The 57,671-nt window shown below is 47.4% G+C and carries 56 protein-coding genes and 1 riboswitch (2 of these 57 only partly in view); of the genes, 36 read left to right on the top strand and 20 right to left on the bottom strand.

All coding sequences use genetic code 11. The features are described 5' to 3' along the window. The 9 genes in view from ubiE to hemB are tightly spaced (at most 20 nt apart) and all read left to right on the top strand, a layout consistent with a single transcriptional unit that may run on beyond the window. On the top strand, positions 1 to 281 hold the end of the coding sequence (gene ubiE / locus B3850_RS11460) for a bifunctional demethylmenaquinone methyltransferase/2-methoxy-6-polyprenyl-1,4-benzoquinol methylase UbiE (protein WP_058578464.1). The gene continues 475 nt to the left of window position 1, outside the view; the window shows 281 of its 756 coding nt (coding positions 476-756); its start codon lies off the left edge, out of view; its stop codon occupies positions 279 to 281. Then, on the top strand, positions 281 to 886 hold the full coding sequence (locus B3850_RS11465; RefSeq protein WP_286876111.1) for a ubiquinone biosynthesis accessory factor UbiJ: 606 nt from the start codon (positions 281 to 283) through the stop codon (positions 884 to 886). The genes ubiE and B3850_RS11465 overlap by 1 nt, the downstream gene beginning before the upstream one ends. Beyond that, positions 886 to 2,544, top strand: coding sequence for a ubiquinone biosynthesis regulatory protein kinase UbiB (ubiB, locus tag B3850_RS11470; protein ID WP_286876113.1), 1,659 nt, complete (start codon positions 886 to 888; stop codon positions 2,542 to 2,544). Before B3850_RS11465 ends, ubiB begins: the two co-directional genes overlap by 1 nt. Positions 2,545 to 2,564: 20 nt before the next feature. Beyond that, entirely contained in the window at positions 2,565 to 2,789 is a 225-nt protein-coding gene (tatA, locus tag B3850_RS11475; protein WP_286876115.1) for a Sec-independent protein translocase subunit TatA, read from the top strand. Continuing rightward, on the top strand, positions 2,790 to 3,140 hold the full coding sequence (gene tatB, locus B3850_RS11480) for a Sec-independent protein translocase protein TatB (protein WP_053953292.1): 351 nt from the start codon (positions 2,790 to 2,792) through the stop codon (positions 3,138 to 3,140). Next, positions 3,137 to 3,880 carry a twin-arginine translocase subunit TatC gene (gene tatC, locus B3850_RS11485; protein WP_286876118.1) on the top strand — a complete coding sequence of 248 codons (744 nt, stop codon included), beginning with the start codon at positions 3,137 to 3,139 and terminating at the stop codon, positions 3,878 to 3,880. The genes tatB and tatC overlap by 4 nt, the downstream gene beginning before the upstream one ends. A gap of 2 nt (positions 3,881 to 3,882) precedes the next feature. Further along, positions 3,883 to 4,662 carry a TatD family hydrolase gene (locus B3850_RS11490; protein WP_286911763.1) on the top strand — a complete coding sequence of 260 codons (780 nt, stop codon included), beginning with the start codon at positions 3,883 to 3,885 and terminating at the stop codon, positions 4,660 to 4,662. A 6-nt stretch (positions 4,663 to 4,668) separates the two neighbouring features. Beyond that, positions 4,669 to 6,447, top strand: coding sequence for a sensor domain-containing diguanylate cyclase (locus tag B3850_RS11495; RefSeq protein ID WP_286911764.1), 1,779 nt, complete (start codon positions 4,669 to 4,671; stop codon positions 6,445 to 6,447). Positions 6,448 to 6,461: 14 nt separating this feature from the next. After that, positions 6,462 to 7,466: a porphobilinogen synthase gene (hemB, locus tag B3850_RS11500; RefSeq protein WP_286876125.1), complete on the top strand. Its 1,005-nt coding sequence runs from the start codon at positions 6,462 to 6,464 to the stop codon at positions 7,464 to 7,466. Positions 7,467 to 7,469: 3 nt separating this feature from the next. On the opposite strand, the gene B3850_RS11505 is transcribed toward hemB, so the two are convergent. Together B3850_RS11505 and rhlB are read right to left on the bottom strand one after the other, a co-directional pair. Continuing rightward, positions 7,470 to 8,396, bottom strand: a complete 927-nt coding sequence (locus tag B3850_RS11505) for a Ppx/GppA family phosphatase (RefSeq protein ID WP_286876127.1) — start codon at positions 8,394 to 8,396, stop codon at positions 7,470 to 7,472. 6 nt (positions 8,397 to 8,402) lie between these two features. Beyond that, the gene (gene rhlB, locus B3850_RS11510; protein ID WP_058578455.1) at positions 8,403 to 9,674 is read right to left on the bottom strand and encodes an ATP-dependent RNA helicase RhlB; all 1,272 of its coding nucleotides are present in this window, start codon (positions 9,672 to 9,674) and stop codon (positions 8,403 to 8,405) included. Positions 9,675 to 9,765: 91 nt separating this feature from the next. Here rhlB and trxA point away from each other — a divergent pair, with 91 nt between their 5' ends. From trxA to B3850_RS11550, 8 genes are all read left to right on the top strand, one after another. After that, a complete protein-coding gene (trxA, locus tag B3850_RS11515) occupies positions 9,766 to 10,092 on the top strand; it encodes a thioredoxin TrxA (RefSeq protein WP_053953285.1) in 327 nt (108 codons plus the stop codon). 250 nt (positions 10,093 to 10,342) lie between these two features. Continuing rightward, positions 10,343 to 11,611 (top strand): transcription termination factor Rho, encoded by a 1,269-nt coding sequence (gene rho / locus B3850_RS11520; protein WP_053953284.1) that lies wholly within the window; start codon positions 10,343 to 10,345, stop codon positions 11,609 to 11,611. 7 nt (positions 11,612 to 11,618) lie between these two features. Further along, on the top strand, positions 11,619 to 13,091 hold the full coding sequence (gene ubiD / locus B3850_RS11525) for a 4-hydroxy-3-polyprenylbenzoate decarboxylase (RefSeq protein WP_286911765.1): 1,473 nt from the start codon (positions 11,619 to 11,621) through the stop codon (positions 13,089 to 13,091). Next, entirely contained in the window at positions 13,092 to 13,793 is a 702-nt protein-coding gene (fre, locus tag B3850_RS11530) for an NAD(P)H-flavin reductase (RefSeq protein WP_053953282.1), read from the top strand. It abuts the gene before it with no gap. 40 nt (positions 13,794 to 13,833) lie between these two features. Beyond that, a riboswitch (TPP riboswitch) is annotated at positions 13,834 to 13,932 on the top strand. A gap of 49 nt (positions 13,933 to 13,981) precedes the next feature. Continuing rightward, a complete protein-coding gene (locus tag B3850_RS11535) occupies positions 13,982 to 16,105 on the top strand; it encodes a TonB-dependent receptor (protein WP_286873902.1) in 2,124 nt (707 codons plus the stop codon). 10 nt (positions 16,106 to 16,115) lie between these two features. After that, a complete protein-coding gene (gene pnuC / locus B3850_RS11540; protein ID WP_286873899.1) occupies positions 16,116 to 16,733 on the top strand; it encodes a nicotinamide riboside transporter PnuC in 618 nt (205 codons plus the stop codon). Beyond that, entirely contained in the window at positions 16,730 to 17,473 is a 744-nt protein-coding gene (locus B3850_RS11545; RefSeq protein ID WP_286873896.1) for a phosphotransferase, read from the top strand. Before pnuC ends, B3850_RS11545 begins: the two co-directional genes overlap by 4 nt. Positions 17,474 to 17,486: 13 nt before the next feature. Further along, positions 17,487 to 18,812 (top strand): MFS transporter, encoded by a 1,326-nt coding sequence (locus tag B3850_RS11550; RefSeq protein WP_286911766.1) that lies wholly within the window; start codon positions 17,487 to 17,489, stop codon positions 18,810 to 18,812. A gap of 22 nt (positions 18,813 to 18,834) precedes the next feature. Here B3850_RS11550 and B3850_RS11555 read toward each other — a convergent pair whose 3' ends face one another. Then, a complete protein-coding gene (locus B3850_RS11555; RefSeq protein ID WP_053953278.1) occupies positions 18,835 to 19,032 on the bottom strand; it encodes a DUF3185 family protein in 198 nt (65 codons plus the stop codon). 178 nt (positions 19,033 to 19,210) lie between these two features. Between B3850_RS11555 and B3850_RS11560 the strand changes: the two genes are divergently transcribed. Then, positions 19,211 to 21,664 (top strand): TonB-dependent receptor plug domain-containing protein, encoded by a 2,454-nt coding sequence (locus B3850_RS11560; RefSeq protein ID WP_286873892.1) that lies wholly within the window; start codon positions 19,211 to 19,213, stop codon positions 21,662 to 21,664. Between the two features lie 96 nt (positions 21,665 to 21,760). On the opposite strand, the gene B3850_RS11565 is transcribed toward B3850_RS11560, so the two are convergent. Together B3850_RS11565 and B3850_RS11570 are read right to left on the bottom strand one after the other, a co-directional pair. Continuing rightward, entirely contained in the window at positions 21,761 to 22,237 is a 477-nt protein-coding gene (locus tag B3850_RS11565) for a Dps family protein (RefSeq protein ID WP_286873890.1), read from the bottom strand. Between the two features lie 147 nt (positions 22,238 to 22,384). Next, a complete protein-coding gene (locus tag B3850_RS11570) occupies positions 22,385 to 23,308 on the bottom strand; it encodes a rhodanese-related sulfurtransferase (protein ID WP_286911767.1) in 924 nt (307 codons plus the stop codon). A 48-nt stretch (positions 23,309 to 23,356) separates the two neighbouring features. On the opposite strand from B3850_RS11570, the gene B3850_RS11575 reads away from it, so the two are divergent. Then, positions 23,357 to 24,193 carry a sulfite exporter TauE/SafE family protein gene (locus tag B3850_RS11575; protein ID WP_286911768.1) on the top strand — a complete coding sequence of 279 codons (837 nt, stop codon included), beginning with the start codon at positions 23,357 to 23,359 and terminating at the stop codon, positions 24,191 to 24,193. Here B3850_RS11575 and B3850_RS11580 read toward each other — a convergent pair. Both B3850_RS11580 and B3850_RS11585 read right to left on the bottom strand, forming a co-directional pair. Then, entirely contained in the window at positions 24,101 to 25,156 is a 1,056-nt protein-coding gene (locus tag B3850_RS11580; protein WP_286873883.1) for a CNNM domain-containing protein, read from the bottom strand. The genes B3850_RS11575 and B3850_RS11580 overlap by 93 nt on opposite strands. 25 nt (positions 25,157 to 25,181) lie before the next feature. Beyond that, positions 25,182 to 25,766 carry a YqaA family protein gene (locus B3850_RS11585; RefSeq protein ID WP_058578445.1) on the bottom strand — a complete coding sequence of 195 codons (585 nt, stop codon included), beginning with the start codon at positions 25,764 to 25,766 and terminating at the stop codon, positions 25,182 to 25,184. A 141-nt stretch (positions 25,767 to 25,907) separates the two neighbouring features. Here B3850_RS11585 and hemH point away from each other — a divergent pair, with 141 nt between their 5' ends. The 4 genes from hemH to B3850_RS11605 are packed head-to-tail and all read left to right on the top strand — an operon-like array spanning position 25,908 to position 30,753. Then, positions 25,908 to 27,011, top strand: coding sequence for a ferrochelatase (hemH, locus tag B3850_RS11590; RefSeq protein ID WP_286911769.1), 1,104 nt, complete (start codon positions 25,908 to 25,910; stop codon positions 27,009 to 27,011). A 35-nt stretch (positions 27,012 to 27,046) separates the two neighbouring features. Further along, positions 27,047 to 27,517, top strand: a complete 471-nt coding sequence (locus B3850_RS11595) for a retropepsin-like aspartic protease family protein (protein WP_286873878.1) — start codon at positions 27,047 to 27,049, stop codon at positions 27,515 to 27,517. A gap of 30 nt (positions 27,518 to 27,547) precedes the next feature. After that, positions 27,548 to 28,060, top strand: a complete 513-nt coding sequence (locus tag B3850_RS11600; RefSeq protein ID WP_286873876.1) for a hypothetical protein — start codon at positions 27,548 to 27,550, stop codon at positions 28,058 to 28,060. 20 nt (positions 28,061 to 28,080) lie between these two features. After that, positions 28,081 to 30,753, top strand: coding sequence for a bifunctional diguanylate cyclase/phosphodiesterase (locus B3850_RS11605; protein WP_286873874.1), 2,673 nt, complete (start codon positions 28,081 to 28,083; stop codon positions 30,751 to 30,753). Between the two features lie 2 nt (positions 30,754 to 30,755). Here B3850_RS11605 and B3850_RS11610 read toward each other — a convergent pair whose 3' ends face one another. Beyond that, complete coding sequence (locus tag B3850_RS11610) at positions 30,756 to 31,385, bottom strand: peroxiredoxin (RefSeq protein ID WP_058578440.1); 630 nt, start codon at positions 31,383 to 31,385, stop codon at positions 30,756 to 30,758. 137 nt (positions 31,386 to 31,522) lie between these two features. Here B3850_RS11610 and B3850_RS11615 point away from each other — a divergent pair, with 137 nt between their 5' ends. Further along, positions 31,523 to 32,713, top strand: coding sequence for a GGDEF domain-containing protein (locus tag B3850_RS11615; RefSeq protein WP_286873871.1), 1,191 nt, complete (start codon positions 31,523 to 31,525; stop codon positions 32,711 to 32,713). A gap of 68 nt (positions 32,714 to 32,781) precedes the next feature. Then, positions 32,782 to 34,134 carry an NADP-specific glutamate dehydrogenase gene (gdhA, locus tag B3850_RS11620; RefSeq protein WP_286873868.1) on the top strand — a complete coding sequence of 451 codons (1,353 nt, stop codon included), beginning with the start codon at positions 32,782 to 32,784 and terminating at the stop codon, positions 34,132 to 34,134. Positions 34,135 to 34,185: 51 nt separating this feature from the next. Here gdhA and B3850_RS11625 read toward each other — a convergent pair whose 3' ends face one another. From B3850_RS11625 to B3850_RS11635, 3 genes are all read right to left on the bottom strand, one after another. Then, complete coding sequence (locus B3850_RS11625; RefSeq protein ID WP_286873866.1) at positions 34,186 to 37,059, bottom strand: insulinase family protein; 2,874 nt, start codon at positions 37,057 to 37,059, stop codon at positions 34,186 to 34,188. Positions 37,060 to 37,152: 93 nt separating this feature from the next. Next, the gene (locus tag B3850_RS11630) at positions 37,153 to 38,025 is read right to left on the bottom strand and encodes a LysR family transcriptional regulator (RefSeq protein WP_286873864.1); all 873 of its coding nucleotides are present in this window, start codon (positions 38,023 to 38,025) and stop codon (positions 37,153 to 37,155) included. 81 nt (positions 38,026 to 38,106) lie between these two features. Then, on the bottom strand, positions 38,107 to 38,730 hold the full coding sequence (locus B3850_RS11635) for a hypothetical protein (protein WP_286873861.1): 624 nt from the start codon (positions 38,728 to 38,730) through the stop codon (positions 38,107 to 38,109). A 31-nt stretch (positions 38,731 to 38,761) separates the two neighbouring features. On the opposite strand from B3850_RS11635, the gene B3850_RS11640 reads away from it, so the two are divergent. After that, a complete protein-coding gene (locus B3850_RS11640) occupies positions 38,762 to 39,100 on the top strand; it encodes a YnfA family protein (RefSeq protein WP_286873857.1) in 339 nt (112 codons plus the stop codon). Here B3850_RS11640 and B3850_RS11645 read toward each other — a convergent pair. The 4 genes from B3850_RS11645 to B3850_RS11660 form a co-directional block, all read right to left on the bottom strand. Next, positions 39,097 to 39,852, bottom strand: coding sequence for a DUF3307 domain-containing protein (locus B3850_RS11645; RefSeq protein WP_053954632.1), 756 nt, complete (start codon positions 39,850 to 39,852; stop codon positions 39,097 to 39,099). The two genes, B3850_RS11640 and B3850_RS11645, sit on opposite strands and share 4 nt — an antisense overlap. Then, complete coding sequence (locus tag B3850_RS11650) at positions 39,845 to 40,486, bottom strand: hypothetical protein (RefSeq protein WP_053954631.1); 642 nt, start codon at positions 40,484 to 40,486, stop codon at positions 39,845 to 39,847. Before B3850_RS11650 ends, B3850_RS11645 begins: the two co-directional genes overlap by 8 nt. 181 nt (positions 40,487 to 40,667) lie before the next feature. After that, entirely contained in the window at positions 40,668 to 42,020 is a 1,353-nt protein-coding gene (gene gorA, locus B3850_RS11655; RefSeq protein ID WP_286911770.1) for a glutathione-disulfide reductase, read from the bottom strand. A 137-nt stretch (positions 42,021 to 42,157) separates the two neighbouring features. Further along, positions 42,158 to 44,458: a S9 family peptidase gene (locus B3850_RS11660; RefSeq protein WP_286873850.1), complete on the bottom strand. Its 2,301-nt coding sequence runs from the start codon at positions 44,456 to 44,458 to the stop codon at positions 42,158 to 42,160. Between the two features lie 134 nt (positions 44,459 to 44,592). Between B3850_RS11660 and prlC the strand changes: the two genes are divergently transcribed. After that, entirely contained in the window at positions 44,593 to 46,635 is a 2,043-nt protein-coding gene (prlC, locus tag B3850_RS11665) for an oligopeptidase A (RefSeq protein ID WP_058578431.1), read from the top strand. Between the two features lie 136 nt (positions 46,636 to 46,771). Here the strand turns inward: prlC and B3850_RS11670 are convergent, their stop codons facing one another. Together B3850_RS11670 and B3850_RS11675 are read right to left on the bottom strand one after the other, a co-directional pair. Next, positions 46,772 to 46,993 (bottom strand): DUF2970 domain-containing protein, encoded by a 222-nt coding sequence (locus tag B3850_RS11670; RefSeq protein ID WP_286873845.1) that lies wholly within the window; start codon positions 46,991 to 46,993, stop codon positions 46,772 to 46,774. Between the two features lie 11 nt (positions 46,994 to 47,004). Next, positions 47,005 to 47,307, bottom strand: a complete 303-nt coding sequence (locus B3850_RS11675; RefSeq protein WP_053954350.1) for a hypothetical protein — start codon at positions 47,305 to 47,307, stop codon at positions 47,005 to 47,007. A gap of 134 nt (positions 47,308 to 47,441) precedes the next feature. On the opposite strand from B3850_RS11675, the gene rpe reads away from it, so the two are divergent. From rpe to B3850_RS11695, 4 genes are all read left to right on the top strand, one after another. Further along, the gene (gene rpe / locus B3850_RS11680; RefSeq protein ID WP_286873843.1) at positions 47,442 to 48,116 is read left to right on the top strand and encodes a ribulose-phosphate 3-epimerase; all 675 of its coding nucleotides are present in this window, start codon (positions 47,442 to 47,444) and stop codon (positions 48,114 to 48,116) included. Between the two features lie 14 nt (positions 48,117 to 48,130). Further along, a complete protein-coding gene (trpS, locus tag B3850_RS11685; RefSeq protein WP_058578427.1) occupies positions 48,131 to 49,141 on the top strand; it encodes a tryptophan--tRNA ligase in 1,011 nt (336 codons plus the stop codon). 9 nt (positions 49,142 to 49,150) lie between these two features. Continuing rightward, complete coding sequence (locus B3850_RS11690; protein WP_053954347.1) at positions 49,151 to 49,732, top strand: anthranilate synthase component II; 582 nt, start codon at positions 49,151 to 49,153, stop codon at positions 49,730 to 49,732. A 69-nt stretch (positions 49,733 to 49,801) separates the two neighbouring features. Then, the gene (locus B3850_RS11695) at positions 49,802 to 50,974 is read left to right on the top strand and encodes an HDOD domain-containing protein (protein WP_286911771.1); all 1,173 of its coding nucleotides are present in this window, start codon (positions 49,802 to 49,804) and stop codon (positions 50,972 to 50,974) included. Here B3850_RS11695 and B3850_RS11700 read toward each other — a convergent pair. Continuing rightward, positions 50,971 to 51,675, bottom strand: a complete 705-nt coding sequence (locus B3850_RS11700) for a flagellar brake domain-containing protein (RefSeq protein WP_058578424.1) — start codon at positions 51,673 to 51,675, stop codon at positions 50,971 to 50,973. The two genes, B3850_RS11695 and B3850_RS11700, sit on opposite strands and share 4 nt — an antisense overlap. A gap of 335 nt (positions 51,676 to 52,010) precedes the next feature. On the opposite strand from B3850_RS11700, the gene B3850_RS11705 reads away from it, so the two are divergent. From B3850_RS11705 to B3850_RS11725, 5 genes are all read left to right on the top strand, one after another. After that, positions 52,011 to 53,213: an aspartate aminotransferase family protein gene (locus B3850_RS11705; RefSeq protein WP_286911776.1), complete on the top strand. Its 1,203-nt coding sequence runs from the start codon at positions 52,011 to 52,013 to the stop codon at positions 53,211 to 53,213. 16 nt (positions 53,214 to 53,229) lie between these two features. Next, positions 53,230 to 54,255: an arginine N-succinyltransferase gene (gene astA / locus B3850_RS11710; protein WP_053954344.1), complete on the top strand. Its 1,026-nt coding sequence runs from the start codon at positions 53,230 to 53,232 to the stop codon at positions 54,253 to 54,255. 15 nt (positions 54,256 to 54,270) lie between these two features. Continuing rightward, positions 54,271 to 55,740 (top strand): succinylglutamate-semialdehyde dehydrogenase, encoded by a 1,470-nt coding sequence (astD, locus tag B3850_RS11715; protein ID WP_273268389.1) that lies wholly within the window; start codon positions 54,271 to 54,273, stop codon positions 55,738 to 55,740. A 71-nt stretch (positions 55,741 to 55,811) separates the two neighbouring features. Continuing rightward, positions 55,812 to 56,162, top strand: a complete 351-nt coding sequence (locus B3850_RS11720) for a DUF3802 family protein (RefSeq protein ID WP_058578422.1) — start codon at positions 55,812 to 55,814, stop codon at positions 56,160 to 56,162. Positions 56,163 to 56,204: 42 nt separating this feature from the next. After that, positions 56,205 to 56,609, top strand: coding sequence for an OsmC family protein (locus B3850_RS11725; RefSeq protein WP_286875624.1), 405 nt, complete (start codon positions 56,205 to 56,207; stop codon positions 56,607 to 56,609). Positions 56,610 to 56,612: 3 nt separating this feature from the next. Here B3850_RS11725 and B3850_RS11730 read toward each other — a convergent pair whose 3' ends face one another. Further along, a complete protein-coding gene (locus B3850_RS11730) occupies positions 56,613 to 57,515 on the bottom strand; it encodes a phosphoribulokinase (protein ID WP_053954340.1) in 903 nt (300 codons plus the stop codon). A 61-nt stretch (positions 57,516 to 57,576) separates the two neighbouring features. Next, positions 57,577 to 57,671: the final stretch of a SlyX family protein gene (locus B3850_RS11735; RefSeq protein WP_286875615.1), read on the bottom strand. The gene runs 130 nt beyond the window's last position; only the last 95 of its 225 coding nucleotides appear in the window; the start codon falls outside the window, past its right edge; the stop codon is at positions 57,577 to 57,579.

The following is a 57,671-nucleotide window of genomic DNA, read 5'->3' on the forward strand; positions in this document are numbered from 1 at the left end:
TATTAAAGCCTGGCGGACGATTGTTAATTCTTGAATTTTCTAAACCCGTATCAGCAACCTTAAACCAGGCGTATGACTTTTATTCGTTTAATATATTGCCCAAAATGGGGCAAGTCGTTGCTAATGACGCCGATAGCTATCAGTACCTGGCCGAATCGATTCGTATGCACCCCGATCAGGAAACATTGAAGTCAATGATGGAAACCGCCGGTTACGAAAAAGTCGACTATCAAAATATGACAGGCGGTGTTGTCGCTCTGCATAGAGGATATAAGTTCTAATGACGTTATTGCCGCTATTGCCAACGGTTCTGTTTGAGAAGTTAGCAAACACACTGCTAAAGAAAGACGCACAAAGCCCAGAAAGGTTGCGTCGGTTGGCGGGCAAGCGTATTCGTCTGAAACTCAAAGAACTGCCTTTTACGACCACTGTCAGTGTTGATGACGCAGGCATTTACATTAGCACAGCCGATTCCGATGACGTGGACTGCTGTATTAGCACCGAGCTTGGTGTTTTGCCGGAACTGCAGGATACCGCCAATTTAACGCGTTTGATTAAGGCTGATCAGCTCGATATTGATGGCGATCCTATGTTGGCACAACAACTGGTGGGCTTGTTTAAGTCGCTGGATGTCGACTGGGACGCTGAGTTGGCAAATACTCTGGGGGATGCTCCAGCGCATTGGTTAATGACGTTGTGGGGCAAAAGCCGAAGCCACGTCGAAAAGCGACTGGAAGAAAGTAAGCGTTGGTTTAAAGGCGTTGTCACGGACGAGAAACAATTGCTTCCGACACGCGAAGAATTTAATGAATTCAAAGACAATATGCAGCAGTTGCGTGCAAAAGTAGAGCGCCTGCAAAGGCAGTTCGGGGAAAGGAAGAGCTAATGCGGACTCGGCGTTTTTACAAAATCACCAAAACCTTACTGACTTACGGGCTGGATGATTTAATTCCGGCTCGTTGGTTGCCCTGGACGATACGCCTGGGTCGTCATGCGCTATTTTGGATGCCCAATAAGCACAAAGACAAGCCGGCTGGCGTTCGCTTAAGGTTGGCGTTGGAGCAGCTGGGGCCTGTTTGGGTTAAATTTGGTCAAATGCTCTCGACACGCCGGGACTTATTGCCGCCGGATATTGCTATTGAGCTGGCGCGATTGCAGGACAAGGTACCGCCATTCGACGGCGAAGCTGCACAGAAAATTATAGAGAAGTCTTTAAACATTAATAGCATTGATGACTGTTTTATCGACTTTGACACGACGCCATTGGCTTCAGCGTCTATTGCTCAAGTGCATACCGCGCAACTAAAACAGGTGGACGAGATTGTCGATGTGGTCATTAAAGTTATTAGGCCAGACATTCGGGAAACCATTCATGCCGACCTTGAGCTGATGGAAACACTGGCTTCTGTGGCGGCGAAACACCTGCCCGACGGGCGTCGTCTAAAGCCCAAAGAAGTGGTTAAAGAATACCGTAAGACATTGCTGGACGAGCTGGACCTATTGCGTGAAGCCGGCAATGCGATTCAGCTTAAGCGCAATTTTGAAAACTCTGACATGCTATATATCCCGGTAGTTTACAGTGACTACAGCCGCCATAACGTGATGGTGATGGAGCGTATTGACGGCATACCGGTGAGCGATGTTGATACTTTGCGAGCCCGTGGTGTCGATATGAAAAAGCTGGCCGAGCGCGGTGTTGAAGTGTTCTTCACACAAGTGTTCCGCGACAGCTTCTTTCACGCCGACATGCATCCGGGCAATATCTTTGTGGCCAAAGACGATCCGCTGCACCCACGCTATATTGGCATCGATTTCGGTATTGTTGGCACGTTGAATCGGGACGACAAGCGCTATTTGGCGGAAAACTTTTTGGCCTTTTTTAACCGCGACTATCGCAAGGTTGCCGAGCTGCATGTTGACTCCGGCTGGGTACCCCGCCACACCAATATCGAAGAGTTCGAATCGGCTATTCGCACGGTTTGTGAACCTATCTTTGAAAAGCCATTGGCGGAAATTTCATTCGGGCATGTGCTTATTAATTTATTTAATACCGCCCGCCGGTTTGAAATGGAAGTGCAGCCGCAGTTAGTGCTGTTGCAAAAGACGTTGCTTTACATTGAAGGCCTGGGGCGTCAGCTTTATCCTGAACTCGACTTGTGGAAAACAGCAAAGCCGTTCCTTGAGCGTTGGATGAATGAGCAACTCGGCTGGCGTGCCGTGGTGCGTTCGGTAAAAGAAAATGCGCCTTACTGGGCGGAGAAAATGCCGGAAATACCGAACATGATTTACGACAGCCTGCGTCAGTATCAAACGCAACCTAAGCAGAATGACCGTCGGTGGGAAGCGCAGCTCCGCGCGCAACGACAGGCCTCAACGTCAACCTTCTGGACCTTGTTAAGTGCCAGTGGACTCATTTGTACCACGTTATTATGGACCGACTCAGAATTGTCGGCGCCAACCATAGGCTCTGGTATAATTACGGTATTGTTAGCTGTTATAGCCTGGCGAAGCCGGCCGAAAGCATCGAACGGCGAATTTAACTAAAAACGATTATAGGAAAGCACATGGGTATATCACCTTGGCAGTTACTGATTCTGCTCGTTATTGTTGTTTTACTGTTTGGCACCAAGCGCTTGCGCAATATGGGCTCAGACTTGGGTAATGCCGTAAAAGGCTTCAAAAAGTCAATGAACGACGAAGCCGATGACAAGGACAGCAAAGATAAGAAAAAAGAGTCGCTGCAGGAGAAAGAGCAACATGACGACTCGGACACATCCGGAAAGTCGTAAATGTTCGATATTGGCTTTTGGGAGTTATTGCTGATAGCAATAGTCGGGCTGCTGGTGCTAGGTCCCGAGCGGCTCCCCTCTGCCATTCGCGGTTTTCAGCGTATGCTCAGCGGTGTTCGCCAATACACGCAAAAAGTCCAAAGTGAACTTGACCACGAGCTTCGTATTAAAGAGTTGCATGAGCACTTAAAACAGGCCGAAAGTCAGGATCTCGAAAACCTTAGCCCTGAGTTGCAACGCTCGCTCGTTGAGCTGAGAAATGCCGCCGCCGACGTTCAGCGTCCCTATTCTAAAAAATCGGACGACTCTAATTCATCGAACACGTCAGATAAAAGCAAGGACACTGAATGAGTGACTCACCGTTACTGAATCACTTGCTGGAATTGCGCAACCGGCTGTTGCGGTCGGTGTTAGTTGTACTGGTTGTCTTTGCGGCACTGGCGTATTTTGCGAACGACCTTTATAACTTGTTGGCTCAGCCGTTGTTAGTGGCGCTGCCCAGCGACTCGCAAATGATAGCAACTGACGTTGCAGCGCCGTTTTTCACGCCGTTTAAACTCACCTTTGTTGTCGCACTGGCACTCGCCATTCCCTATTTACTTTGGCAGCTCTGGGCGTTTATTGCGCCGGGGCTCTATCGCAAAGAAAAACGTTTAGTAGTGCCGTTGCTCATTAGCAGCACCTTGCTGTTTTACGCTGGTGTAGCCTTTGCGTATTTTGTTGTTTTACCCATTGCTATGGCGTTCTTTACCGGTGCGGCTCCCGAAGGCGTTACGGTTGCAACGGATATAAGCCGTTATCTCGATTTTGTGTTGGCCATATTTATGGCTTTTGGCATTGCTTTTGAAACACCTGTCGCCATTATGTTGTTGATATGGAGTGGTGTCAGTACTCGCGAATCGTTGGCGCGCAAACGACCTTACATTATTGTCGGGGCGTTTACTGTCGGCATGCTGTTAACGCCTCCGGACGTTATTTCGCAAACCTTACTCGCTATTCCAATGTGGTTGCTGTTTGAGCTGGGCTTGCAAATAAGCCGTTGGTATACACCGTCTCGGTCGAACGATAAAGAACCCGCTGATGAGGCTTAACGATGTGGTTTGATGCAGGAGTGAACTTAACCAACAAACGGTTATTGAAAATATTGCCTGAAGTGATGGAGGCTGCGGAAAAAGCCGGTGTGACTAGGCAACTGATTATAGCGACCTCGCTCGAAGAAACGCGAGAAGCGATAAAACTTTGTGAGCAATACCCACAACAGTTAGTGATGACTGCTGGCATTCACCCCCATGACGCCGGGGAAGCCCCCGAGAATTTCGCTGATGAGTTGAGAGCACTTGCTGAGCACAAAGCTGTTGTTGCCATTGGTGAGTGTGGGCTCGACTTTAACCGAAATTATTCGCCTCAAGACACTCAGGAAGAGGTGTTCGCCGCGCAAATAAAGTTAGCGAATGAGCTTAACTTGCCGTTGTACCTCCACGAGCGTGACGCCATTGATAAACAAATTGAATTGTTGAACCGCTACTGCGGTGATGGTACGACCTGTTTAACGCATTGTTTTACAGGTGGTCCTGCTGAATTAGAGCGGTATATGGCAAGAGGCCATTGGTTTGGTGTAACAGGCTGGATTTGCGATGAACGCCGTAACAGCGAGTTAATGGCAGCTTTACCGAGCATGCCCCTCGATAGGTTAGTGCTGGAAACAGATGCGCCATTTTTGCTGCCCAGAGGTATTAAACCTCGTCCGAAAATGAATGAACCGAAGTATGTACCGGTTATTGGTGCAGCGGTAGCCGAAGCATTGGGAATGTCGGCAGAAGCTCTGGCGAGCCAAACAACGAATAACGCCGAGCGGTTATTTAACTTAGGGTAACGTGCATTGCGCTTAACACGACGACTGACAAAACACTTTTTGCTGATGATGCTGTTGGCCATCGGTATGGCTGTCGCGTTTTCGTCGCATGCCCAACTGCTGACCAAAGCAGAAACATCTTTAGATATCGAGTACACAAACAGTGAGCAAAAGCTGTCATTGGACGAGGTTACGCTGCTAGACGGCGACCTCTGGTCAGAATTAAAGACAGATAGAGCTTCTTTTGGTTACACCACTGACGAATACTGGTTCCGGTTTCAGTTAAAAGACTCAAATATCGACAGAGTGCTGCACATTGCATACCCGCTGCTCGATGAGCTAAATATTTATATACAAACCGACGCAGGTATAAAAACCTACAAGCTCGGTGATACTAAGCCGTTTCATGAACGCCCAATTCCCACGTCTGAATTTGCTGTTCCCCTTCCCAAAGGAACCAGCGGCACTGTGTATCTGAGTGCGTCGAGCCAAAGCTCAATGCGCTTGCCAATAGCTGTGCGATCCAACATTGGCTTCTTTGAAACTCAAATGAATCGGCGTATTGCCGAGGGTATCTACTTTGGCGTTCTGCTGTGTATGGCGGTTTATAACCTGTTCGGGTTTGTCGCGTCGCGTGAGCCGGAGTTTGGTCTGTACTCGTTATATACCGTGTTTTTCGCCGGTCTGATGCTATCTCTGGAAGGGCTGGGCTTTCATTATCTCTGGCCGGAGTCTATTTACCTCCAGGATAAGGGCATACCCATATTCGGTAGCCTGACATTTTTAACCGCCGCCTTATTTGCGTATCAGTTATTAGAGTTGAAACGATACCGAAATACACTGGGACGTGGGTTGATGGTTATGGCATTTTTGTCCGCCGCCAGTTTAGTGGTGGGGATATTTGCCAGTTACCGTATTAGTATTCATGTACTGCTGATATTAGCGGCTCCGGGCTGCTTTTTCTTATTGTTAGTGGGCGCTTACTTATGGCGTAAAGGTTTTCTTTATGCGCGCATATTTACATTGGCCTGGTGCAGTCTATTGCTATCGGTTGTCGCTAACTCGCTCGGTTATTTGGGTGTCATAGACAGCATGTTCATTCAACGCCATGCCATCATGCTCGGTTCAGGGATAGAAATACTGCTACTTTCTTGGGTATTGGCAGTGCGCTACAACGAGCAGCGCAAAGAACGCCTGGCGGCGCAGAAAAAGTACAATCAAGAGCTTGAAGAAAATGTTGAAGAACGCACTTTTGAGCTGCAAATTGCGTTGCGTGAATTGCAGGACGTGAATAGTGAGCTCGAGCAAAAGAATATGGAAGATCCGCTCACGGGACTTTATAACCGTCGCTATTTCCAGCAACACCTTGAACGCGAGTTACGCAGAACGTTGCGCAGAGAGTTACCATTGGCGTTACTGATGATTGACGTCGACCGTTTCAAACCCATTAACGATACCCACGGACACATGGTGGGTGACCAAATTTTAAAACAGTTAGCTAACTTAATGAGGCAGCACGCTAAGCGAGCCGCTGATGTCGTTTGTCGATATGGTGGCGAAGAGTTTGCTATTATTCTGCCGGAAACAGACCTTGATGATGCGCGGATCTTTGCTGAGCAACTGCTAAGTATGGTTAGGGAGCACGCTTTTGAGACCGATGTTGGTGAGCAGCGTATCTCCATCAGTGCCGGTGTTATTTCAACTAGCAATCGTATTTTTGATAACGTGGATGAGCTTTTCAAAGCCGCAGATGAGGCCTTGTATACCGCTAAGAATCAGGGTCGTGACCAGGTTGCTGGGCAGTAAAGCAGGAGTAAGCAATGACTAATGAAGGGGCATTCCCAAAACGCCGTTTAAGACGTTTAAGACGTTCAGATTTCAGCCGCAGATTGGTTGCGGAAAACCAATTGTCTGTGAACGATTTAATTTACCCTGTGTTTGTGCTGGAAGGACAGAATGAACGCGAAACGGTTGATTCTATGCCCGGCGTTGAGCGTCTGAGTATCGACTTACTTGTCGCTGAATGTCAGCGCTTGGTCGATCTTGGTATTCCAATGGTAGCGCTATTTCCGGTAACCCCGGCTTCGGCAAAGTCCGAGATGGCAGAAGCGGCCTATGATGATAATGGTTTGGCGCAGCGGGCGGTGAAAGCAATAAAAGCAGAGTGCCCTGAGCTGGGTGTGATGACTGACGTCGCTCTGGATCCGTTCACGACTCATGGACAGGACGGCATTATTGACGACAGCGGTTATGTCCAAAACGACATTACTACTGAAGTCCTGGTTAAACAGGCGCTCTCTCATGCTAAGGCCGGTGCTGACGTTGTAGCGCCGTCAGACATGATGGACGGCCGTATTGGTGCTATCCGTGATGCATTGGAAGCTGAAGGTTTCCATAATACTCAGATAATGGCGTACTCTGCTAAATACGCCAGTGCATTTTACGGACCTTTCAGAGACGCAGTTGGCTCTGCGGGTAATTTGAAGGGCGGTGATAAAAAGACTTACCAGATGGATCCGGCAAATTCCGATGAAGCGCTGCATGAAATTGCGTTGGATATTCAGGAAGGGGCCGACATGGTGATGGTGAAGCCGGGAATGCCCTACTTAGATATCGTGCGTCGGGTAAAAGACGAGTTCGGCGTGCCGACCTTTGCGTATCAAGTGAGCGGTGAATATGCCATGTTACAGGCTGCCATCGCTAACGGTTGGCTGGGCGACGATGTTATTGAAGAGAGTTTATTGGCATTTAAGCGTGCGGGTGCTAATGGCATTTTGACGTACTTTGCTAAATCCATTGCTGAAAAGTGGGCGAAGTCTGAATAATCGTTACGCCGTTACTTCATTGGCAAGCTGTGCGAGTAACCCCTCGCGCAGTGCGCCATAAGTCACCTCAAACTCTTCTATATTAAGTGCTTCAGTAATGCCCGCAAGAATGGCTAAGCCACCGGCAAGCACCGCCTTTCTGTCTTCTCTTAAGCCCGGAAAATCAAGTGCCTCCACGGTTCCTTTTTTGGCGCAGCGTTTCATCAATTCGGTCAGCCACTCACGCGTTAATTGTGTTTGACCTTCGGCGTGGGCTATTTCACTGACGGCTCTGAAGGTACCGGATGCACCCAGTACGCGCTTCCAGCTGTGCTGATGGTAGTCGTTGAGAAAAGGCTCAATGAGGGAGGCTGCATCACTTTTTGCTTGTTCAAAAGAGCTGTCATTGAGTATGCCACCGCTAAAATAGCGATTCTGAAAAACCACACAGCCCATATCCAGGCTTTGCAAGTATTTCGGGCTTAAACCGTGCCCTGCAATGACTTCGGTACTGGCACCTCCGATATCGATGACCAGCACATCGTCGGTGCACTGAGACACACTACACACACCTGAATAAATTAATTCAGCTTCCTGCTCGCCGGTAATGACCTGAATAGGATGTCCTAAAGCGTTTTCAAATTGCTCTAGCAGCTGGGCCTGATTACTGGCTTTACGCAGTGCGGCGGTGGCGACAACAGTCACTGCATCGGGCTGAAATTGTTCGAGCTCTGCGGCAAAACCTAACAGGCATTGGCATGCCCGTTTTGCTGCGTCGTCATCAATGGTATTTGCTGCGTTAAGCCCGTCGGCCAGCCTGACTTTCTGTTTGTGGCGTGTAAGCACTCGGGGCTTTGGGAAAAAACCGGTCATTGAAACTTCTGCCATCAACAAATGAAAGCTGTTTGAGCCCATGTCGATGGCAGCCAGTTTTTTCTTTTTCAGCGCCATTGGCGTTTATGACCTTGGAGGACCAGAGCGTCGACCACGTGGTTTGCCTTTATTGCCACCAGAGTTATGGCGGCGGCGTCGTTGTGGTGGGCGAGGACGTCTTAAGTCACTTAGCATAGCATCTGCATCGTATTTGGTGACCGGAATGCTGTGACCAATATATTCCTCAATAGCCGGAAGGTTATAAACATACTCTTCACAGGCCAGGCTGATTGCAGCACCACTGGCGCCTGCGCGGCCAGTACGACCAATACGATGTACGTAGTCTTCGCAGTCGTCCGGCAAATCGAAGTTGTAGACGTGAGTCACTTCCGGAATATGCAGTCCACGTGCAGCGACATCGGTCGCGACCAGAAAGTCGATACGGCCTTCGGCAAAGTCATCAAGAATTTTCAGCCGCTTTTTCTGCGGTACGTCGCCGGTTAAAAGTCCGGCTCTGTGATCATTTGCGACCAACCAGCCGTGAACTTTTTCACAACCGTGCTTGGTATTAGCGAACACAATGGCTTTTTCCGGCCAGTCTTCTTCAATAAGCGTGAGCAATAGCGGGAACTTATCCGGCTTAGACGGATAAAATAATTCTTCGGTGACACGTACTGCGGTTTTCTGTGCCGGTTCGACTTCCAGCTTAGTTGGCGCGTTCATGTGCTCGTATGCCAACTCTTGAACTCGATAAGACAGGGTTGCCGAGAACAATAGATTAAGACGCTTCGCAGGCTCTGGCATTTTGCGCAGCAAATAGCGAATATCGTCAATGAAGCCTAAGTCAAACATACGGTCGGCTTCGTCCAGTACCACTACCTCAATGTCGTTCAATGAGAACAAGCCTTGCTTGTAAAAGTCGATAAGGCGACCTGTGGTGCCGACCAGAATGTCCGGGCTATTACTTAACTGCTCTTTTTGAGAGTCGTAACCTTCGCCGCCGTATATGACACCCATCTTCAAGCCGCAGCTTTCCAGCAAAGGCTCTGCGTCATGGGCAATCTGAATGGCAAGCTCACGGGTTGGGGCCATAATGAGGGCACGAGGGCCTGAATCGGTTTTTTCGGACGACGCGTTCTGCATTAAGCGGTTGAAAGTCGCCAGAAGAAATGACAAGGTTTTCCCTGTTCCGGTTTGAGCCTGACCAGCAACGTCGCGCTCAGATAACGCAACAGGCAGACTTAACGCCTGGATTGGAGTACAATATTCGAATCCGGCATTGGATAGCGCTTGCTGTAATTTGGGATGAAGCGCCAAATCAGCGAAACGAGTTTCTGAAAGATGTGTTTTATTCATAAGTTATAAGCATATCAGTTTGCGCTTGTATTCAAAAACAGAAATAATACTATTCTATATTTCCACGCGAAAGAATTTAGCGGAGAGTACCATGAGTGACGCAATTGTTCAGCTAAGCGATGACAGTTTTGACGAAGATGTCATCAAATCCGATAAACCTGTACTGGTCGACTTTTGGGCCGAGTGGTGTGGGCCTTGTAAAATGGTCGCGCCAATTCTGGACGACATTGCCGAAGAGTACGCCGGTAAGTTGGTTATTGGTAAGCTGAATGTGGACCATAACGAACAAACCCCGCCGAAATTTAATATCCGCGGTATTCCTACGCTGCTGTTATTCAAAGACGGCGATGTGGTGGCAACCAAAGTTGGCGCGCTATCTCGAGCGCAACTGGTTGAATTTCTTGACCAACACATTTAATCGGTATCAAAAAGCGGCGCATTATGCGCCGTTTTTGTTAGCAAAACTGGACGAACTCTAATTTTGGTGATACCTTTCTGTTTATTAACTATTCAAGCAGGCTTGCCAACTCCACCGGCGCGCCTTGTTAAGTAAGAGAAACTTCTGTTTCTGACTTCGCAACTCGCGAAATCCGAACGTTCCAATTGTTTTAATATTCTAGAGTCAATAAAAAGGCTTTGTGTTCAATCGATAACTCGAAAACCCTCCTATGAATCTAACTGAACTTAAAGATAAACCCGTAAACGAGCTTGTTGAGCTCGCGGACTCAATGGGCCTTGAGAATATGGCCCGTCTGCGCAAGCAGGACATCATTTTTGCTATTTTAAAGGCGCACGCAAAAAGCGGTGAAGACATATACGGCGGCGGTGTGTTGGAAATTTTGCAGGACGGCTTCGGCTTCTTGCGATCAGCCGACTCGTCATATTTGGCCGGCCCCGATGATATTTATGTATCGCCTAGCCAAATTCGTCGCTTTAACTTACGCACCGGCGACACTATTGGCGGCAAAATTCGACCGCCGAAAGACAGCGAACGTTATTTTGCTCTTCTGAAAATTCGCGAAGTTAACTTCGACAAGCCTGAAAACTCTCGTAATAAAATTCTCTTTGAAAACCTGACACCACTGCATGCAGACGAACGTTTTCGTTTAGAGCGTGGTAATGGTAGTACAGAAGATATTACGGCGCGTGTTCTCGACTTGTCGGCACCTATTGGTAAAGGCCAGCGTGGTCTTATCGTTGCACCGCCGAAAGCGGGTAAAACGTTATTACTGCAGAACGTTGCGACTTCTATTGCGGCGAATCATCCTGAAGCAGAGCTTATTGTACTGCTTATCGATGAGCGTCCGGAAGAAGTAACGGAAATGCACCGTTTGGTGCAGGGTGAAGTGGTTGCTTCAACTTTCGATGAGCCTGCCAGCCGCCACGTACAGGTTGCTGAAATGGTTATCGAAAAAGCGAAGCGTTTGGTTGAGCACAAAAAAGATGTCGTCATCTTATTAGACTCGATTACTCGCTTGGCGCGTGCTTATAACACCGTTATTCCAAGCTCAGGTAAAGTCCTGACGGGTGGTGTGGACGCTAACGCGCTACACAAGCCAAAACGTTTCTTTGGTGCAGCACGTAACGTCGAAGAAGGCGGCAGCTTAACCATTATTGCAACTGCGCTTATCGATACCGGCTCGAAGATGGATGAAGTTATCTACGAAGAGTTTAAAGGTACCGGTAACATGGAACTGCATTTGAACCGCAAGTTGGCAGAGAAACGTGTTTTCCCTGCAATCGACTTTAACCGTTCAGGTACACGTCGTGAAGAATTGCTGACGTCGCAGGACGAGCTGCAGAAAATGTGGATCCTGCGGAAGATTATGAACCCAATGGGCGAAGTTGAAGCCATGGAATTCCTGATTGACCGTTTGCAGATGACTAAGACCAACGACGAATTCTTCGAATCGATGAAGCGTCAACGCAACAGCTAAGCGGCGTATGAAATATCAAGATCTGCGAGACTTCATCGCGCTCCTCGAGGAGCGCGGTGAACTTAAACGCATCCAGCAAGAAATAGACCCCTACCTTGAAATTACCGAAATATCTGACCGTACGTTAAAAGCAGAAGGCCCGGCCTTATTGTTTGAGAACGTGAAAGGTCATGACATGCCGGTGTTGGCGAACCTCTTTGGTACGCCAGAGCGTGTGGCTTTAGGTATGGGGCAAGAGTCGGTAACAGCGCTACGCGATGTTGGTAAGCTTTTGGCCTTTTTAAAAGAGCCGGAGCCACCGAAAGGCTTCCGAGATGCTTTGAATTTGCTGCCAACGTACAAAAAAGTGCTTAGTATGTCGCCGAAAAAGCTCAAAAAGGCGCCATGTCAGCAGGTAGTAATGAGTGGCGATGACGTTGACTTGACCAAACTGCCAATTCAGCACTGTTGGCCGGGCGATGTAGCGCCGTTAGTCACCTGGGGGCTTACAGTGACCCGGGGGCCACATAAAGAGCGCCAGAACTTAGGTATTTATCGCCAGCAACTTTTGGGGCCGAATAAGCTTATTATGCGTTGGTTGTCGCATCGCGGTGGCGCGTTAGATTTTCAGGAGTGGTGCCAGCAGCATCCGGGTGAGAAATTCCCTGTCTCTGTAGCCTTAGGTGCTGACCCTGCCACTATTTTAGGTGCGGTAACACCTGTACCTGATAGCTTATCGGAGTACGCCTTTGCCGGGCTGCTGCGCGATAGTAAAACCGAAGTAACACAGTGCCTAAGCAATGACTTACAAGTCCCGGCACATGCAGAAATTATTCTGGAAGGTTACATTGAGCCGGGTGAAACAGCGCCCGAAGGGCCTTATGGCGACCATACTGGCTATTACAATGAAGTGGATGAGTTTCCGGTGTTTACCGTGACTCATGTTACCCATCGTAAAGACCCGATTTACCACAGCACTTATACCGGTCGGCCGCCAGATGAGCCCGCAGTATTGGGTGTGGCTTTGAACGAAGTTTTCATTCCGTTATTGCAAAAGCAGTTTCCGGAAATTGTCGATTTTTATCTGCCACCGGAAGGCTGTTCGTACCGTTTAGCCGTAGTCACTATGAAGAAGCAGTACTCAGGTCATGCCAAACGCGTGATGATGGGAGTCTGGTCTTTCTTGCGTCAGTTTATGTACACCAAGTTCGTGATTGTGTGTGACGACGATGTGAATGCGCGAGACTGGAAAGACGTGATTTGGGCTATGACGACCCGAATGGATCCGGCTCGCGACACCACTTTGGTTGAAAACACACCAATTGACTACTTAGATTTTGCGTCACCAGTGTCGGGTCTTGGTTCGAAAATGGGTATGGACGCAACCAACAAATGGCCCGGTGAAACTGACCGCGAATGGGGCGAGCCTATTGTCATGAGTGAAGAGGTTAAGCAGCGTGTCGACCAGCTGTGGGACGAACTGAACATTATGGAGTCGTGAATGAGTCAACAAATGACCTGTAAAGTCGAGATTTCGCGTCAGTTAGCGGACGCTGTTTGGGAAGTGCGTTTGCAATTGCCGCAGCCAGTCGCGTTTAAAGCAGGCCAGTATTTAATGGTTGTCATGGGTGAAAGAGATAAGCGACCTTTTAGCATCGCGTCGTGCCCGTCAAGTGATAGTGAGTGGTTACTTCATATTGGTGCGACACCTGACAATAGCTACGCTATGGAGGTGTTGGATAAGATCCGCGCTGAGGGCGAAGTCAAGATAGAAGCCCCCGATGGTATTGCTTTCTACCGCCAGGACAGTGACAAACCGGCCGTTTTAATAGCAGGCGGCACTGGCTTTTCATACGCTTACTCTATTTTACAGCAACATTTACGAGCAACGCCGGAGCGCCCATTAACGTTATATTGGGGCGCAAAAACTCAAGCCGATTTGTATTTGCACGATGAACTCGAGCGTTTAGCCAGTGAACATGAGCATTTTGACTATCACCCAGTGCTCGAAGACGCTGCCGGAGACTGGCCGTATTCCATTGGGTTGGTTCATCAGGCGGTAATGACGCGCCAACAGAATTTGCAAAACTGCGAAGTTTACATGGCCGGTCGTTTCGAAATGGTGCGTGTTATTAGGGACGATTTTGTTGCCCAAGGCGTGCCGTTAGAAAACCTTTACGGTGACGCATTGTCGTTCATTTAAAGAGCATTTGTTAAAACAGCAAGCTGCGTTATACTGACGCCGCTTTACCAAGGGGTGCCGGCAACGGCTGAGATGCGAAAGCGAACCCTTAAAACCTGATCCGGTTAATACTGGCGTAGGGATGGTAGAAAACCCGTCTAATACAGCCTTACCGGATCGTTTCTGACTTTGTTTTGAGGAAATGATCCATGCAAAAAATAACGTCTTACTTAGCAGCCAGTATTGGCTTAGCATTACTGCAAACTTCGGTTCTGGCCTATGGTCAGGAAAATAGCAACGACTTTGAAATAATTGAAGTGAGTGGTGACTTTCATAAGCGCACGCTTAATGAAACGACCAGCAGTGTGTCCATTATTGACCAAAATGCAATGCAGCAGCGAAATGCGCAGCATTTAGAAAATACGCTCAACAGCTTTGCCAATGTTAACTTCTCCGGCGGTACATCGACTGCACGCTTTATTCAGATTCGCGGCATGGGCGAGCGTTCTCAGTTTGTTGATCCGATTAGTCCGTCAGTCGGTCTTATTATAGATGGCATTGATTACAGTGGTTTAGGCACTGCTGCGTCCCTTTTCGATATAAACCAGGTTGAGGTATTTCGAGGACCCCAAAGCGGTCGTTTTGGTGTGAACGCAATGGCTGGCCTGGTGTTGCTTGATAGTGTACAGCCCTCGGATGACTTTAGCGGTCAGTTTGAGTTGTCAGCCGGTAATTATGACGAACGCATGGGTGGCTTAGCATTAGGCGGACAGCTGGGCGTATTAGGTAACGCCCGCTTCTCTATCAGTCAGTTTAACCAAGACGGCTACATTGAGAATACTTACTTAGAAAGGGACGACACCAACAATAGAAACGAACTTGGCGTTCGCTTTTTATTGAACACCCAGTTTACCGATAACTGGACGTTAGATACCGTTTTGCACTACAACGATGTTGATAACGGCTATGATGCATTCAGCCTCGATAACAACCGAACCACGCTGTCAGACGAGCCGGGCTACGACCGCCTTGAGAGTGATGCGGTAAAAACCACATTGAATTATTTGGGGTGGGATAACAGCCGACTTGAGTTGTCAGCGAGTATTTTAAACGCAGATACTGCTTACGCCTTTGATGAAGACTGGACGTATGTCGGTATTGCGCCCGGTTGGGAATATTCGTCGTTTGATGCTTACTTGCGTGAGAGAAAAGACAAAACAGCCGAGGTTCGCTGGTTGTCGGATGCCCCGCAAGTGTTGCTGGGAGTAGACAGTGAGTGGGTAGCGGGTGTTTATTATTACGATAAAGACGTCGAACTAACGCGTGATTACTTTAATTGGGACTTAGGTCAGCCGGATATTTTCCAAAGTGATTATCGCAGTCAACATGCCGCGGTATACGGCGAATTGACGCAGCACTGGAGTGAGAAGTTCACCACTATTAGCGGTTTGCGTATTGAGCAGTACGATAACGACTACTCCGACAGTCGCAGTATAGACGCACAACCGGAAGATACCATGGTGGGTGGTAGTTTTAGTGCACGCTACCAGGCAGCACCAAACAGCTATTGGTATGCGACCGTGTCACGAGGCTATAAGTCCGGTGGCGTTAATGGCGAAGCGCTGGGTAAAGCGGACGACCAGGGTCTCGACGAGCTAAAAGACTACCTGCTGGAACGCGCTACTTTTGAGCCTGAAATTCTATGGAGTGCTGAATTTGGCGTTAAAGGCAGTAGCCCAAGCGGTGACTTAACGTCACGAGTGAGCACTTTTTACCATTGGCGTGACGATGTTCAGCTTAAAAGTTGGGTGAACCGCAACCAGTCGTTTGTCGGTTACATTGAGAATGCTGCCGAAGGGACGGGGTACGGTCTTGAAGCCGAAATTCGCAATAAACTGACTGACTGGCTCACATTATTTGCTTCTGCGAGTTGGCTGGAAACCGAAATAGAAGGCTTTGTGACTGAGGACGGCATGGATATGACGGGGCGTGAGCAAGCTCATGCGCCTCAGTATCAGTTCAACGTCGGCTTCGAAGGTTGGTATGGTGAGAATATTCAGTGGGTACTTCAGGTCGACGGCAAGGACGAATTCTATTTCTCGAACTCGCATAATCAGAAGTCGGACTCTATGGCACTGGTGCATTTCGCGGTGAACTATTACGTTGATGATTGGCGTGTGAGCTTGTGGGGACGGAACTTAACGGATGAAGACTATGAAGTGCGAGGTTTCTACTTTGCTAATGACCCCAGAACTCAATACGCGAATGACGAAACCTACGTACAGTATGGTGAGCCGCGTCGTTTCGGTATAACTGTTAGCAAGTCGTTCTAAGGAAAAAACCGTGCTAGAAACCCTGTTAGAACAGTTAATGATGAGCTCTTTGTGGGAATTAGCCGCACTGTTATTCGCACTGGGGTACTTGGTGCTTGCGGCTCATCAGAGGCAATGGTGCTGGCTGTCGGCAACCATAAGCTGTGGAATTTATGCTGTATTGTTCTGGCAGGGTAAGCTGTATATGGAGTCGGTATTGCAGGCTATTTATGTCGTCATGGCCGGTTACGGCTGGTGGCAGTGGCGCTTCCAAAAGTCTGCCGCCGAAGAAAGCCCTGGTGGTGCCAAATACTCGTTGAAGTGGCATCTTTTACAGTGGGCTTGGCTGATACCTCTGGCTGCTATAATTGCCTATACGCTTTCTGTTTATACTGACGCCGACGCCGTATGGCTCGATACTTATACTACCGTGTTTAGCTTGCTGGCGACTTGGCTGGTGACTAAAAAAGCGTATGAAACCTGGTGGTACTGGCTGGTTATTGACAGCGTTTATGTGTATTTGTACGCCAGTAAGGGTTTTGTCGCTACGGCGTTATTGTTTGTGGTCTACCTGGGGCTGGTGTTGTATGCCATGTGGCGCTGGCATCAGGATAACCCACAACCAGAGCCGCTAAAGAGTGCCGGATGATATCTGTACCTAAAGCAGTCACTCGGTTAACCAGTGGGCAGTCAAACCAAACGCTGCGGCTTAAGTCTGATGACTCTGATCTCGTACTAAAGCGGTGGCAAAATGATGGCTTATTTCAGGTTGATCGAGGTCTGGAGGTTACTGTACAGAAAACGCTTGCCGAAAGCGGTGCTGCCCCTGAGGTACTGGACTGGAATGAAGCTGAAGGCTGGCTATTACAGCCATATTTAGAGGCGCCTTCATTAAATCAGGTAACCTTATCGCCCGCCATTAAAGCAACGGTATTGGCTGAGGTTCTCGCTAAAATTCACTCCTTTAAGCCAAGCATTCCTCACTGGAGATTAAACGACAAAGTAGAGCATTACCTGCAGCAGCTTTCCAACTATGAACCTTCCCTGGCTAAGTCTTTTCGGGAAGAAAAAAGCCAACACCAGCAGGCGATTGATCAATGGTTGGAGTACCCGGTGCTTTGTCACAATGACCTGTCGATGAATCATATTCTTATGACCGCTCCCATTAAAGTAATTGACTGGGAGTATGCGGGAATAGGGCACCCACTGTTTGATATTGCGAATACCATCGTCATGAACAAGCTCGACGACGCTATGGCCGAACGACTGCTAACCGACTACGCACGACTGACGCGCTACGATGTCGAACTTGCTGATATGATCGAATGGCTCGATTTGGTGGATTGGCTGAATAACTTGTGGCAGCATTTACTTTCCTATTCCAAATAGTACGGAAAGCAGCATGACTGACAAACAGCTAACCGAGAAGGTTTACGGCTACCTCGCAGAAGATGAAGACGCGCGAGTGTGTAAGGATATACCTGAGTCGGCGTGTAACCATCAGCCAAAGTCTTTTGTGTTAATGCTGCTGTCTCTGACGTTAACCAAGCTGGGTGACAGCCTGGTCAGCGCACGTTTAGTCTTGCCGTGGATGTTAAGTTCGCTAGGCGCTCCTGCCGTATTCATTAGTGCGTTAGTTCCCTTGCGTGAGTCATTGGCACTATTACCTCAACTATTTGTTGCCCAGCAATTGCGCCAACAACCGGTTCGTAAATGGTTTTGGGTTGCAGGCAGTGTCGGGCAGGCCGCATTGCTGTTGCTCATGCTGTTTGCGGTTGCCACGTTAAATAATAGTGCTCTGGGCTGGAGTGTCGTGTTACTGCTCGCGTTATTTAGCTTGTCTCGCGGTATCTGCTCGGTTGCCAATAAGGATGTTACGGGTAAAACGGTGTCTAAAACACGGCGGGGTAGGTTATCCGGTGTGGCAGCCTCTTCCGCTGGCTTGCTGACCTTGTTAACTGCCTTAGTGATTGTTTTTTCGCCGGAAGTAGACGGTCAGCGTTGGCTCTTTTTAGCCTTGCTGGGAGCTGGCGTCGTTTTATGGCTTTTAGCGGCGGCTTTGTACGCAGGTATTCCAGAGGTTGCTGGCGCTACTGAAGGTGGTGGTAACGCAGTCTCTGAAGCCGTTAAGTCGATGTCATTGCTCTGGAAGAATGGCCAGTTTGGACATTTTGTGTTGACCCGAGCCTTACTTGTCGCCGCAGCTTTCGCTATTCCCTACATTGTGGTGCTTATTCAGCGTCAGGGCGATACGGAGCTAACCAGTTTAGGTAGCCTTATGCTGGCTAGTGGACTTGCTGGCTTGCTTGCCGGGCGCTTTTGGGGACGCTGGTCTGATTCAGCCAGCCATCATGTTATGGCGGCAGCATCGGTCATGTCGACGCTAGTCATGGCGGCTGCACTGGCTATCTTCTATTGGGTACCGAATTGGCTCGGTCTTGAGTGGATTGCTGCTTTGTTGCTGTTTGCGTCCGCAGTAGCCCATCACGGTGCGCGCGTTGGTCGTAAAACGTATTTGGTTGATATGGCGAACCAGGAGAATAGAGCGCAGTTAACTGCTGTCTCTAATACTGTCATGGGTGTTGTACTGCTGGCAGGTTTGTTACTCGGTTGGGTTGATGCGGCTTTTGGTGCTCACGCCGTACTATGGGTGCTGGTCGTTGTTGGTGTATTAGCTACTTTAAGCGCACTGAAACTACCCGACGTGTCCGGAGACACGTCAGCATAGCTTACAAAAACTGCTGCAGATTTTACTTTCCTCGAATGGTGGCGTAGAGACCAATAATTACCGCGGCAACGCCACCAATTAAATACCAGATAGTGTTGTCTGTTGGTTCATTGGTTGCCATTTCCGATACTTCCGACGCGATGGATTGTGACGCTTCATAGGAGAAGTAAAGCAAGATAGCGCCAACGATAATTAATACAATACCAACTATGCGTGTCATAACGGTTTCCTCTTTTTGTGTTAACAGTTTCTCAATATATCGAACTATAAATTAAGCGCAAGTCCCTACCTTTTTATTGATTTATATCATATAGCATAGTTTCAAGCTATTCTTGTAAGTGTAATTGTTAATAGGTGCGCATCGTTTAAAACTAAAATAACAAGATTGGGGAAGAACTATGACTAGAGCGCCTTTCAAGCTAGGTTTTTTATCGCTGTCTATGGCTGCTGCGCTTGTGGCGCCAGGAACAGCTATGGCACAAGATGCCGTTAATGCCGAAACCGGGGAGTCAATTGAGCGAATTGTTACTCTGGGGTCACGTGTAAACGGGCGAACGGCTACTGAGTCTGCGTCGCCTATTGATATTATCTCAGCCGACCAGCTGGTTGATACCGGCGCAACTGAGCTGGGTAAAGCTCTGCAAATGAGTGCTCCGTCATTTAACTTCTCGTCAACGACTATTTCAGATGGTTCGGACATTATCCGTCCGGCAACTTTACGAGGCTTAAACCCTGACCAGGTATTGGTTTTGGTGAATGGTAAGCGTCGTCACCAGCAAGCGCTGGTGAACGTGCAGGAAACTATTGGTAAAGGCTCCGCAGGATACGACATTAACGCCATTCCAATTACAGCGGTTGAGCGTGTGGATATTCTTCGTGATGGGGCTGCGGCTCAGTACGGCTCTGATGCTATCGCCGGTGTTATTAACATTACTCTGAAAAGCTCTGAGGGCGGCAGTATTTCTGCCGAAGTGGGTCAAACCTATGAAAAAGACGGTGAAGTAAATACTGTTGGTATTAACTTTGGTAAAGAGTTTGATAAGGGTTTCTTCAACGCAACGTTAGAATACCGTGACCGCGGCATGACCAATCGAGCTTCGCCGGCTGAAGCATCACTTATTGGTGACTGGCTGTCGCCAAGTGGTGAGCCTGTCGTTCGTTTACACGTTGGCGACGCGGACTCTGAAAATATGTACGCCTGGTTTAACGCTGGTTACAGTTTGGGAGGTACCACTGAGCTTTATGCCTTTGGTGGTATTTCGAATCGCGACGGTGGCTCTTCAGGCTTTTTCCGTGGACGCGGGCACCCAAGAACGATAGAGGCGATTTATCCTGACGGTTTCTTACCAAAACTGGAAACAGAAGCCGATGATCAGTCCTTAGCGGTCGGTGTTCGTGGTGACCTTCCCAACGCTTGGTTATGGGACGCAAGTGTCGTTTACGGTAAAAGTGAGTTTGGATTTAACTCGTCAAATTCCGCCAACGTGAGTTGGTACTATGAGCCACACCCAGATGGCGGTATTTATGGTGAGACGCCAACGGAAGCCTTTGACGGTGAGTTAGTGTTTGAACAAACCACATTTAACTTTGATGTAAATGGTACGGTCGATGTGGCTAATGAGCTTCTTTATTTAGCCCTGGGTGTTGAACTGCGTCAGGACAGCTATCAAATTAATCCGGGCGACCCGGTATCTTGGGCTTATGGTCGAGCGAATGATCCGGATGTAGAAATATTAACGCCTTATGGGACCGTTGCAGAAGCTGGTATTCAAGGCTTTCCGGGCTTTAGTCCTAGCCAGGCGGTAGATGCTGACCGAGATAGCTACGGCGCATACGTCGATGCGGAATATTATGTCACTCCCGACTTTTTATTGGCTGGCGCACTTCGTTATGAAGACTATGATATTGCCGGTGATAATATCTCGGGCAAACTCTCTACCCGTTACGACATTGATAGCGACTTTTCTTTGCGAGGCACTGTCGCAACTGGCTTCCGGGCGCCGGGTGTTCAGCAAATATACTACAGTCAGGTTCTAACAAACGTTGTTAATGGTACTTTGGTGGAAACAGGCACAATAGCTAACGACGATGAGTTAGCACGCCAGTTTGGCATCAAAGAGTTGGAAGAAGAAACCTCGGAAAGCATCAGCTTTGGTTTAATCAAACGTTTTGATAATGGCTTTGATTTAACCATGGATGCGTACCAAATTAATATTGATGACCGTATTGTTTTGTCTGAAACTCTTACGGCCGATGTTGGTGCGGAGTTTGGTGATATTCTGGCTGACAATAACTTGGGAGCAGCCCAGTTCTTCACAAACTCAGTTGACACTAAAACTACTGGTTTGGATGTTATTGCCTCTTACCCAACTGAGTTAATGGAAGGTGAGTTAAACCTAACCGCGGCTATGAGCTTTATGAACACCGAAGTTGAACGAGTGAATTCGGTTTCATCACTAATTGCGGGTGAAGACATTTTTAATGACACTCAGATACTTCGTTTGGAAGAAGGTCAGCCCAGTGAAAAAGCAACTATTAGCGCGGACTGGACTCGCAATGCCTGGAATGTGAATGTGGCGTTTAACTACTTCGGGTCTGTTGAAGGCCAGGCATTTACCGGCGTTAAAAAAGAATGGGGAGGTAAATGGTTGACGGACGCATCCGTTGGTTATGACTTCACTGATAATCTGAATGTCCGTATTGGCGCAAACAACCTGTTTGATACTTACCCGGATGAGTGGGGCAGCGAAGGCTCTCCATTCTCGGATGCGGGCTTCAAATACGGTTGGGAAACCTTCCCGTTTGGTGTTAATGGCGGTTACTACTATGCACGCTTGAACTATACGTTCTAAAGGATACTTTTCAAGTACTGCATAGTATAAATACAAATAAAAACGCCCCGCTTTAACGGGGCGTTTTTTTATGGCTGAGCTCAATTAATCGAGCCTTCAATCACCTAAGTAAGAGGTCAGCATCCACGCTGTTTTCTCTTGCTCTTTAATGTAGTCACTCATCAACGCGTTGGTGCCTTCATCACCGGCTTCTCCTGCGAGGTCTAAAATCTCACGTTGCAGGCGAATCGTTGTTTGATAACTGTCCAAAATATTCGCGATACAAGCGCGGCCTTCGTGAACGTCTTTTACTTCCTCAATTTCGCTGTTCTTAATGTACGTTGAGTAAGCATGTTGAGGACGTTGACCTAAGGTCAGAATACGCTCTGCTATTTCATCAATTTTCAGCAGTAAGTCGTCGTAGGTTTCTTCAAACTTTGCGTGCAGTTCGAAGAAGCGCTCGCCTTTAATGTTCCAATGGAAACCACGAACGTTCATGTAAAACACTTGATAGTTCGACAGTAGCTCGTTCAGCTTGTCGCCAAGTTGCTCGGCTTTTTTCTTATCTAAACCAATAACGCTTAACTGTTTCATAAAACCCTCCTTTGTCATCGTTATGCTTTAACCATAGTCCATTCGTGGGGTTAAAGAAAGCGATGAAAATCGATAAAGCTGACAGTTAAGTTCGATAACTGTCAGCTTTAGCTTACATCAGAGAATACGGTTATGAAGCGAGTTAGATCAACTCGATGACTCAACTTTGCCGTCGCGAATGTGCTTTTCGCCGCGCGCTTTAGCAAGTTGAATTTGACGCTCGCGCTCTGCGTAACGTTCTTTTTGTTCTGGTGTAGTTTTGTCGAAACAGTGTGGGCAGCTAACCCCTTTCTGGTAGTGCTCAGACGCCATTTCCTCTTGAGTAATAGGCATACGGCAGGCATAACACTGGTCATATTCACCTTGCTCTAGTCCGTGTTTAACCGTGACACGTTGGTCGAATACGAAACATTCACCATTCCAGCGACTCGTGTCTTCCGGTACCAGCTCAAGGTATTTCAATATGCCGCCTTTTAAGTGGTAAACCTCGTCGAAGCCCTGCTCTTTTAAGTAAGCGGTCGACTTTTCACAGCGAATGCCGCCGGTGCAGAACATGGCGACTTTCTTGTGCTTTTCCGGATCAAGATGTTCTTTCACATACTCTGGAAACTCGCGAAAGGTATCTGTTTTAGGGTTTACTGCGCCTTCAAATGTGCCGACGGCATACTCGTATTCATTACGGGTATCAATAACCAGTACTTCCGGGTCAGAAATCAGGTCGTTCCACTTTTCCGGCTCAACGTAGGTGCCAACCGTGTTCTTAGGATCGACCCAGTCGACGCCCATAGTGACAATTTCTTTTTTGAGCTTGACCTTAGTGCGGTAGAAGGCCTGCTCGTCACTCGGTGATTCTTTGTGATCAATGTCAGCAAAACGTTCATCTGAACGTAGATAAGCTAAGACGTTATCGATGGCTTCGCGGGTACCGCAAATAGTACCGTTAATGCCTTCTCGAGCCAGCAGAAGGGTGCCTTTTACGTCGTTGTCGATAAGGGTTTGATAGAGTGGTTCGCGAATTTGCTCATAGTCATTGAGCTCGACAAACTTATACAATGCCGCACAAATGTACATATCGTGTTACCTTTTTCAGCGGTTCGGAACGTAAATCCGAAGCCTTGTTTGGAAATAGTCGATTTAAAAATCGAGCGCGAATTATACGTATTGATTCAGATCAGCGCAAACCGGGAGTCGAAGCCAGTGGTCAGTGAGTCGTTATTTTATGGGTTAGTGTTGCTGTCTGCGGCAACGTCGTTATTAAGTGCGGTCGCCGGTGCTGGGGGCGGCGCGGTATTAATAGGCGTTATCGCGTTGGTGCTGCCCGGCAGCGCCGTTATTCCGGTTCATGGTTTAGTACAAATGGGCTCGAACGTAGGGCGGGCAGCTTTGTCATGGCGACATATTCACTGGCCGACTATTGCTTGGTTTGTGCCTTTTGGGCTATTGGGCACCTTTCTCGGAAGCCTGTTACTGGTTCAGTTACCAACAGAAATACTGCAAATTACCATTGGTCTGTTCCTGCTATGGCTAACCTGGGGGCCTAAATTACCGCAAAGCTTGTCCGGGCGTGCGGGTCTTGTCGGCGGGGGCTTGTTAACGGGGTTTTTAGCATTATTTGTTGGCGCGTCAGGACCTTTGGTGGCGGCCTTCGTAAAAGCCCGTTTCAGCGAGAGAATGCAAACCGTGGCTACCTTTGCTGCGGTTATGACTTTTCAGCATGGTCCTAAAGCCATTGTTTTTGGTATGGCTGGCTTTGTTTTTAAAGACTGGCTGCCTTTAATTGGAGCAATGATAGCGGCTGGTTTTGCCGGTACCTGGATAGGTTTGCACTGGCTCAAAAAAATAACGAACCAGCGCTTTGATCAACTATTCCGAATGATCATTACCTTGCTGGCGCTGCGTTTGCTTTGGGTCGCGCTTGAGGCGCTTATCCCAACGTTGTCTGGCGTAGCGACGTAGGCTGGCAATGTTGTCAGTTTCATCCATTATTGGCGTGCCCAAAATGGTTTCGATAATATCTTCCAGGGTAATAAGTCCTAACCAACTGCCATGCTCGTCATAGACTAACGCCATGTGTTGCCGTGTGGATATAAGGTGGCTCATTAAGGCTTCGACACTCACGGTTTCGGTAACGACTTCAACCTGGCGAACAATGTCGAGAATAGGTGTTCCTTCGTCGGCGTCAAAAACATCGCTGCGGAACAGAATGCCGTGAGGCTCTTCTTCGGCGTCGATGACCGGGTAACGGGAAAATGGGAGCTCACGAATCTTTTGACTAACGGCCATAATGTCTTCGTCAGGCCGTATGGACTCGCAAACCGTTCGCGGTGTCATAACTTCCTTAACCCGAATGTCGTGAAGGTCAAGAATGTTTAAAATAACACGTCGCTCGTCCGCATCCAGAGCTTCTTCCTCATGACCAATGGTTGCCATGGCTTTTATCTCAGAGCGCACGTCAATTTCTTCTTCCCCACCGCCAATACGTTTTGTTATTTGGTCAGACAACCAAATAAATGGCTTTAATGTCAGAATCATGAAGTTAAGCGTGGGCGGAAGCCAGGGAGCCAATGGACGCCAGAATTTAGCCCCAATGGTTTTCGGAATAATTTCGGACAAAATGAGGATGAGTAACGTCATAACTGCAGACGCAACGCCCAAATAACCATCGCCAAATACAACACCGACCTGCGCACCGACGCCAGCAGCACCCGCGGTATGAGCTACCGTATTTAAGGTTAAAATAGCGGCTAAAGGCTTATCGATACCATCTTTCAGTTTGCGCAGTTGTTTGTGCGTTTTAGGACGAGACTCTTTCAATTGTGCAATATAGCTAGGTGTCACCGACAGTATTGCGGCCTCCAAAACTGAGCAAATAAAAGACACGCCTATGGCTAAAAACGCAAAAAGTATAAGAAGAGTCATTGGGCTCCGGTTGAATTGGTTTTAGTTACAAGAATTGTATCAACAATATAACAGAAACCGCAGCAATAAGTATGGACCAGCCGGCAGGGCCTGAGTAACGTTGCCACACGTCTTCTGCTTGCGGACCTAACCAGGCAACCAATGCTGCCAGGACATAGTATCGTAAGGCTCTGGCAATGCCGGCAGATAATAAAAATAGAGTTAATGGGTACTGGCCAGCCCCTGCGGCTAGCATCGCAACTTGAAACGGAACTGGGGTAACGCCAACAACAAATATTGACCAGAAGCCATTGTTTTCGAGCGTTTCCTTAAATTCAGCGTACTGTTCCTGAGCCGATAAATAGTCAATGAACCATTGTCCTACGGTGTCAAATAAAGCATAGCCAATGTAGTAGCCACCAACCGAGCCCGCCATAAAGCCAGCTAACGCCACAGACGCAATAAGCCAAATGCGATCTCGCTCAAGCAGCATGTAAGGAACCAAAATAAGCTCTAACGGGATAGGCAGAATAGTGGCTTCTAATGCTGACAGAAAAAACAGAAGCACTAGCGAATGCGGTGAGTTAGCCAGCTTTATATACCATTTTTCACGGGTTGATGTGGTCGCCATAAATGGGTCAAGCAAATAGTTTCGATTGAGTGTATCGTTGCAGTGTAACCCGATTTTTTTGCAAATAGGGATCGAACCCGTTAAAAATTACGTAAATTTGGCTTTAAACCCTAAGCAGAACAGACTTTTAAGGTAAAACTGATGAAATATCGTGGTAGTCCGGCGTTTTCTCACCGCCAAGCTGACAAAATTGGTGTGCTTGTTACCAACTTAGGCACGCCAGAGGCGCCGACAAAGAAAGCGCTAAAGCCCTACTTAAAAGAGTTTTTGTCTGACCCTCGGGTGGTTGAAGTACCACGGTTGCTTTGGTCGTTAATTTTAAACGGCGTTATTTTGCGAATTCGGCCAAAGCGCTCAGCAGAAGCCTATAAAACGGTCTGGACAGATCGGGGTTCACCGCTTTTATTTCATACGGAAGACCAGGCCAAAGGCATAGAAGCAAAATTGAAAGAAACCTGGGGTGAGGATATTGTTGTCGACTTTGCCATGCGTTACGGCAGCCCGGCTATTTCGGAGGCCGTGGAGCGCATGATGCAAAAAGGTGTGCGGAAGTTGCTGGTTCTGCCGCTTTACCCGCAGTACAGTGCATCAACTACGGCTTCGACGTTTGACGCGTTGGCAAAAGATTTCACTCAGCGACGCTGGTTGCCCGAATTACGTTTTGTGACCCACTATCATGATTACCCTCCTTTTATTGAGGCGGCCGCTAAGCGTATTGAGCGTCACAGGAATGAGCATGGGCGTGCTGACAAATTACTGTTCTCCTACCATGGCATACCGCTGCGATACCTGAAAAATGGTGATCCTTATCACTGCGAATGCTACAAAACCTCGCGGCTGTTGGCAGAACGACTCGGTTTGAACCAAGATGAGTATTTAACCACTTTCCAGTCGCGGTTTGGTCGCGAAGAGTGGTTGCAGCCATATACTGACATGACTATGAAAGCCTTACCGAAAAAAGGCGTTAAATCGGTACAGGTTTTTTGTCCGGGGTTCAGTGCTGACTGTCTGGAAACTATTGAAGAGATTGGTGAAGAAAACCGCGAGTACTTTATGGAAAACGGCGGAGAGCGCTATGAATACATTAGCGCATTGAATGCAGAGCCTGATCATATCGATGCATTAACAGAGTTAGTAAACACTCACTTGCAAGGTTGGTCAGTTGAAGCGGTGACTGAGCAACGTCAGGAATTAGCGAATAAAGTAGAAAAGCAAACACTGCCTTATAGTGAGAAAGGACAATAAAAGTGGCAGGCGGTAATTCTTTTGGAAAGCCCTTCATGTTCATTGCGTGGGGGCTGGCAATTGCTCTATTAGTTTGGTTTTTTCAAGACCAGTTACAGGAGCAGTTTAATCCGAACTCACACATTCAAAGTCATAGAAACGCTGGGGATGTGACCGTTGTCCTCGAGCAAAATCGTATGGGACATTATGTGGCCAGAGGTAAAATAAATGGCCAACAGGTGACCTTTCTTTTAGACACCGGAGCGACATTGGTCGCGGTTCCTGAAGGGCTTGCAAGTCAATTAGGTTTGCAAAAAGGGCGGCAAGGCATGTCACAGACAGCCAATGGACGGGTTGTTACCTATCGAACGGAAATTGATACGTTGGAACTGGGTGAAATACGCCTCAATAACGTTGACGCGTCTATTACGCCGGGTATGGACGGAAACGTTATCCTTTTAGGAATGAGCGCATTAAAAGAATTTGAGTTAACCCAAAAAAACGATACGCTTAGGTTAACGTACTAAAACGAATCAAATTTATAGGAAGAATGAATTATGCATAAGTTGTTTATTGGAATGGCAGCGGTTGCCTTCAGTGCTACCAGTTTTGCTCAGCAGTCAGGATTAGAGGCGTGTGCCGAAATTGAGGACTCTTTAGAGCGTTTGGTGTGTTACGACAATTTAGCGAAAAAGACTCAGTCCGGTGAGAAGCAACGTCAAGACAGAGAGCTTCCGGAGCAGGCCCGTAAAGGCAAGCAGAAAGCGGCTGAAATGAGAGAAAAAGCGCAAGAGCGCCGCGAACGTGCAAGTGACCGCTTTGGGTTTGAGCATAAAGAGAAAGAAGAAACTGAAGACGAGCGCGTTAACGTGACACTGGCCGAACGCGAAGAAGGACCCTATGGTAAGTGGCGTATAACCTTAAAGAATGGTCAGGTTTGGAAGCAGACGGACAGTGGCTATTTTTCCTGGGATGGAGACGCTTACTATATTGAACGCGGTGCACTTAACTCATTCTTCTTTGGGCGTGAAGGCTCTAATCGTCGCATGCGAGTTCAGCGCGTTAAATAAGCGCCAAAGGAATGTGAGTCATGCAGGATAATTTGCTGGAGTACTCGTGGGTTGCAACAGGAGTGGTTTTAGCGCTCCTGGCCGTTACGATACTCTGGCGAGTGTACCTGCATTACTCGCACAAAAAGTCGTATCAACCGGGACAATTGATAAAGGCGCAGTACGATGCGTTAAACTCTCTCGTTCAGCAAAAGCCAGTTGCTAATAAGCTGGAAGATATTTGTCACCTTATAGAGTCGCAAATTGATGGGGCGTTATGCTCGGTCATGTTAAAGCGTGACAACTCCAACAGCCTTAGGGCCGCGGCAGGCCCGTCTCTACCCCGACCATTTGTCAGTGCATTACAGGATCTTGAAATAGCTGACGGTGTCGGCGCCTGCGGTACCGCGGCCGCACTTGGGCAGTCAGTTATTGTAAGAGATATGCGGCTTGACGAGCGGTTTGAGGCGTTTTTAGAACTTATTGATGAACATAACCTTGTTGCGTGCTGGTCTCATCCGATATTTCACGCCAGGGAAGAGCGAGTAATAGGGACTTTTGCTGTTTATTTTCGCTCCCCCAAACTTCCAACAACGCTCGACTTAGAGTTTTTGGTGCGTACTCGCGACTTGGTGGCGTTGGTAATCGAGCAGCAAGAGCTGGCGCTGCAACGCGAAAAAGTGGAACAGCATCACAAGTCGCTATTTGCGTATAACCCTCAACCTGTTTTCACCATGGACTCTGACGGTCGTTTTATTTCGATTAATCGGGCCGGCTGTGAGCTTTTGAAGCTTCATGAGCACGAGTTAATTGGTCAGCATTATGAACTAGCGGTAGTCGAAGAAGACAGAGAGCGAACGAAAGAGCATTTCGAAGAAGCCAAACGCGGTAATGCTCAGTCTTACGAAATAAAAGTGGCCGATAAACTGGGCCATATTTACTACTTAGATATAACTAATACCCCAATTATTATTGACGGGGAAGTGGCCGGTGTGCACGGCATAGCACGCGACCGAACAGAACAACGCAAGAGTGAAGCTCAACTAAAAGTTCTTGAAAGTGGTATAGAAGCGAGCGTTAACGGCGTTGTGATTAGTGATGCGAATAAGCCAGGCTTTCCAGTAACCTACATTAATCCTGCTTTTACGAAACTGAGCGGATACAGCTTTGATGAAATGGTTGGTCGCAGCTGCCGAATTTTGCAGGGTAAAGACAGCGACAGGAAAACGGTTCACGAAATAAGAAAAGCCCTGCATGAGCGAAGACAGGTTAAAACGGTTATTAAGAACTACCGCAAAGATGGCTCGACCTTTTGGAATGAGTTACTTATATCTCCTGTCAAAAATCGAGCTGGGCAGGTTACGCATTTTGTGGGACTTCAAAGCGATATTACCGAGCGCATTAACAAAGAGGAAACGCTTGAGTTTAATGCAACCCACGATACGTTAACGAACTTACCTAACCGAAAAGCGCTTGAACAGCAATTAGCCTCGGCTTTAGAAAGAGAAGAAAGTGCGGTTTATGTATTGTTTATTGATCTCGACGGCTTTAAACCAGTAAACGACAGTTTGGGTCATTACTTGGGCGACCAGGTGTTGATTGAAACGGCTGACCGGCTGAAAAACGTTGTGTTGGGTCCCAACTTATTGTGTCGATTTGGCGGTGATGAGTTTGTTGCTGTTATTGAGAATGCCAGTAACAAAGAGCAAATTGCTGCGTTTTGTCAGGAAATATTGAGTGTTTTCGAACGTCCGTTTCAGGTTGAAGGTAAATCTGTGTCGCTATCTGCCGCTATTGGCGTGACGTCTAATTTAGCGGAATTTAATCACCCAATGGAACTCATTCAACGAGCTGATGTAGCAATGTATGAAGCTAAAAAGCGTGGTGGCAATTCGTGGCTTTGGTATGAGTCTAAACTCGATGAACGCTTGAGCTTCCACGTCGCCTTACGTACCCAAATTCAAGAAGCGCTTCAGCATGAACAGTTTGAGTTATTTTATCAGCCCATTGTGACAGCGACTGGTCGCATTGCCGGGGTGGAGGCACTGATTCGCTGGCAACACCCGGAGCGTGGGTATATTTCACCTGCCGACTTTATTCCGGTAGCCGAGCGCACAGGTCAAATTGTTCCTATTAGTGACTGGGTATTAAGGCAAGCGTGCAGAGATCTGGAAAAGTTGAAGTTTTATGGAATAGGTTCTATGTCGGTGAACTTTTCACCCATTCAGTTTTATCGCGATGACTTTATAGAAAAGGTTAAAGGCATATTAAAGCGTTATGCAATACAGCCTGGCGAGCTGACTGCAGAAATTACAGAAAACGTTTTGGTGCATGATACCCATAGAATAACGGAGTTATTAGAACAATTAAGAGAGCTGGGTCTTGATGTCGCCATTGATGACTTTGGTAGTGGCTTCGCCAGCCTCAGGTATCTGAACTCGTTGCCGGTCAATAAGTTAAAAATAGACCGAAGCTTTACTGAGAATATCAATGAGAACGCACAAAACGCCGCTATTACACGCGGTATCTTGAAAATGGTCAAAGACCTGCATATACAGGTTGTAGCAGAAGGTGTGGAAACAGAAGCTGAGTTTGCATTTCTTGCTCAACACGGTTGCGACTACATGCAGGGCTACTTGTTCTGCAGGCCAAAACCGCTGGACGAACTGCTCGAATGGGCAGAACGCCAGCGGTCATTAGAAAACGAACTCTAACGTTATTTAATGTCTGTTAGACGCAGGTAAGGCTTCACGGTTTTCCAGCCTTGTGGGAACTTCTCTTTAGCGTCTTCATCGCTGACATTGGGACGAATAATGACAGAGTCGCCAGGTGTCCAGTCAGCAGGACAGGCTACTTCTTCGCGATCAGTTGTTTGCAATGCATCAATAACGCGCAGAATTTCGTTGAAATTACGGCCAACCGTCATTGGGTAGGTCATAATGAGACGAATTTTCTGATTCGGGTCGATAATAAATACCGAGCGAACCGTTGCTGTCGCACTTTCGTTTGGGTGAATCATGTCGTATTTTTGCGCCACTTCCAGCTCTTTGTCGGCAACAATTGGAAACTCCAGAACGGTATTCTGAGTTTCGTTAATATCGTTTATCCAGCCTTTATGTGCGTCAACTGAGTCAGTAGATAAGCCCAGTGGTTTCACATTGCGCTTTTCAAATTCCGGCGCTAATTGTGAGGTGCGCCCCATTTCTGTTGTACAGACCGGGGTGTAGTCGGCCGGATGGCTGAAGAAAAAGACCCAAGAGCCTTTGGCCCAGTCGTGAAACTTAATGGGGCCTTCTGTAGTATCGATAGTAAAATCCGGGGCGGTATCGCCAATACGTAATGTCATGTTGTTGCTCCTAAAGTGTCTTTTTGAGACGAAAGTCGATAACCTTTAAATAGTAGCCGATTAACCGCTTTGCAAGGCGGTTAACTTATAATCTTTTTTTCTACATTAGACGGTTGAGTTATTAGCAGGAGTTGCGTTTGTCCTTAGTCGTGTTTTTGCCGCTGGTGGTTTGGGTTCTGTTGGGCTTTTTTGCCCCGACAGTGTTGGCTGCCGTCATCTTGCCTGTGCCTGAAAGTGTTATAGCGTCTTTAGGGTTGGTAACCCTCATTGCCGGTTTTTTCAGGCAGTGGCAATGGCTTTACTGGTGTGCCTGGACCGCAGGCTTTTACGCGTTAATTCAATTGGGTTTACAGCAGCCACTGAGCCAGCAGCATGTTTCTGTTTTGTATGAAGCGCTGCCTGTTTGGCTATCAATAACGGCATTGCTGTTGGTGTTTATAAAATTGCCAGTGCTACTTTCACCGATAGGTGTCTTGTTACTTGCCGCCGTTGGTTTGTCGCCATTGTTATTGCTAACAGCGCCGGTGGCTGCTGCTTTGGCTATTCTTAACCCAACCGAAATGTTAAGCCTTTCTGGTGAGTTGCCAGGTATCGGCTTAGCGTTGTGGATGATAGCAATGGGCGGTATTTGGGCGACCGTTCTTCTTTATAAAAACGCATCGGCATTTCGGTGGAGTCAGTTAGTCGCCTGGTTGGCTTTCATGATCTTTGTTCTTGGCATTGAACAAACTGATGCTTCGACTTGGGCCGCACTCGCCATTTCCGGCGGTCTGCTGTTGGCTCTAGCTGACCGAATGTTAAAGCTAGCATACATAGATGAGCTAACCGGGTTACCGCAACGCCGGGCGCTCATGAGTGAATTGCAGCACTTACGCAAGCGCAGTGCCGTATGCATGCTGGATGTTGATCATTTTAAAAAATTTAATGACCGCTACGGGCACGAAGTGGGCGACCAGGTACTTCGGTTATTAGGCAGCATATTAAAGAGCGTTAGCGGTTTCAAAGCCTACCGCTACGGGGGAGAGGAGTTTACTCTGGTGTTTTCACACAATAACGAAGAAAAACTGAAAGATGTGTTGGAAACCGTTCGCTCAAAAGTGGCTAATTATCCACTCACATTGAGAGACCCATCAAGACCTGAAACAACAAGCAAAGGCAAAGAAAAGCGAGGCAAGCAAAGTAACAAAAAGGCCGTTAAAGTGACTATCAGCTTAGGCGCAACGACTAAGCTACCAACCGATACCCCCGATAGTATTCTCAAGCGGGCGGATGAAAACCTCTACGCCGCGAAAAAAGCCGGGCGGAATCGGGTTGTTCTGAAAAACTAAGAAGCGCTTGGCGATCTAAATTTAACGGAGTACGTTAAAGAGATAAGTTTCAAATTACAGAGGCGCACATGAGCTATATAAAAGACACTATCGAGACCTTAAAGCAAACCAGCCCTGCGCAGTCCGAGTTTTATCAGGCAGTGGAAGATGTACTTGAGTCGATAGAGCCTTTGTTAGAGGAGCGCCCTAAATATCGAGAACAAGCGATTATTGAGCGTCTGGTTGAGCCGGAAAGGCAAGTGATGTTTCGTGTACCCTGGGTGGACGATAGCGGTCAGATACAGGTCAATAAAGGGTATCGTATTGAATTTAATTCGGCATTAGGCCCTTACAAAGGCGGTTTGCGCTTTCATCCAAGCGTTAATGCCGGAATTATAAAGTTTCTTGGCTTTGAACAGATTTTTAAGAACGCACTAACAGGTCTGTCTATTGGCGGTGGTAAAGGCGGTTCAAACTTTGATCCTAAAGGCAAATCAGACGCTGAAATCATGCGTTTTTGCCAATCGTTTATGAGCGAACTGTATCGCCACATTGGTCCAAATACAGATGTGCCTGCTGGGGATATTGGTGTCGGAACACGGGAAATCGGCTATCTGTTTGGCCAATATAAACGCTTAGCGAATCGATTCGACGGTGTTCTTACGGGGAAAAGCACGCTCTGGGGTGGCTCCTTCGTTCGTAAAGAAGCGACGGGTTATGGTGCAGTGTATTTTGCCGAGTGCATGCTGGACGATAAAGACGATTCATTAGAGGGTAAACGTTGTCTAGTATCGGGCTCTGGTAATGTCGCTATTTATGCGATAGAAAAGCTCTACGAACTTGGTGCTAAACCAGTGACTTGCAGTGACTCAAGTGGCACCGTTTACCATGACAGCGGCATCGACTTAGACTTAGTAAAACGCATAAAAGAAGAGCAAAACGGGCGTTTAGAGGAGTATTTAGAGACTCATAGTAACGCCGAGTACACTCCAAGAGATGATTATCCGGAAGATGGTCATACCGTCTGGCGTTATAAAGGTGACATCGCACTTCCGTGCGCGACTCAAAATGAGCTGACCGAAAAGGATGCTCAAGCCTTACTGGAAAACGGATGCAAATATGTGGTGGAAGGCGCCAATATGCCGTCAACCCAAGCAGCGGTCGACTTATTCATTGAAAGCAATACCGCTTACGGTCCGGGCAAAGCTGCGAACGCCGGTGGTGTGGCCACGAGCCAGCTGGAAATGATGCAAAACGCCAGTATGTTGCGTTGGACCTTCGAAGAAGTGGATGAAAAGCTCAAAGGCATTATGCGTAATATTTTCAAAGACGCGAAACGCACCGCCGAGGAATTTGGTCATCCGTCAAACCTGGTACTGGGTGCCAATGTAGCCGGCTTTCGAAAAGTAGCCGATGCTATGATTGAACAAGGTGTGGTTTAAAAGGAATTGAATAGGGTGGTCAGCAGTGACCACCCTATTATGAAACTCAAATTATTGAGTCTCCATGGCTTGATGAAACTCTGCGAGATCCTCCACAACCGTTTGATTCGGTAAGTCTGCATAAGGCTCGTCTGCGAACTTCGTGCCGCGGAGCTGCACGGAAATACGGGCAGAGTCTGGATTCATTAAAGTATCCTGATAGAACGCTTTAGCGTCTGCCAGTGTCGTGTTCTCGACGGCTTTAATCAGCTGCTCTTTACTGTCAAAGTCATAACGCTCAAGCGCTAAGTCTGACAGTATTGGAGCGACCTCTTCGCGCATATTCTTCGGCGTTTCTTTTAACGTTACCAGCGCACTTTGTTTTAACTGAGCGAACTCGTCTTCAGTCATCTTCTCAAGTTGCGCCCAGTATTCGTCTTTGAACTTGTCAAAACGCGCTTGCATATCTGCCACGCTCTTAACTGGCGTTTGAATGTATAGACCAAAGCCTGCGTAATGGTCAAGCGATGGCGCAAAAGCGCCGACGGCATAAGCTAACTGCTCTTCGGTACGCAAGGTATCAAAGGCTGCCGTGCGGAAGTGGCTTTGCAATACTGTCCCCGCTGCCTGAGCTTTGAAACCTGGCTCTGGATGAATGTGTGCATCGACTACAGCCACGTCGGCCACATCGAGATCTTTGCGCAATACGACCGCTTTGTTTGACTGTGGCTTCCAGAATTTTGCCGTTTTAAAATCAGTGATGTTACGGTCATTGGGCAAGCTTGCTTTAACGCGCTCAGCTGCTTCTGTTAAATCGGACTTGTCGTAGTTACCAAACGCAAACACACGAATGGAGTTATTACCTAACAGAGTGTCCATATAAGCTTCTAACTCTTCATTGCTGAGCGATTGAGCCGTGTTGATTAAATCTGACTGCTCAAAACCACCCTCGCGAATTAGCTGCCCGTAAGCATCGAAGCTCTGGTAAATAGGGAATTGCTGACCTTTGTTTTTTAGTGCACGAACATAGCGATCAACGGCCTGTTTAAAGGCTTGTGGGTCAACCTCAAAGCTTAAACCTTCAATAGCACGCTCAAGCAACTGTGGCTGTTTATCGGTAAAACCGGAGACGGTTAATGTCATGCCAGTTGTATCGTTCAAGCTCAAGTTCATGCCGGCAATGTTTGCCTCTGTATCTAAAGCACTGACGTTCATGTTGTACAAATCTTTCCACAAAGCGCCTAGAACGTTGGCTTTAATATCATGCAGTGTCGCAGGGTTATTAATTTGAACGTTAAAGATGCCGCGAGGCTGATCACCATAAAGTTGGCTTGGGTATTGCCATACTTGCAGGCCGTCCTCGTCAATAACCACCTTCGGTTTCTCAAACGCGTCGTTTTTCTTAATTTCGAAGCTCTCTGGCAGAAGCGTATTTACCTTAGGCAGGTTAATTGCCGTTTTCGGCTCTTGTTTCCAGCTAGCAATTTCTTCGGCAGTTATGTTCGCTACTTTGTATTTGCCATCATAGTAGTCAAGTTTGCTGTCATGCGGCTCATCCTGACTGATGTACCAAACACGCAAACGCTCAGGCGTTAATTGAGAAAGCACTGAACGAATAGCTTCAGGGTTAAACTCTTGGTATTCGTAAGGCGCACTAATCGCGTATTCAGCCGGATAGTTTTGCATGGCTTCCGCAAGGTTGGAGACATAACTAAACTCGTCGCCTTTCTCTAAAAATCGGAAGCGGTTATTCAAGCTGGTTTTTATTTCATTGAAATACTTTTCGTCGACGCCTTCCGCACGGACTTTGTCGATGTATTGCATAATTAACGCGACAATATCGTCCCGCTGTTGCATGCCACTGTCAGTCAACTCAACGTCCAGACGCATAACGCCGTAGTTACCGTAGAAATTAGGCTGTGCTGATGCATTTAAACTGGCAATAAGGCCTGCTTCTTTCAGTTGCTGAGCGGGAGTGCCTGGCATTTCTGAACCTAACAAGTAGCTAACGTAACGGTTAGGCTTCACCTTAAACTGGTCTTGGTTGTTGTTTATGATGAACTCAAGCTTCAGCTGTTTAACGTCCTCATTAGGCACGTAATGAATGCGTTTTTTACCAACATCGTCAAAGTTGATTTGTGCGGAAACTTCTGGCTCGTCGATACCGTCGTCTTCAATACTGGCAAAATGCTTACGTGCTAGCGCTTCCATATCATCAAGCGAACGGTTGCTTATCATCGCCACTTTCATAATGTTTGACGAGTAAAAACGGTTATAGAAGTCGACAGTTTCCTGGTGCAGCTGACTGTTTTCTTTATCGCTGAGGCTTTCAAGGTTGCCGATAAGAAAACGATTAGAAGGGTGTGAGCCAAGCAGCAAACGACCGAGTTTAAATTGACCAAAGAAGTCCATTTCACGGCGCATCGACCACTCGGCATTGACCGCATTACGCTCTTTATCCACATATTCTGGATACAGTTTAGGTGCTTTGAAAAAGTCTGAGAAGCGGTCCAGACCTTCGTCGTAAGCGTCATTGTTCACTTTGAACATATAATTAGTAACGTCGAGCCAGGTCGAAGCGTTTTGGCTGCCGCCATTATTGCTCATAAACTCGCTGTAACCGTTGGTATCCGGGTATTTTTCGGTACCCAAAAACAACATATGCTCCAGGTAATGGGCCATGCCTTGTTGTGATTTAGGGTCTTGCAACAGACCGACACCAACACTTAAGGAAGCCGCTGACTTATCAACATCAGGGTCTGACACCAGCATAATTTCAATGTTGTTATCGAGTTTAAGAACGCGATAGTCACGTTCGTCGTTCGGACTTTTTATTACCTCACCGGCAACAGCGCTTTGAACGTTCGGAGTTTCTGTCACTGTTTGGCCACAGCCAGCTAGCAATAAAGCAGAGCTAATAGCGCTCGCAAGTAATAACTTTTTCATATTGGAGGTCCTTTTTATTCATCTAATGTCTAGATGATACTCGGGCGCTCCGGAGGCTTGAAGTTATTTTGTTAGTAATTTGTAACAGAGTGTTTAAGTCAGAAAGCGAATGTGGCCAATAAAGCTTCTGGCAACAGGACCGACACTATCAGCGTCTTCGAAATTCAGATAAATAGGCATAGAGCGGGTAGCGCCACGTTCGAGGTTTAAAGTCACCAAACTGCCTTCTTCAATATGCGCATTTACCGCCGATTCAGGCAGCCAGGCAAAGCCCAGGTTTTTGCGAATAAGCTCAACGGAAGTCGTTAAATGACTGACTGTCCAACGCTGTTCAGAGCCCAACCAACCAATGTCAGAGCTTTTTTCGATACCTGAGTCTCGCAGTACTATTTGACGGCTGTTCTTTAAGTCTTCGAGAGTGACAGACGTTTTTGACGCAAGTGTGTGGTTGGTACCGCATACCGCAACAAAGGTCACGTCGCTAAGCGCCTCACTCAGTTCGTTATCAAGCATAAAGGGTGACAGCGATACCGTTGCTAAGCCTTTCCGCAACAACTCATCAGCACCCGTTAATATAGTTTCAATAACCTCTATGTGCACCAGCGGAAACTCTTCCGAGACTTTTTCTAACGCTTCGTACAGCACTTCTTTCGGGAAGGCTTCATCGACAGCAATGCTAAGCGTCGACTCCACTCCCTCTTTCAGATTCTGAGCGACATTTTCAAAGCGCTCAGCTTCCGACAGCAGATAATTAATACGGCGTAGTAAGAGCTTTCCGGCATGAGTTAACACTGTTTTGCGACCATCGACCTCAAACAAATTAACACCTAACTGCTCTTCCATTTTATTAACAGCATGATGAATGCTCGACTGGCTTTTGTGCACCTGCTGAGCCGCCTGCATAAAACCACCATGGTCCGCCACTGCTTTAAACATCCGCCATTGTTCGAGAGTCGATTTTGCCATTAATCCGTCTCTTGCTATATGTGTGAGCTAGGATGATATTATGCTTTGGGTGGGTTGGATAGACTTGCCAAACATTGATATTTATTCTTTAGGGCATCCAGCATAAACTTCAGCGTAAGTCTTGCCAAAGCAGCGAATAAAGCTATCAACGATACTTAAATTAGGCGGCCAAGGCACGTCGACAGGGTTTCCTTGTGCATCTCTGGGGTTAAATCCGGCGGGTTTTGGAACCATAGCCAGCTTTTCCCTGTAGGCTTTCAGTTTATTTAAATCGGACTCTAAAAACGCGATTGTTGCGTTAACGTAATGATTCCATCCGGAACCGTCTTTTTCAGCAGGTTTGGTTGCCTTCTCCATTAGCTCAATAGCGCGTTGATATTGCCCCGTTTCAGCGCGAAGTTGCCCTTCGTGCCATACCAATGTTCTCATGGCGCCTTCCGGGACTTTGTTCTTTGTGTAATAGAGGTGGATAAGATCAGCCGCTGGCTTCAGGCATTCGCCATTTTTAACTAATGAGGGCCAACCTTCGTCATAGTTTTGATCAAACGCTCTAGGGCTTAGTTCCAGCATTTTTTCTTTGTCATAACTGCACTCGGGCTCTATTGGTGCGGCATTAGCAACACCCAGAGAGAGCAGAGTAAGAGCTAAGAAGCAACTGAAGAGAAAAGTGTTGTGTGTCATTATTTCTTTTATAGTAGAACGCATAATTTAATTTCCCTATCTAAAGGCGCTGACTATGTCTGCTTTGTTAGTTACTAAAACACTCGGACTGTTTTTTATAACCGCTATTGCTGAAATTGTAGGCTGCTACTTACCTTACCTGTGGTTGAAAAAAGATGGAAGTACATGGTTATTGATACCTGCGGCAATTAGTTTGGCTCTGTTTGCCTGGTTACTTACCTTACACCCAGCGGAAAGTGGCCGAGTTTATGCTGCTTATGGTGGGGTGTATGTCGTAACTGCGTTGCTTTGGTTAAAAGCCGTGGAAGGGGCGTCGCTGTCTATGTACGATGCTGTGGGTGCTGCTTTTACTTTAACCGGTATGGCGATTATAGCTGCAGGATGGAATCATTAGTATGCCAATATTGACTGGGTGATTAAGCCTATGAGTAAAACAATGGAGAGGCTAGTGACTGTTCCTAGAAGGACGTATTCATGTTTGCTCTCGTCTTTAAATCGCAGAATTGATTTTGCGGCAATAACGAACCCAATAGCGGTAAATTGGTTCATCAAAATAAGCGTTAAAATAATAAATCTCTCTAAAATTCCAATTAAGGAACCTGCTTTGTCCAGCGATTCTTCGCTGCCCTGACTATAGCTGTCGGTATTATTTGATAAACGCCAAGGCTTAAGTACGAACTGAATAACAATAGAAGTTGGTTTTAAAATCAGCAGGTAAGAAAGTGTGATTGCGACAAACTCCAACGTGATCGCGTGTCGTAGTGTGTCGACATTGATAAAGGCAAAGTAGCCGAACAGGTATGCCCAGACACTGAGAATGACAATGAAATGTAGCAACTGATCGACGTTAAAGCAGAGTAGCGAACCTTTGCATTTAGGCAAGTGTGACTTAATGAGGTCAATCACGAAGTGAGTGCCGCCGATCACTAAACTTGCCCAGATCAGAGTGAACTCAAAGCTTGAGGTAAATAACAAAACGATAAGAGCAAGAAGGGTGTGAGAGGCTGCGTGCCGCAGGTTTGCCAGTATTGAGGTTTTAGCCCCTTGAGAAGACTTACTTTTTATACTGCGGCTGGTTTGCAAATAAAAGTCACCGACAACATGAGCCAAAATTAACAGGGCCAGTATGACAAAATGATCAATCATGATTGAGCTCCTCATGAACCAGTGTTTCAAAATATTGAATTGAGTCAGCAACGAGCAAGTATTCACTGCTATTAAGGATTTTTGTGGTATTAGCGCGACTTTTTCCCAACTTATTTGCAAGCTCGGCGTGTGTCTGTGAGTCATCTAGTAAATATAAATAGAGCGCTTCAGCTTGCATGGGTGTCAAGGAACTGAGATGAGTGTCGAGTAACTTCACAACAATAGGAATATGGCGATTCAGTAGCTTGTTTTCGGAGCTGAAAACGAGGCGGTGTGACTTCATTTCATCTAGGTGTTTGCCTGATAAGATAAAGGCTTGCCCGGTAGAGGTTTTCACATCCTCTCTAAGATCTTTTACGTTACCGATGGCGATACTCTGACGCACGTCGATTTTATAATTATTAGATTTGAGCCTAAGACGAATCAGTATGGCTGCTTTTAACGCTTCCCAGGGGCAAAAGAAGGTGATTTGAAAAGAGTCCCCCCTGTAGATGTCGAAAGTAGCTTTGTTGCTTGCTTCAAAGGTCGTCAGCTCGTTCTTAAGCTGTTTTAGTAGCTCATCATAATGCGCTGAACTCAAACTTCGTGAGTCAACGATATCGCCTGTGATAACTGCTATAACATGCTTTTTCATATGATTGCCCAAATAACTCAGAAAAGTAACTGATTATAGTTACATTTAAGAATGTAACCGTTTTCAGTTACTTTTTCAAATGTAACTGAATTTAGTTACATTAAAGCGGTTTTTTGGATGGTGCGGCAGTCTTTGGGGGAAGAAAGCCCCCTGACTCTTTCAGAGGGCTTAAAACCTAAGGCTAGCGCATCGTGACAAACTCTTCCGCGCTAGTAGGGTGCAGAGCTACAGTAGAATCTAAATCAGCTTTCGTAGCCCCCATTTTCAGCGCGGTTGCGAAGCCTTGTAAAATTTCATCCATGCCTTCGCCAATGCCGTGAATGCCAACTACCTTTTCCTCTTTACTGTGGCAAACTAGCTTAAAGTAGCTGAGGGCGCGGTGTGGGGTGACAGCGTTGTACATAGCCGCGAACGAAGACTTATAAACGGTAATGTTCTCTTCACCGAACTTCAGTTTTGCGTCTTCTTCGCTCAAACCAACAGTGCCAATGGTTGGGTGGCTGAACACAACGGTAGGAATATTTTCGTAGTCCATATGCGCGTTTGGTATGTTGTTAAATAGGCGCTCTGCTAATTGACGGCCTGCCTTAATCGCAACCGGTGTTAGCGCTGCTGCGCCGGTGTTATCACCGACCGCATAAATGCCCTGTACGTTGGTGTTCTGGAATTTATCGACCTGAATGAAGCCGTCTTTGTCGAGCTCGACACCAGTGCATTCCAAGTTAATGTTGTCGGTGGACGGCACGCGACCAATGGCCCATACCAGGCAATCCACGCCTTCCATTGTTTTGCCGTTTTCAAAGTGCAACGTTAGGGTACCGTCATCTTGTTTAGCTACTTCACGTACTGTTGTTTCGGTATGAAGTTCAGGGCCGTCCTGCTTCATGCGCTCCAGCAAGCCGTCGGTAATGTCTTTATCGAAGGTGCGCAGAGGTCTATCTCGACGTATCAGTAAGTGTGTGTCTGTTCCTAGCGCGTGGAAAACACCTGCAATTTCAACGGCAATATAGCCAGCACCCACAACGGCGGCTTTTTTAGGTTGTTCCGTTAGTGCGAAAAAGCCATCAGAGTCGATACCATGCTCTGCACCTGGAATTTCAGGAATCATCGGGCGGCCACCGGTAGCTATGGTAATATGGTCAGCGGTAATTTTCTCACCGTTAACTTCAACCGTTTGGTGGTCAACGAATTTGGCGAAGCCTTCAATGAACTCAACGCCATTGCTCTGGAAACCACGATGGTAGCCTCCGTGAATGCGCTCAATGTAGGCTTCACGGTTTTTCACCATAGTCGCCCAGTCGAAGCCTTTCTGCTCCAGATTAAAACCATACGAAGGTGAGTATTTAACGGCTTCGGCAATATGAGCGCCATACCACATGACTTTCTTAGGTACACAACCCACGTTTACGCAGGTACCGCCAACGAATTTTGCTTCAATAACGGCGGCTTTTGCACCACGAATGGCGGCACGGTTGGCTGAGGCAATACCGCCACTGCCGGCACCTATCGCCAGATAGTCATAATGTCTACTCATACTGCTTAACTCCTGTGCTTAATTCAAAAACTGCGCATATCTTGAATAAAAACCCCGTATCTTGCAAATAAAGACACGGGGTTTCACGTTTTTTATACCGATAGCGGTAATCGAAAGATCAGTTTATAACGCTGCTCTTAACGACCACCTGCTGGTAAATGCTCTTTGATGAACTCGGTCATCATGGTGCGCAGGTGCAAAGTGGTGCCTTCACCCTCGTAAATACCGTGCGAGCGGTTCGGATAAGCGAAAAACTCAAATTGCTTACCGTGTTTAATCAGTTCGTTAACTAAGCGCTCACTGCCCTGGAAGTGGACGTTGTCGTCGCCTGTGCCATGCACTAACAATAAGTCACCTTCCAGATTCTCGGCGTGTGTAATTGCCGAGGTCTCTTTGTAGCGCTCTGCTGATTCCGGCAATAACCCGGAGTAACGCTCCTGATAAATGGTGTCGTACAAGGTTAAGTCAGGTACTGGTGCCAGCGCCATACCCATGTGGTAGGCGTCTGGGTAGCGGAAGAGTGCATTAAGCGTTTGTGATCCACCGCCACTGTGCCCCCAAATACCAACACGGCTTTCATCAATAAAGTCCCAGCGTTCCAGCATCTGTTGCAGTGCGTCATACTGGTCTCGTACGGTAACAACGCCCAGGTTTTTGTAGATAGAACGGCGCCAGTCAAAGCCGCGTGGTGACTTAGTGCCACGGTTATCAATGGAGGCAACAATATAGCCCTGCTGCGTCAGCATGGTGTGCCACAAATACAACGAACCACCCCATTTATTGGCCACAGTCTGCCCCCAGGGTTCGCCGTAGACGTAGAATAAAATAGGATATTCTTTGCTCGGGTCAAAGTCGGTTGGCTTCATGATGTAGCCATCCAGTTCAAGGCCGTCGCGCGCTTCCACACGGAAAAACTCAACTGGCTGTTTCTCGACGTTTTCGACCGCTTTCTGGGCGTCAGTGTTATCGACGACCGTACGAATAACCTTATGGTCCGGCAGAGAAATCATCTTGGTTACAGGCACCTGATTCACAGAGTGAAAGGTATGCTCTGCGTATTTGGCATCTTGCGAAATACTGTAGCTGTGGGTACCGTCCATGTCCGGCGTCAGACGTTCTAAGCGACCACTGCCGTCTAAGCTGGCGCGGAACAAATAACGCTCTAACGGCGTTTCAGGTGACGCAATAAAATATACCCAGCCGTCTTCTTCGTTGACACGCAAAACATTGACAACGTCCCAGTTACCGCGGGTAATAGCGCTAATTCGACCACTGTCACGGTACACACGATAAATATGGCGATAACCACTGCGTTCGCTTAGCCAGGTAAATTCTTGTCCGTCATTCAAAAAGTGAATGTCATCGACGTACTCGGCCCAAGAGTCTGTGCTCTCACGCAGCAGTTCCTGTGCGTTGCCGGAATCTATGTCGGTAATGAAAGCACGGTTAATGTGCTGCTTTCGAGTAAGTTGCTGAATGAGCAGTTGCTCACTATTACCGGCCCATTGCATGCGTACCAAGTAGTGTTGGCGCGGGTCGCCGGGAATATCCATCCACTGTGTTTTGCCGCCACTCGCCGGCATGACACCAATACGCATAGCGGCGTTAGTTTCACCGACTTTCGGGTAAGGAAACTCTTTAAGCGTAGGGTACAGCTCGTCGGTGTTATTGATCATGGTAAACACCGGCGTGCCTTCGGTATCGAGCTGCCAGTAGGCAATGTGTTGCCCGTCCGGGCTCCAGCGGAAACCGTCACGCAGGAAGAATTCTTCCTCATTCACCCAGTCGAAAGTACCGTTGACGATGGTGTCGCTACCGTCGTTGGTCAGCTTGCTAATGCGGAAGTTGTTTAAGTCCTGCACGTAAATGTTGTTCTGCATAACGTAGGCGACCTTGGTGCCCTGCGGGTTAAACTTGGCAAACTGCAGTGTCGACTCGGGGGCGTTGCCGCCAAGTTTCTTCAGTTCATTATTGCTGCGGTTTAAGACCCAATAGTCGCCTAGCGTATGGGTGCGCCATGAGCGTTTTGTATTGGTAAAAATTAATACTTTGTTGCCATCGTCAGACCAGACGTAGTCAGCAATGTGTAATGCTTTGTCTTCGCCGTTTGGGGTCAATTGCTCAGCGCTGACTAACACAGTACGTTCATTCGTTTCCGGATGGTAACGGACAATATCTCGGCCATTGGCAGACTCGGATTCTTCCAACGTTGTATAACCTGAACCGTCTTCCAGCCAGCGTGTCGGTGCGGGGCGTTCAACGTTAAAGGTGTCGCTGGCAAAGATTTTTTCAGGTGTTAACTGATGACTACCGGCAACGTCTGTTTGCGCAGTGTCGTCGGATGCTTGTTCGCTGTCGAAGCTACTACAAGCACTTAGCGCCATAAAAGCCGCCGCGCCAGCGACTAGGCGTAATGTTCGAAAAGAGGTGTCAGACATGACATTTACCTTTATTCTGAATAATTAACAACGGAATAATACCGTAAATACGATAAGAAACCACGGGACTCGCTTGAAGACTAGCCTAAAGCCCCAATATCCACTGTAAGCATTTTGAAAAAATTGAGGTAATAATGAGCCAGAACCCCTTACTTGAACAGGGTCAGCTTCCTGACTTTGAAAGCATTAAGCCAGAGCATGTAAAACCTGCGGTAGAACAATGTATTAATGATGCGCGACAAACTATTGATGACGTGCTGGCGAGAGGAGATTTCAGCTGGAACGGCTTAATTGAGCCTTTAACCGACGCTGATGAAAAGTTAGAGCACGTGTGGGCACCGGTGTCGCATTTAAATTCGGTTGTCAGCACGCCTGAGTTGCGTGAAGCCCATGACAGCTGCCTGCCGTTGCTGTCTGACTATGCAACTTATGTTGGTCAGCACAAAGGCTTGTTTGATGCCTACGAAACGCTGCGTAACAGTGACGAATTTGCCGAGCTGACCGAAGCTCAGCAGAAGCTCATTAACGATACCTTGCGTGATTTTCGTTTGTCGGGTGTCGATTTACCTGCGGACAAAAAGAAACGCTACGCTGAAATTTCGTCTCGCCTATCTGATTTGTCGTCGACGTTCAGCAACAATTTGCTGGATGCGACTCACGCCTGGACGTGTTTAATTACGGACGAAAGTCGCTTAGCCGGGTTGCCCGACAGCATTAAAGAAGCGGCGAAAGAAACAGCCGAGGATCAGGAAAAAGAAGGCTGGCTATTTACCCTGGATATCCCCAGTTACCTGCCAGTGATGCTGTATGCCGAAGACCGTGAGCTTCGCAAGGACATGTACCAGGCCTTTGTGACCCGAGCGTCAGAAACCGGCCCTAACGGTGGTAAGTTTGATAACTCGGCAGTGATGGATGAGACCCTGGCTTTGCGTCATGAAATGGCCAAGTTGCTTGGTTTTAATGACTATGCCGAAATGTCGTTAGCAACGAAAATGGCGGAGTCACCCGAGCAAGTGCTGGGCTTTGTGAAGGACTTAGCTGACAAGTCGATGTCGCAGGCAAAAGAAGAATACGCTGAGGTGGAAGCCTTTGCCAAAGAGCAAGGCGTTGAGAAAATGGAGGCCTGGGACGTGCCGTATTTCAGTGAGCAACTGAAACAACAGCGTTATTCCATTTCCGATGAGTTACTGCGCCCGTACTTCCCGGAACAACAAGTGCTAAATGGCTTGTTTGAAGTGGTTAAGCGCTTGTTTGGCATGACGGTTAGCGAGCAGAAAGACGTGAAAACCTGGCATGAGAATGTCCGCTTTTTCCGCATTCATGACGCCGATGGTCACTTGCGTGGCAGCTTTTATTTAGACTTGTATGCCCGCCAGGGTAAACGCGGCGGCGCCTGGATGGCAGACTTTGTTGGGCGTCGGGTTCATGCCGACGGTGAGCTACAAAACCCGGTGGCGTTTTTAACCTGTAACTTCAGCAAACCAGTGGGTGGTAAGCCTGCGCTCTTTACTCATGACGAAGTACTGACGTTATTCCATGAGTTTGGCCATGGTCTGCACCATATGCTGACACAGGTCGATACGGCTGGGCTTTCCGGCATTAATGGCGTTGAATGGGATGCCGTAGAGCTGCCAAGTCAGTTTTTAGAAAACTGGTGTTGGGAGCCGGAGGCACTGGCACTTATTTCTGGCCATTACGAAACCGGAGAACCATTACCGCAGGAACTGCTGGATAAAATGCTGGCGGCACGTAACTACCAGTCGGCTATGCAAATGATGCGTCAGCTAGAGTTTTCGCTGTTTGATATGCGTATTCATCACGAGTTTGATGAAAGCAAAGGCGCGCGTATCAGCGAAATTTTGAGTGAAGTTCGCGAGCAGACCTCAGTACGTATTCCGCCAGAGTACAATCGGTTCCAGCACAGCTTTGGTCATATCTTTGCCGGTGGTTATGCGGCGGGTTACTACAGCTACAAATGGGCGGAAGTATTGTCGTCAGATGCATTCGCACGCTTTGAAGAAGAAGGCATTTTCAGTGCCGCAACCGGACGTGACTTCCTGCAAGTTATTCTGGAGCGCGGCGGCAGTCGTAAAGCTGCTGACTTATTTCAGGAGTTCCGTGGTCGCGAACCTAGCGTGGAACCGTTACTACGTCATAGTGGCATCAAGGCTGCATAGCACTGGGCGCTGAGGCTATAAGCACCCGTAGCCTGACGTTATTTACGTCAGGTGCGGTATGGTCACTTGCGCCAATGCTCAATAATTGAGACTTTCTTTAAAGCCCATAGATCTCACCTGATGCAATAGCATCAGGCTACGCTACGTTGGCCATGACTAGATTCACAACGCCAACCAGACCTAAAACAAACAGAATGGTCAGAATGACGCCAATGATGATATAGGCTTTGGGGTTTCCATGCTGAAAGTCGCGATGCCGATTTTTCTCGGTTTGCACACCTAAAAACGCCGCCAGTACGCTGACAACCATGCTAATGAAACCGGGTTTTTGTTGGGTGTTTTCCTGCTGTTCAGACATTATTTGACGTCTTAACGGGAGTAGTTGTTTTTGTAGCGTTCTTTTTGAGCGTCGCTAGAGCTTGAAAAAAGCTCTATTAAGTCGAAGAAGTGGAACTGCACTGAACGACTGTGGCCTTTTAGCCAGTCACCCCAGGTGACTTCCTCTGTGGCCAGTCCACATTCTTTTTTCGCCTGAGAGTTTTCGCTACCAGCCAGAAGTTGCTGGCATTGCTGAGTGGCATTTTGCTGGGCGAACAATGTGCTAGGCGTTACCGTTGCAACTGCGGCAAGAGCCATCAGTGTCAGTGATAGAGTAACTATAGATAAGCGCATAACGTCCCCCAAAAGCATTAGAATGAACAATTTATCAGCGATTTTGTAAAAATTCCAGTTATCAATACGAATTTTTTTGTTTCGGGTTAACTGCTACAATAGCCGCCTATTTTGACACCGTGGGATAAATAACGATGAAGCCATTAATTGCCCCTTCTATCCTGTCCGCAGATTTTGCGCGCTTAGGAGAAGAAGTTGAGTCTGTATTAAGCGCTGGCGCTGATATTGTCCACTTCGATGTGATGGACAACCACTACGTGCCAAACCTGACCATAGGCCCTATGGTTTGCCAGGCGTTACGAGACTACGGCATTAAGGCGCCTATCGACGTGCATTTAATGGTTAAGCCGGTGGATAGAATTATTCCTGACTTTGCAAAAGCCGGTGCTTCAATTATTACCTTCCACCCGGAAGCGTCTGAGCATGTGGACCGTACTTTGCAACTCATTCACGAGCATGGATGTCAGGCTGGGCTGGTATTGAACCCAGCGACACCTTTGCATTACTTAGACCATGTTATGGACAAGGTTGATGTTATTTTGCTGATGTCGGTAAACCCGGGTTTTGGTGGACAGTCGTTTATTCCTGCAACTCTGGATAAACTCCGGGCGGTGCGTAAGCGAATTGATGACAGTGGTCGCGAGATCCGTTTAGAAGTGGATGGCGGTGTTAAAGTCTCAAATATTGGTGAAATAGCAGAAGCGGGTGCTGATATGTTTGTGGCCGGTTCGGCTATTTTTAATGCGGATGATTATGCCAGTGTCATACAGACCATGCGTGATGAAATTGCTGCAGTAACAGGTTCGTAGAGGAAAGAAAAAGAATGTCGAAACCAATTGTATTAAGTGGTTGTCAGCCGTCAGGGCAGTTGTCTATTGGGAACTATATTGGTGCCTTGCGTCAATGGGTGAATATGCAGGACACGCATGACTGTAAGTTTATGCTGGTTGACCAGCATGCAATAACCGTTCGCCAGGAACCTGAACAACTGCAGCAGGCGACGCTGGACGGTTTAGCGCTTTATTTGGCGTGCGGTTTAGACCCTGAGAAAAGTACCGTCTTTATTCAGTCGCACGTACCTGAGCATGCACAGTTGGCCTGGGTACTGAACTGTTACACGCAAATGGGCGAACTGAATCGCATGACCCAGTTCAAAGACAAGTCACAACGTCACGCGAATAATATCAATGCGGGTTTGTTCACGTACCCTGCACTAATGGCGGCTGATATTTTGTTGTATCAGGCAAATGAAGTACCGGTGGGCGACGACCAAAAGCAGCACTTGGAAATGACGCGCAATGTCGCAGAGCGTTTCAACAATTTGTACGGTGATATTTTCACGATTCCTGAGCCTATGATTCCAAAAGTAGGCGCACGGGTTATGTCGCTGCAAGATCCAACCAAGAAAATGTCGAAGTCAGATGACAACCCAAATAACTTTGTTGGTCTGTTGGAAGAGCCCAAGAAAATTCTTAAGAAAATTAAGAAAGCGGTTACTGACTCGGACGAGCAAGCACGTATTTATTTTGACCCTGCCGAAAAGCCGGGCGTATCCAATTTGCTGAGCATTATGTCTGCCGCAACAGGCAAGTCGATAGACGAGTTGGTCCCTGAATACGAAGGTAAAATGTACGGGCATTTGAAAGTCGATGTGGCGGAGTCAGTAGTTGCTATGCTTGAACCTGTTCAGCAGCGCTACCATGAGATGCGTAATGATCAGGCCTTTTTGCAAAGTGTCATGAAGCAAGGCGCCGACAAAGCGCGCGAAGCTGCCGCAAAAACCTTAAAAGATGTTTATAACGCCGTTGGATTTGTGCCCTACCCAGAGGCGTAACGCCGGTACATGATTGTACTTATTGATAATTTTGACTCTTTTACTCATAACCTGGCTCGCTATTTCTGCGAGCTGGGTGAGTCGGTTGAGGTTTTCCGCAACAACGAAATAAGCGTAGCTCAGATTAATCGTTTAAATCCAAAGGCTTTAGTTATCTCTCCAGGCCCATGCACACCCAATGAGTCGGGCGTGTCGCTGGATGCTATTTCCGCCTTTAAAGACAAGCTTCCGATTTTAGGCGTTTGTCTGGGTCACCAAGCTCTGGCGCAGGTGTTTGGTTCAACGGTGGTGCGTGCTGAACAGGTGATGCACGGAAAAGTATCTAACCTGACACACAACAGTCAGGGATTGTTTGAGGGGTTGCCAACCCCGATGGAAGTCACCCGGTATCACTCGTTGGTTGTTGAACCTGACACATTAGCTCAAGAGTTTGTCGTAGATGCCGAAACCAAAAGTGAGACAGGACAGCGGGAGATTATGGCTATTCGACATAAAAAATGGCCGCTTTTTGGTGTTCAGTTTCACCCTGAATCGGTTATGACCACGCAAGGCCATAATCTATTAGCGAATTTTTTACGTTATATACGATAATTAGTAACTGTTGACAGGCGCTGAAATCGCCGATACTTAAGCTGTTTTAAAACTCATAGGCGAACATCGATGTTTCACTTTTTCTCAAATACCACGGAAGGTGGTTCTAAAGACCCCGCACTAAGGCTGGAGAAACGGTTTATTAACTATCTCATTAGTTTTCCGTTTGCTCGTAAAGCCCGTTCTAAAGCCGATGGGGTCGAAGATGAAGAAAAAGAGCAACGTCGTAAGCTACTAGAGGTAGAGCGTTTAAACTACGAAGAGCGTGACCGAAAAGCGCAGGCGCGCCAACGCTTCTCCGATAGGGTCTCAGAAGAGCTGCATGAAGAAATTTATCATCGCGCACTAGAAACCATAGAAGACGGCGACTATGTGCGAGAGCGCCTAATACCTCTACCCGAAAAACTTCCCGAATTGTTAGATACGCTTAGCTTAAAAGCAGCGTCTATGCGCCGTATTGAGTCCCTTGTTCAGGGGATGGACTGGTTTCATACGGGGTTGCTTCGAACCGTTAACCAGCCACCCTTTATTGATCGCAATAAGCAGGTAAAGCTCGATAACTTGCGGGTAGCGATGAGCTTTGTGGGTACTGAAAACCTCCGTTTGCTGGCACCTGCCTACATCATGCAAAACTGGCTACCGCCATCGACTCATCCGTTCACTTTGTTCCGTCGAAAGGTGTGGGAACACTCATTAGGTACCGCTATTGCCGCACACAACATTGCGGTTGAGAGAAAACTAAAAGATCCCATATTGGCTTACACCATGGGTATGTTTCACGAACTGGGCAAAATTGCACTAACTAAGTTGTATCTGAAGTTGTTTGATGAAGTGCAGCGAGAGTTTGCAATGGCCTCAGTTAATGACAAGTCGCCGGAGCGTCATAACGCTTTGGTGCAGTTAACGCCTGACGAACATTTCCTGCGTGATTTAATGTTAGAGAAAGACAAAGAAGTGAGTTATCTGGTTGCTGAGGGCTGGGGTTTAAAACGGGTGCCAGTTAGTAAGCACTTACTTGCTTTTACTCAGGCGAATAGAACAACACCTAAGTACGACTCAGACTATGCTGAGGTATTGGCACAGGCTAATGCGTATTGCGAATTTCGTATGATGAGAGAAGTTGATTTAGCAAGCCTGGAAGAAGGCAAACGCATACTGAACAAGTATTCGGTGTCGGCGGAAACGGTGGCCAGGTTGAACAACGTTAGTTTAAAACGCCCACCAATTATTGTTCCTGACTAACACTCGAAGTCGGTGTCGATAAGCAGGTGATTAAACACTTCTGTTATATGTTCTTCCGGATCGGTGAAACGAACGCCGATACCAATTCGCCCAACCTCTTTACGTTGGTTCATAATTTGGCCGGACAGAGTTAACGGTTCTCGTTGAGAGCCAGAGCCAATGTTTATTTTAATGTTCATGTGCGTCACATTGCCTGCGTTACTCTGTGCTTTGAACAGTATGCGGCAACCTGCCGTTGAAATATCCACAATAACGCCACTGGCAAGTTTTTTACGGGCGTCTGCTTGAACAGCAGCGGAAGTTACATCAACGGGAATGTGAGTGCTGACGCGTTTTTGCGCCCGTAGCGCCCGTTGCTCAACTTCTTTAGGGTAGTCGAGATAAACAAGCCGGAAAGGAAAGTTAGTTACTGCCCGTATCTTACTTTTGAAAGCGATACACTCGCCGGCTTCGCCTTCTATGACAAGACGAACAACAACTGGGTTGCCTTCATACAGAACGTCAACGTAGCTTCCATCGGTTTTCGGGTTAGGTTGTTTTAATAAAAGGTAACGACCGCTATCAAAACCAATGAGCTGCAGTTTGGTGCGCACTTTGGTGGCGGATGCAAATTCAACATCTATCATATCGCCAGGGCGCAAGTAATTGAGCTTCATATGAGGCTGCGACGATTCTGGTAGTGTCGATGTCTCTTTTTCCATAACATCTGCCGAAGTTGTATACGAATAGTCTCAGGCTAAAAGAAGACGGTAAAAATTGCAATGCAATTCATGATACAGAGTTGTTAATAAATTTTACAAAAAGAAATTTACAGAAAAAGTGTGAGTAAAGATTCAGTGACTATTCACGCTTAAGCATAACTATTCAGTTAAAACGCAATAAATCCCCAAATGCTGATATGAAAAGGCTTTTGAAAGGAATTAACACAGACAAGCTGGTCAAATTTTGGCATAATAGCGCCCTTTTCAAGACATTCATTTGTTGACACCTTTGTTAATTCGCATGAGCGATAAGGACGAGAGTAATGACAGACAAAATGGCAGTAAATCGCGAAATGTTTAACGACGTTATGGTTCCAAACTACAACCCAGCGTCAATGATCCCGGTTAAAGGCGAAGGCGCCCGCGTGTGGGATCAAGACGGCCGCGAATATGTAGATTTTGCTGGCGGTATTGCTGTTAACTGTTTGGGTCACTGCCATCCGGCAATGGTGTCAGCGTTGCAAGAGCAAAGCCAAAAGTTGTGGCACTTAAGCAACGTATTTACTAATGAGCCGGCTATTCGTCTTGCTAAGAAGTTAACGGACGCAACTTTTGCAGACCGTGTTTACTATGCAAACTCTGGTGCAGAAGCGAACGAAGCAGCACTAAAACTGGCACGCCGTTGGGCGATTGAAAAGCACGGTGAACATAAGCAAAAGATTATTGCTTTTACTAAAGGCTTCCACGGTCGTACTTTCTTTACGGTAACTGTTGGTGGCCAACCGGCTTACTCAGACGGCTTCGGTCCAAAACCAGGCGCTGTTGAGCATGTTGACTATAACGACGCTGAAGCGTTGAAAGCGCTTATTTCTGACGACACTTGTGCCGTTATGATGGAGCCGCTACAAGGTGAAGGTGGTGTGGTAGCGCCGGACGTCGAGTTTGTAAAAACTGTGCGCGAATTGTGTGACCAGAACAACGCGTTGCTCATTTTTGATGAGGTTCAAACAGGCTTTGGCCGCACGGGTACTTTGTATGCTTATGAACAATTAGGCGTAACACCTGACATTTTGACTTCTGCTAAAGCGTTGGGCGGCGGTTTCCCAATTGGCGCTATGCTAACCACCAAAGAAATTGCCGAGCACCTGAAGCCAGGCACGCATGGCAGTACTTACGGTGGTAACCCGTTGGCTTGTGCTGTTTCTGAAGCGGTATTCGATATTGTGAACACCAAAGAAACTCTGGATGGCGTTAAAAAGCGCGAGCAGCTTTTCAAAGAAGAACTGCAGCGCATCAATGAAAAGTATAACGTCTTCAGTGAAGTTCGTGGTCAGGGGCTCTTGTTGGGTGCGGCACTTAACGAGCAATACGAAGGTAAAGCGCGTGAATTCTTGTTAGCCGGTCAAGAGCATGGCGTTATGGTGTTAATTGCAGGCGCAAATGTTGTGCGCTTCACGCCAGCGCTCATTATTTCTGAAGACGATATCAAAGAAGGCCTGCAACGCTTTGAAAAAGCTGTTGCTCAGGTTGCCGGTTAATTACTGAGGCGTTTTTATGTTGCTAATCAGACCCATTAAGCCGTCAGATTACGAAGCCTTGTATCAGTGTGCGATTGAGTCAGGTCACGGGTTTACCTCGTTGCCCGTCGACCAGTCGCTACTAGAGCGCCGTATTGATCGTGCCCAAAAGGCTTTTCGAAAAGAGAACGTCGAAACACCGGGTGATGAAAGTTACCTATTTGTGATGGAAGACACCGAAACCGGAACCATCGCGGGTGTTAGCGGTATTGAAGCTGCGGTGGGTCTGGATGAAGCATTTTGGCATTACCGTCTCGGTAAAGTCGTGCATCATTCAGAAAAACTTAATATCTATAATGCATTGGAAACTTTGACCTTGTGTAATGACTACACGGGGGTGTCAGAGTTGTGCACCTTGTTCTTGCGCGAACCATACCGTCACAACATGAATGGTCGTACGTTGTCGCGTTTCCGTATGTTATTTTTGGCCCAGTTTAAGCAGCGTTTCAGCGACTGGGTGATTGCAGAAATGCGTGGGGTTTCCGACGACAATGGTGACTCGCCGTTTTGGACTTGGCTAGAAGATAATTTCTTTTCCATGGATTTTCCAAAAGCGGATTATCTAAGCGGTATTGGCGATAAAACCTTTATTGCTGAGCTAATGCCACGCTTTCCAATTTACACGAACTTGTTGAGTGAAGACGCTCGTGCGGTTGTCGGAAAAGTACATGACAACACGCGACCAGCGCTTAAATTGCTGGAGTCGGAAGGTTTCCGTTTCCGTGGCTTTGTCGATATTTTTGATGCTGGTCCAACGGTAGAAGCCGAGGTCTGCAACTTAAACAGTGTAAGAAACAGCAAAGTGGTAACTGTGAGTGTTAAAGAACAAGTGCCTGAAGTTGAAGCAGCGGTGCCACATATTGTCTGTAATACTCAGCTTGAAAACTTTCGAGCCACCAAACTGTTGTTAGCAGAAGGTGCAGATGAGCTGATTCTCGATAACGAGCAAGCCGAAAAAATGCATTTAAGTGACGGCGACGACGTTCGAGTTGTCGCACTTTAAGCAGGAGTTAAATTTATGACAAACAGTATTCAGTTTATTAACGGAGCATGGGAAGCAGGCGAAGGCCAAAAATTCGATTCTGTTGACCCGGCTCGTAACGAAGTCATTTGGTCGGGTGAATCGGCCAGCGCGAACCAAGTGGAAAAGGCTGTTATGGCTGCTCGACAAGCGTTTCCGGAATGGGCTGAAAAGTCTGTCGACGAGCGCTTGGCTATTTGTAAAAAGTTTTCAGAGTTACTGGAAGAAAACAAAGAGCACTTAGCGCGTACCATGGCAAAAGAGACCGGTAAGCCGGTTTGGGAAACTCGTACAGAAGTTGGCGCTATGATGGGCAAAGTAGCAATTTCAGAGCGAGCTTATAATGAGCGTACGGGCACGGTTGAAAATGAAATGCCAGGCGCGAAAGCCTTTATCCGCCATAAACCGCACGGTGTTGTTGCCGTTTATGGTCCTTATAATTTCCCAGGTCATTTGCCAAACGGACACATAGTACCAGCACTTATTGCCGGTAATACCATTGTCTTTAAGCCCAGTGAGCTAACGCCTATGGTCGCTCAGGAAACCGTTAAGCTTTGGGAAAAAGCGGGTATACCTGCTGGTGTTCTTAACTTAGTGCAAGGCGAAGTTGAAACGGGTAAGGCGCTGTCTGCACACCCTCAAATTGACGGCTTGTACTTCACCGGCTCATCGAATACCGGACACCTACTGCATAAACAGTTCGGTGGTCGTCCGGATAAAATCTTAGCGCTGGAAATGGGCGGTAATAACCCATTGTTAGTGACCAATGTTGCGGACATTGACGCTGCGGTTCACAACATTGTGCAGTCTGCGTTCATTACCTCAGGCCAGCGCTGTACTTGTGCGCGCCGCCTGTTTATTGAAGACTCAGAACAAGGTCGAGCGGTACTAAAACGCTTAGTCGAAGTCACTGAAAATATTCTGGTTGACGACTATGAGGCAGAACCTCAGCCATTCATGGGCGCAATGATTTCTGCTAAAGCTGCCGGCGAAATGGTCGATGCACAGAATGAGCTTTTGCATAAAGGTGCCAAGTCGCTGGTTCGTATGAAGCAGGAAGACCCTAAAAAAGGCTTTGTGACACCAGGTATTGTTGATGTCACGGGTGTTGAAGGTCTTGAAGACGAAGAGCACTTCGGTCCGCTGTTAAAGGTGTATCGTTATAAAGAGCTTGATGATGCAATTAAAGAAGCAAACAACACGCGTTATGGCTTGTCGGCTGGTGTTCTTTGTGATGACGAGCAGACCTATCGCTACTTCTTTAAGCATATTCGGGCAGGCATTGTGAACTGGAACAAGCCAATTACAGGTGCGAGCAGCGCTGCGCCATTTGGTGGTATTGGAGCCAGTGGTAATCACAGAGCAAGCGCTTACTACGCGGCTGACTACTGTGCGTACCCTGTTGCTTCGGTTGAAGCTGATACCATGACATTACCTGAGTCATTGGCACCAGGACTTAAATTCTAGTCACAATCTGTGCTACTTTAGCGGTTGGGCAATTTGAATGATTGTCCAGCCGCATACGTAAAGAGAGTCAGATGATAGTAGAAACCGACGGATACATTGAGCTGATTCAGTACTTAACGGGGCAATTACCGTTATTTTCTGACCAAAGCGCGCAGGAAAAAACCGCAGACTACACCTTGCGAGACTTGATGGAAGAAAAGCTTTCCATGAGCATGATGGCGGTTTTTGAGCAAAATGAGCTGAGTCAGGAGCAGCGGCTCGATATTGTTCGCGAAACAGATACTATTGTTTATGACTTAGAAGAAGTTCTCTCCAAAGTATTGGATACTCATCCAACTCCAGAACAGGAAGCTTTCATAGATGAGTTTGTCGGGCTGGTGAAAAACCTGTTTGACGAGCATCTGCGAGAGTATCGCGTATAACCTTACTGAAAACGACAAGGAACAATAATGGCTGATAATACGATGAACGCAAAAGTGAGCTGGCATGAGGACATGACGTTTGTAGCTACCTCCGGCAGCGGTCATCAGGTCATTATGGATGGGGATTCTCCTGGCAAAGCGCCAAGCCCAATGGAAATGGTCTTGATGTCTGCGGGCAGCTGCGCCTCGGTCGATGTTGTCAGTATTCTGCAAAAAGCCCGTCAGGACTTTAGCGAATGCTACTGCGAGCTTTCCGGTAAACGCGCTGATTCAACGCCCAAAGTGTTTACAGACATTCATATTGAGTTTGTGGTGGTTGGTAAAAGCGTCAGCGAAAGTCATGTTGAGCGTGCGGTCAAACTGTCAGCCGACAAATACTGCTCAGTGGCTAAAATGCTGGAAGCCTCAGTCAACATCACTCATAGCTATCGAATAGAGGAAGCTTAAAGGCTATTGCTGGCTTGAGATCCAGTCGACTTGTCGGCGAACTTGGTTCTTTCTATCCATAATTTGCTCAATCAATGGCGTTAAAATAAGCTCCATTGCTAACGCCATTTTCCCTCCCGGCACGACCAGAGTATTGGTACGCGACATAAATGAACCTTCTATCATTTGTAAGTAAAACGGAAAGTCTACATTTTTTATGCCACGAAAACGAATGACTACAAAGCTTTCATCCAGCGACGGGATGTCTTTTGCGCTAAATGGGTTGGACGTGTCTACTGTGGGAACGCGCTGAAAGTTAATATGGGTACGTGAAAACTGCGGCACAATATGGTGAATATAGTCTTCCATACTGCGAACAATGCTGGTGGTGACCGCCTCTCTTGAGTGACCGCGCTCTGAAGTGTCACGAATGAGCTTCTGAATCCACTCTAGGTTAACAATGGGTACCATGCCGATAAGTAAGTCGACATACTGTGCAACGTCATAACTGTCGCCACAAACACCGCCATGAAGGCCTTCGTAGAAAAGTGCGTCGGTGCTTTCCGGAAGCTCTTCCCAGGGAGTAAAGGTGCCTGGCATCTGGTTGTAAGGCACAGCGTCATCAAAACTGTGCAAATAACGTCGAATTTTGCCCTGGCCGGTTTGTGAATACGAGCGAAACAGCGACTCTAAGCGGTCAAAGTCATTGGCTTCAGAGCCAAAATAACTGATGTGCCGCCCCTGCTCCTGAGCTTTGCGAATGGCTAGGTCCATTTCCGGTCGGGAGTAGCGGTGAAAACTGTCACCTTCCACAAAGGCAGCACTTACATCTAACGAACGAAAGATGTGTCTAACAGCCTGGCCTGTTGTGGTGGTTCCGGCGCCTGATGAGCCGGTGACCGCAATGATTGGATGCTTTGATGACATAACATTCCCGCAAACTAAAACAGAACAGTTGTTATACGTTGCTTAGCCCGCAAGATCAATATTAGTAATGTGGTGGTGGCGGCTCTTTTGCGGGATCAGAATTGTCGGAGTTCTGCTCCTGCATTTGCTTTAAGCGCTTACCCAGCCACCGAATTT

This window comes from Idiomarina sp. UBA4520 (genome assembly GCF_002388365.1).
Classification (GTDB): Bacteria; Pseudomonadota; Gammaproteobacteria; order Enterobacterales; family Alteromonadaceae; genus Idiomarina; species Idiomarina zobellii.

Coding starts and splice junctions, on each gene's coding strand:
- B3850_RS11465 (WP_286876111.1), top strand. CDS start 281: ATGACGTTATTGCCGCTATTGCCAACGGTTCTGTTTGAGAAGTTAGCA.
- B3850_RS11560 (WP_286873892.1), top strand. CDS start 19,211: ATGACTAGAGCGCCTTTCAAGCTAGGTTTTTTATCGCTGTCTATGGCT.
- tatB (WP_053953292.1), top strand. CDS start 2,790: ATGTTCGATATTGGCTTTTGGGAGTTATTGCTGATAGCAATAGTCGGG.
- B3850_RS11635 (WP_286873861.1), bottom strand. CDS start 38,730: ATGCGTTCTACTATAAAAGAAATAATGACACACAACACTTTTCTCTTC.
- trpS (WP_058578427.1), top strand. CDS start 48,131: ATGTCGAAACCAATTGTATTAAGTGGTTGTCAGCCGTCAGGGCAGTTG.
- B3850_RS11705 (WP_286911776.1), top strand. CDS start 52,011: ATGGCAGTAAATCGCGAAATGTTTAACGACGTTATGGTTCCAAACTAC.
- prlC (WP_058578431.1), top strand. CDS start 44,593: ATGAGCCAGAACCCCTTACTTGAACAGGGTCAGCTTCCTGACTTTGAA.
- B3850_RS11645 (WP_053954632.1), bottom strand. CDS start 39,852: ATGATTGATCATTTTGTCATACTGGCCCTGTTAATTTTGGCTCATGTT.
- hemH (WP_286911769.1), top strand. CDS start 25,908: ATGAAATATCGTGGTAGTCCGGCGTTTTCTCACCGCCAAGCTGACAAA.
- B3850_RS11700 (WP_058578424.1), bottom strand. CDS start 51,675: ATGGAAAAAGAGACATCGACACTACCAGAATCGTCGCAGCCTCATATG.
- B3850_RS11610 (WP_058578440.1), bottom strand. CDS start 31,385: ATGACATTACGTATTGGCGATACCGCCCCGGATTTTACTATCGATACT.
- B3850_RS11730 (WP_053954340.1), bottom strand. CDS start 57,515: ATGTCATCAAAGCATCCAATCATTGCGGTCACCGGCTCATCAGGCGCC.
- B3850_RS11570 (WP_286911767.1), bottom strand. CDS start 23,308: ATGTACATTTGTGCGGCATTGTATAAGTTTGTCGAGCTCAATGACTAT.
- B3850_RS11650 (WP_053954631.1), bottom strand. CDS start 40,486: ATGAAAAAGCATGTTATAGCAGTTATCACAGGCGATATCGTTGACTCA.
- B3850_RS11555 (WP_053953278.1), bottom strand. CDS start 19,032: ATGACACGCATAGTTGGTATTGTATTAATTATCGTTGGCGCTATCTTG.
- B3850_RS11690 (WP_053954347.1), top strand. CDS start 49,151: ATGATTGTACTTATTGATAATTTTGACTCTTTTACTCATAACCTGGCT.
- B3850_RS11565 (WP_286873890.1), bottom strand. CDS start 22,237: ATGAAACAGTTAAGCGTTATTGGTTTAGATAAGAAAAAAGCCGAGCAA.
- rpe (WP_286873843.1), top strand. CDS start 47,442: ATGAAGCCATTAATTGCCCCTTCTATCCTGTCCGCAGATTTTGCGCGC.
- B3850_RS11585 (WP_058578445.1), bottom strand. CDS start 25,766: ATGGCGACCACATCAACCCGTGAAAAATGGTATATAAAGCTGGCTAAC.
- B3850_RS11600 (WP_286873876.1), top strand. CDS start 27,548: ATGCATAAGTTGTTTATTGGAATGGCAGCGGTTGCCTTCAGTGCTACC.
- B3850_RS11630 (WP_286873864.1), bottom strand. CDS start 38,025: ATGGCAAAATCGACTCTCGAACAATGGCGGATGTTTAAAGCAGTGGCG.
- B3850_RS11625 (WP_286873866.1), bottom strand. CDS start 37,059: ATGAAAAAGTTATTACTTGCGAGCGCTATTAGCTCTGCTTTATTGCTA.
- B3850_RS11535 (WP_286873902.1), top strand. CDS start 13,982: ATGCAAAAAATAACGTCTTACTTAGCAGCCAGTATTGGCTTAGCATTA.
- trxA (WP_053953285.1), top strand. CDS start 9,766: ATGAGTGACGCAATTGTTCAGCTAAGCGATGACAGTTTTGACGAAGAT.
- B3850_RS11595 (WP_286873878.1), top strand. CDS start 27,047: ATGTTCATTGCGTGGGGGCTGGCAATTGCTCTATTAGTTTGGTTTTTT.
- rho (WP_053953284.1), top strand. CDS start 10,343: ATGAATCTAACTGAACTTAAAGATAAACCCGTAAACGAGCTTGTTGAG.
- fre (WP_053953282.1), top strand. CDS start 13,092: ATGAGTCAACAAATGACCTGTAAAGTCGAGATTTCGCGTCAGTTAGCG.
- B3850_RS11695 (WP_286911771.1), top strand. CDS start 49,802: ATGTTTCACTTTTTCTCAAATACCACGGAAGGTGGTTCTAAAGACCCC.
- hemB (WP_286876125.1), top strand. CDS start 6,462: ATGACTAATGAAGGGGCATTCCCAAAACGCCGTTTAAGACGTTTAAGA.
- astA (WP_053954344.1), top strand. CDS start 53,230: ATGTTGCTAATCAGACCCATTAAGCCGTCAGATTACGAAGCCTTGTAT.
- gorA (WP_286911770.1), bottom strand. CDS start 42,020: ATGAGTAGACATTATGACTATCTGGCGATAGGTGCCGGCAGTGGCGGT.
- B3850_RS11640 (WP_286873857.1), top strand. CDS start 38,762: ATGTCTGCTTTGTTAGTTACTAAAACACTCGGACTGTTTTTTATAACC.
- B3850_RS11670 (WP_286873845.1), bottom strand. CDS start 46,993: ATGTCTGAACAGCAGGAAAACACCCAACAAAAACCCGGTTTCATTAGC.
- B3850_RS11605 (WP_286873874.1), top strand. CDS start 28,081: ATGCAGGATAATTTGCTGGAGTACTCGTGGGTTGCAACAGGAGTGGTT.
- ubiB (WP_286876113.1), top strand. CDS start 886: ATGCGGACTCGGCGTTTTTACAAAATCACCAAAACCTTACTGACTTAC.
- gdhA (WP_286873868.1), top strand. CDS start 32,782: ATGAGCTATATAAAAGACACTATCGAGACCTTAAAGCAAACCAGCCCT.
- tatA (WP_286876115.1), top strand. CDS start 2,565: ATGGGTATATCACCTTGGCAGTTACTGATTCTGCTCGTTATTGTTGTT.
- B3850_RS11490 (WP_286911763.1), top strand. CDS start 3,883: ATGTGGTTTGATGCAGGAGTGAACTTAACCAACAAACGGTTATTGAAA.
- B3850_RS11675 (WP_053954350.1), bottom strand. CDS start 47,307: ATGCGCTTATCTATAGTTACTCTATCACTGACACTGATGGCTCTTGCC.
- astD (WP_273268389.1), top strand. CDS start 54,271: ATGACAAACAGTATTCAGTTTATTAACGGAGCATGGGAAGCAGGCGAA.
- tatC (WP_286876118.1), top strand. CDS start 3,137: ATGAGTGACTCACCGTTACTGAATCACTTGCTGGAATTGCGCAACCGG.
- B3850_RS11720 (WP_058578422.1), top strand. CDS start 55,812: ATGATAGTAGAAACCGACGGATACATTGAGCTGATTCAGTACTTAACG.
- B3850_RS11725 (WP_286875624.1), top strand. CDS start 56,205: ATGAACGCAAAAGTGAGCTGGCATGAGGACATGACGTTTGTAGCTACC.
- B3850_RS11545 (WP_286873896.1), top strand. CDS start 16,730: ATGATATCTGTACCTAAAGCAGTCACTCGGTTAACCAGTGGGCAGTCA.
- rhlB (WP_058578455.1), bottom strand. CDS start 9,674: ATGAATAAAACACATCTTTCAGAAACTCGTTTCGCTGATTTGGCGCTT.
- B3850_RS11550 (WP_286911766.1), top strand. CDS start 17,487: ATGACTGACAAACAGCTAACCGAGAAGGTTTACGGCTACCTCGCAGAA.
- B3850_RS11505 (WP_286876127.1), bottom strand. CDS start 8,396: ATGGCGCTGAAAAAGAAAAAACTGGCTGCCATCGACATGGGCTCAAAC.
- B3850_RS11580 (WP_286873883.1), bottom strand. CDS start 25,156: ATGACTCTTCTTATACTTTTTGCGTTTTTAGCCATAGGCGTGTCTTTT.
- B3850_RS11660 (WP_286873850.1), bottom strand. CDS start 44,458: ATGTCTGACACCTCTTTTCGAACATTACGCCTAGTCGCTGGCGCGGCG.
- ubiD (WP_286911765.1), top strand. CDS start 11,619: ATGAAATATCAAGATCTGCGAGACTTCATCGCGCTCCTCGAGGAGCGC.